48 protein-coding genes are annotated in these 57,671 nt (G+C 64.0%); 20 read left to right on the forward strand and 28 right to left on the reverse strand.

The genetic code is table 11. The features are described 5' to 3' along the window. The first annotated feature begins 120 nt into the window (after positions 1 to 120). From AC1DLO_RS12815 to AC1DLO_RS12855, 9 genes are all read left to right on the forward strand, one after another. Positions 121 to 612 (forward strand): hypothetical protein, encoded by a 492-nt coding sequence (locus tag AC1DLO_RS12815; RefSeq protein WP_184739137.1) that lies wholly within the window; start codon positions 121 to 123, stop codon positions 610 to 612. Between the two features lie 13 nt (positions 613 to 625). After that, positions 626 to 1,117 (forward strand): peptide-methionine (R)-S-oxide reductase MsrB, encoded by a 492-nt coding sequence (gene msrB / locus AC1DLO_RS12820; protein WP_260404916.1) that lies wholly within the window; start codon positions 626 to 628, stop codon positions 1,115 to 1,117. Between the two features lie 188 nt (positions 1,118 to 1,305). After that, positions 1,306 to 2,682 carry a DUF6421 family protein gene (locus AC1DLO_RS12825; protein WP_476890179.1) on the forward strand — a complete coding sequence of 459 codons (1,377 nt, stop codon included), beginning with the start codon at positions 1,306 to 1,308 and terminating at the stop codon, positions 2,680 to 2,682. Next, entirely contained in the window at positions 2,682 to 3,422 is a 741-nt protein-coding gene (locus tag AC1DLO_RS12830) for an SDR family NAD(P)-dependent oxidoreductase (RefSeq protein ID WP_476890180.1), read from the forward strand. The genes AC1DLO_RS12825 and AC1DLO_RS12830 overlap by 1 nt, the downstream gene beginning before the upstream one ends. Positions 3,423 to 3,431: 9 nt before the next feature. Beyond that, a complete protein-coding gene (locus tag AC1DLO_RS12835; RefSeq protein ID WP_476890181.1) occupies positions 3,432 to 4,544 on the forward strand; it encodes a threonine aldolase family protein in 1,113 nt (370 codons plus the stop codon). 61 nt (positions 4,545 to 4,605) lie between these two features. Next, positions 4,606 to 5,280 carry a DUF3000 domain-containing protein gene (locus AC1DLO_RS12840; RefSeq protein ID WP_476890182.1) on the forward strand — a complete coding sequence of 225 codons (675 nt, stop codon included), beginning with the start codon at positions 4,606 to 4,608 and terminating at the stop codon, positions 5,278 to 5,280. Positions 5,281 to 5,348: 68 nt separating this feature from the next. After that, positions 5,349 to 6,737: an HRDC domain-containing protein gene (locus AC1DLO_RS12845; RefSeq protein ID WP_476890183.1), complete on the forward strand. Its 1,389-nt coding sequence runs from the start codon at positions 5,349 to 5,351 to the stop codon at positions 6,735 to 6,737. A 314-nt stretch (positions 6,738 to 7,051) separates the two neighbouring features. Next, positions 7,052 to 8,326, forward strand: coding sequence for a thiolase family protein (locus tag AC1DLO_RS12850; RefSeq protein WP_476890184.1), 1,275 nt, complete (start codon positions 7,052 to 7,054; stop codon positions 8,324 to 8,326). Beyond that, positions 8,323 to 10,473 (forward strand): 3-hydroxyacyl-CoA dehydrogenase NAD-binding domain-containing protein, encoded by a 2,151-nt coding sequence (locus tag AC1DLO_RS12855; RefSeq protein WP_476890185.1) that lies wholly within the window; start codon positions 8,323 to 8,325, stop codon positions 10,471 to 10,473. Before AC1DLO_RS12850 ends, AC1DLO_RS12855 begins: the two co-directional genes overlap by 4 nt. A 27-nt stretch (positions 10,474 to 10,500) precedes the next feature. On the opposite strand, the gene AC1DLO_RS12860 is transcribed toward AC1DLO_RS12855, so the two are convergent. From AC1DLO_RS12860 to AC1DLO_RS12900, 9 genes are all read right to left on the reverse strand, one after another. Then, positions 10,501 to 11,586 (reverse strand): nucleoside hydrolase, encoded by a 1,086-nt coding sequence (locus tag AC1DLO_RS12860; protein ID WP_476890186.1) that lies wholly within the window; start codon positions 11,584 to 11,586, stop codon positions 10,501 to 10,503. A gap of 10 nt (positions 11,587 to 11,596) precedes the next feature. Then, entirely contained in the window at positions 11,597 to 12,574 is a 978-nt protein-coding gene (locus AC1DLO_RS12865) for an aldo/keto reductase (RefSeq protein WP_476890187.1), read from the reverse strand. A gap of 38 nt (positions 12,575 to 12,612) precedes the next feature. Beyond that, complete coding sequence (locus AC1DLO_RS12870; protein ID WP_184739120.1) at positions 12,613 to 12,828, reverse strand: helix-hairpin-helix domain-containing protein; 216 nt, start codon at positions 12,826 to 12,828, stop codon at positions 12,613 to 12,615. A 30-nt stretch (positions 12,829 to 12,858) separates the two neighbouring features. Next, the gene (locus AC1DLO_RS12875) at positions 12,859 to 13,419 is read right to left on the reverse strand and encodes a hypothetical protein (RefSeq protein WP_476890188.1); all 561 of its coding nucleotides are present in this window, start codon (positions 13,417 to 13,419) and stop codon (positions 12,859 to 12,861) included. Next, on the reverse strand, positions 13,416 to 13,991 hold the full coding sequence (locus AC1DLO_RS12880) for a DUF402 domain-containing protein (protein ID WP_476890189.1): 576 nt from the start codon (positions 13,989 to 13,991) through the stop codon (positions 13,416 to 13,418). Before AC1DLO_RS12880 ends, AC1DLO_RS12875 begins: the two co-directional genes overlap by 4 nt. Beyond that, positions 13,988 to 15,961, reverse strand: a complete 1,974-nt coding sequence (gene dxs, locus AC1DLO_RS12885; protein WP_476890190.1) for a 1-deoxy-D-xylulose-5-phosphate synthase — start codon at positions 15,959 to 15,961, stop codon at positions 13,988 to 13,990. Before dxs ends, AC1DLO_RS12880 begins: the two co-directional genes overlap by 4 nt. A gap of 152 nt (positions 15,962 to 16,113) precedes the next feature. Continuing rightward, a complete protein-coding gene (locus AC1DLO_RS12890) occupies positions 16,114 to 18,945 on the reverse strand; it encodes an aconitate hydratase (protein ID WP_184739113.1) in 2,832 nt (943 codons plus the stop codon). Positions 18,946 to 19,088: 143 nt separating this feature from the next. Next, on the reverse strand, positions 19,089 to 20,486 hold the full coding sequence (locus AC1DLO_RS12895) for a class I SAM-dependent RNA methyltransferase (RefSeq protein ID WP_476890191.1): 1,398 nt from the start codon (positions 20,484 to 20,486) through the stop codon (positions 19,089 to 19,091). Continuing rightward, positions 20,486 to 22,459, reverse strand: coding sequence for an APC family permease (locus AC1DLO_RS12900; RefSeq protein ID WP_184739109.1), 1,974 nt, complete (start codon positions 22,457 to 22,459; stop codon positions 20,486 to 20,488). Before AC1DLO_RS12900 ends, AC1DLO_RS12895 begins: the two co-directional genes overlap by 1 nt. A gap of 110 nt (positions 22,460 to 22,569) precedes the next feature. Between AC1DLO_RS12900 and AC1DLO_RS12905 the strand changes: the two genes are divergently transcribed. Further along, on the forward strand, positions 22,570 to 23,244 hold the full coding sequence (locus AC1DLO_RS12905) for a potassium channel family protein (protein ID WP_184739106.1): 675 nt from the start codon (positions 22,570 to 22,572) through the stop codon (positions 23,242 to 23,244). Continuing rightward, positions 23,241 to 23,972, forward strand: a complete 732-nt coding sequence (locus AC1DLO_RS12910; protein ID WP_476890192.1) for a potassium channel family protein — start codon at positions 23,241 to 23,243, stop codon at positions 23,970 to 23,972. Before AC1DLO_RS12905 ends, AC1DLO_RS12910 begins: the two co-directional genes overlap by 4 nt. Here the strand turns inward: AC1DLO_RS12910 and AC1DLO_RS12915 are convergent. The 4 genes from AC1DLO_RS12915 to dut form a co-directional block, all read right to left on the reverse strand. Then, complete coding sequence (locus AC1DLO_RS12915; protein ID WP_476890193.1) at positions 23,942 to 24,733, reverse strand: DUF3159 domain-containing protein; 792 nt, start codon at positions 24,731 to 24,733, stop codon at positions 23,942 to 23,944. The genes AC1DLO_RS12910 and AC1DLO_RS12915 overlap by 31 nt on opposite strands. Continuing rightward, the gene (locus AC1DLO_RS12920; RefSeq protein WP_476890194.1) at positions 24,730 to 25,083 is read right to left on the reverse strand and encodes a single stranded DNA-binding domain-containing protein; all 354 of its coding nucleotides are present in this window, start codon (positions 25,081 to 25,083) and stop codon (positions 24,730 to 24,732) included. The genes AC1DLO_RS12915 and AC1DLO_RS12920 overlap by 4 nt, the downstream gene beginning before the upstream one ends. Continuing rightward, positions 25,076 to 25,825 carry a DUF3710 domain-containing protein gene (locus AC1DLO_RS12925; protein ID WP_476914491.1) on the reverse strand — a complete coding sequence of 250 codons (750 nt, stop codon included), beginning with the start codon at positions 25,823 to 25,825 and terminating at the stop codon, positions 25,076 to 25,078. Before AC1DLO_RS12925 ends, AC1DLO_RS12920 begins: the two co-directional genes overlap by 8 nt. 110 nt (positions 25,826 to 25,935) lie before the next feature. After that, on the reverse strand, positions 25,936 to 26,448 hold the full coding sequence (gene dut / locus AC1DLO_RS12930) for a dUTP diphosphatase (RefSeq protein ID WP_476890196.1): 513 nt from the start codon (positions 26,446 to 26,448) through the stop codon (positions 25,936 to 25,938). Positions 26,449 to 26,546: 98 nt separating this feature from the next. Here dut and AC1DLO_RS12935 point away from each other — a divergent pair, with 98 nt between their 5' ends. Then, positions 26,547 to 27,032 (forward strand): DUF3093 domain-containing protein, encoded by a 486-nt coding sequence (locus tag AC1DLO_RS12935; RefSeq protein ID WP_476890197.1) that lies wholly within the window; start codon positions 26,547 to 26,549, stop codon positions 27,030 to 27,032. Between the two features lie 18 nt (positions 27,033 to 27,050). Here AC1DLO_RS12935 and AC1DLO_RS12940 read toward each other — a convergent pair whose 3' ends face one another. Further along, a complete protein-coding gene (locus AC1DLO_RS12940; RefSeq protein ID WP_268022785.1) occupies positions 27,051 to 27,347 on the reverse strand; it encodes a DUF4193 domain-containing protein in 297 nt (98 codons plus the stop codon). Positions 27,348 to 27,631: 284 nt separating this feature from the next. Here AC1DLO_RS12940 and sepH point away from each other — a divergent pair, with 284 nt between their 5' ends. Next, a complete protein-coding gene (gene sepH / locus AC1DLO_RS12945; RefSeq protein WP_476890198.1) occupies positions 27,632 to 29,059 on the forward strand; it encodes a septation protein SepH in 1,428 nt (475 codons plus the stop codon). Positions 29,060 to 29,206: 147 nt separating this feature from the next. Here the strand turns inward: sepH and AC1DLO_RS12950 are convergent, their stop codons facing one another. From AC1DLO_RS12950 to AC1DLO_RS12960, 3 genes are read right to left on the reverse strand one after another with little or no spacing between them, the layout of a single operon-like run. Beyond that, positions 29,207 to 30,436 carry an alkaline phosphatase family protein gene (locus AC1DLO_RS12950; RefSeq protein ID WP_476890199.1) on the reverse strand — a complete coding sequence of 410 codons (1,230 nt, stop codon included), beginning with the start codon at positions 30,434 to 30,436 and terminating at the stop codon, positions 29,207 to 29,209. Continuing rightward, positions 30,436 to 31,164 (reverse strand): DUF5998 family protein, encoded by a 729-nt coding sequence (locus tag AC1DLO_RS12955; RefSeq protein ID WP_476890200.1) that lies wholly within the window; start codon positions 31,162 to 31,164, stop codon positions 30,436 to 30,438. The genes AC1DLO_RS12950 and AC1DLO_RS12955 overlap by 1 nt, the downstream gene beginning before the upstream one ends. Positions 31,165 to 31,219: 55 nt before the next feature. Continuing rightward, a complete protein-coding gene (locus AC1DLO_RS12960; RefSeq protein WP_476890201.1) occupies positions 31,220 to 33,913 on the reverse strand; it encodes a bifunctional acetate--CoA ligase family protein/GNAT family N-acetyltransferase in 2,694 nt (897 codons plus the stop codon). Positions 33,914 to 33,967: 54 nt separating this feature from the next. Between AC1DLO_RS12960 and AC1DLO_RS12965 the strand changes: the two genes are divergently transcribed. Then, the gene (locus AC1DLO_RS12965; protein ID WP_476890202.1) at positions 33,968 to 36,517 is read left to right on the forward strand and encodes a DNA gyrase/topoisomerase IV subunit A; all 2,550 of its coding nucleotides are present in this window, start codon (positions 33,968 to 33,970) and stop codon (positions 36,515 to 36,517) included. 16 nt (positions 36,518 to 36,533) lie between these two features. On the opposite strand, the gene AC1DLO_RS12970 is transcribed toward AC1DLO_RS12965, so the two are convergent. Further along, positions 36,534 to 36,914, reverse strand: a complete 381-nt coding sequence (locus AC1DLO_RS12970) for a VOC family protein (RefSeq protein ID WP_437773244.1) — start codon at positions 36,912 to 36,914, stop codon at positions 36,534 to 36,536. Positions 36,915 to 37,040: 126 nt separating this feature from the next. Between AC1DLO_RS12970 and AC1DLO_RS12975 the strand changes: the two genes are divergently transcribed. Together AC1DLO_RS12975 and AC1DLO_RS12980 are read left to right on the forward strand one after the other, a co-directional pair. After that, complete coding sequence (locus AC1DLO_RS12975) at positions 37,041 to 37,559, forward strand: DinB family protein (RefSeq protein ID WP_476890203.1); 519 nt, start codon at positions 37,041 to 37,043, stop codon at positions 37,557 to 37,559. 8 nt (positions 37,560 to 37,567) lie between these two features. Next, positions 37,568 to 38,650, forward strand: coding sequence for an NAD(P)H-dependent flavin oxidoreductase (locus AC1DLO_RS12980; RefSeq protein ID WP_476890204.1), 1,083 nt, complete (start codon positions 37,568 to 37,570; stop codon positions 38,648 to 38,650). Here the strand turns inward: AC1DLO_RS12980 and cydD are convergent. From cydD to AC1DLO_RS12995, 3 genes are read right to left on the reverse strand one after another with little or no spacing between them, the layout of a single operon-like run. Next, positions 38,647 to 42,108 (reverse strand): thiol reductant ABC exporter subunit CydD, encoded by a 3,462-nt coding sequence (gene cydD, locus AC1DLO_RS12985; protein WP_476890205.1) that lies wholly within the window; start codon positions 42,106 to 42,108, stop codon positions 38,647 to 38,649. The two genes, AC1DLO_RS12980 and cydD, sit on opposite strands and share 4 nt — an antisense overlap. Before the next feature lie 3 nt (positions 42,109 to 42,111). Next, positions 42,112 to 43,206, reverse strand: coding sequence for a cytochrome d ubiquinol oxidase subunit II (gene cydB / locus AC1DLO_RS12990; protein ID WP_476890206.1), 1,095 nt, complete (start codon positions 43,204 to 43,206; stop codon positions 42,112 to 42,114). 20 nt (positions 43,207 to 43,226) lie between these two features. Then, on the reverse strand, positions 43,227 to 44,840 hold the full coding sequence (locus AC1DLO_RS12995) for a cytochrome ubiquinol oxidase subunit I (RefSeq protein WP_476890207.1): 1,614 nt from the start codon (positions 44,838 to 44,840) through the stop codon (positions 43,227 to 43,229). Between the two features lie 281 nt (positions 44,841 to 45,121). Between AC1DLO_RS12995 and AC1DLO_RS13000 the strand changes: the two genes are divergently transcribed. Continuing rightward, positions 45,122 to 45,508: a BlaI/MecI/CopY family transcriptional regulator gene (locus AC1DLO_RS13000; RefSeq protein ID WP_395801992.1), complete on the forward strand. Its 387-nt coding sequence runs from the start codon at positions 45,122 to 45,124 to the stop codon at positions 45,506 to 45,508. A 6-nt stretch (positions 45,509 to 45,514) separates the two neighbouring features. Then, the gene (locus AC1DLO_RS13005) at positions 45,515 to 46,507 is read left to right on the forward strand and encodes a M56 family metallopeptidase (RefSeq protein WP_476890208.1); all 993 of its coding nucleotides are present in this window, start codon (positions 45,515 to 45,517) and stop codon (positions 46,505 to 46,507) included. Between the two features lie 24 nt (positions 46,508 to 46,531). On the opposite strand, the gene AC1DLO_RS13010 is transcribed toward AC1DLO_RS13005, so the two are convergent. Then, the gene (locus AC1DLO_RS13010) at positions 46,532 to 48,640 is read right to left on the reverse strand and encodes a DNA gyrase/topoisomerase IV subunit B (protein WP_476890209.1); all 2,109 of its coding nucleotides are present in this window, start codon (positions 48,638 to 48,640) and stop codon (positions 46,532 to 46,534) included. Between the two features lie 222 nt (positions 48,641 to 48,862). On the opposite strand from AC1DLO_RS13010, the gene AC1DLO_RS13015 reads away from it, so the two are divergent. Beyond that, positions 48,863 to 49,084, forward strand: a complete 222-nt coding sequence (locus AC1DLO_RS13015) for a DUF7455 domain-containing protein (RefSeq protein WP_059389114.1) — start codon at positions 48,863 to 48,865, stop codon at positions 49,082 to 49,084. A 140-nt stretch (positions 49,085 to 49,224) separates the two neighbouring features. On the opposite strand, the gene AC1DLO_RS13020 is transcribed toward AC1DLO_RS13015, so the two are convergent. Both AC1DLO_RS13020 and AC1DLO_RS13025 read right to left on the reverse strand, forming a co-directional pair. Then, positions 49,225 to 49,875, reverse strand: coding sequence for an FMN-binding negative transcriptional regulator (locus tag AC1DLO_RS13020; protein ID WP_476890210.1), 651 nt, complete (start codon positions 49,873 to 49,875; stop codon positions 49,225 to 49,227). A 53-nt stretch (positions 49,876 to 49,928) separates the two neighbouring features. Then, complete coding sequence (locus AC1DLO_RS13025) at positions 49,929 to 50,870, reverse strand: DMT family transporter (RefSeq protein ID WP_476890211.1); 942 nt, start codon at positions 50,868 to 50,870, stop codon at positions 49,929 to 49,931. Here AC1DLO_RS13025 and AC1DLO_RS13030 point away from each other — a divergent pair. Beyond that, entirely contained in the window at positions 50,869 to 52,281 is a 1,413-nt protein-coding gene (locus AC1DLO_RS13030; RefSeq protein ID WP_476890212.1) for an aminotransferase-like domain-containing protein, read from the forward strand. The two genes, AC1DLO_RS13025 and AC1DLO_RS13030, sit on opposite strands and share 2 nt — an antisense overlap. Positions 52,282 to 52,376: 95 nt before the next feature. Here the strand turns inward: AC1DLO_RS13030 and AC1DLO_RS13035 are convergent, their stop codons facing one another. From AC1DLO_RS13035 to AC1DLO_RS13050, 4 genes are all read right to left on the reverse strand, one after another. Next, positions 52,377 to 53,675 carry an RNA polymerase sigma factor gene (locus AC1DLO_RS13035; protein WP_184739065.1) on the reverse strand — a complete coding sequence of 433 codons (1,299 nt, stop codon included), beginning with the start codon at positions 53,673 to 53,675 and terminating at the stop codon, positions 52,377 to 52,379. A 292-nt stretch (positions 53,676 to 53,967) separates the two neighbouring features. Then, positions 53,968 to 55,248: a DUF4192 domain-containing protein gene (locus tag AC1DLO_RS13040; RefSeq protein ID WP_476890213.1), complete on the reverse strand. Its 1,281-nt coding sequence runs from the start codon at positions 55,246 to 55,248 to the stop codon at positions 53,968 to 53,970. An 80-nt stretch (positions 55,249 to 55,328) separates the two neighbouring features. Beyond that, a complete protein-coding gene (locus tag AC1DLO_RS13045) occupies positions 55,329 to 56,687 on the reverse strand; it encodes an MFS transporter (RefSeq protein ID WP_476890214.1) in 1,359 nt (452 codons plus the stop codon). A gap of 35 nt (positions 56,688 to 56,722) precedes the next feature. After that, on the reverse strand, positions 56,723 to 57,661 hold the full coding sequence (locus AC1DLO_RS13050) for a proteasome assembly chaperone family protein (RefSeq protein ID WP_184739058.1): 939 nt from the start codon (positions 57,659 to 57,661) through the stop codon (positions 56,723 to 56,725). Positions 57,662 to 57,671: the final 10 nt, after the last annotated feature.

Genomic DNA, 57,671 nt, shown 5'->3' on the forward strand with positions numbered 1-57,671 from the left:
TTGAACAGCCGTTCTGTCTGTGTGCTGTCGAGGAGGCACAACCACGGCAGCTCCACAGCCGGGACAGAATTGCCGGGCCAAACCATGCCACCCGGAGCGGCTCAGGTCTACGCTGTAGCCATGAGTGATCCAATCGTCATCCTTACCGAAGAGCCTCTCGGCCCGGACGACCGCGTCAATATTGCCAAACTGCTCGACGGCGGGGACTCGCCCCTGGTGGTGCTGGTGCCGGCGAACACCGAACGGCACTTGCTGGTCGACTTCCTCGAAAACCTTTCGATGCTTGAAGTGGCCAAGGCCTTCCGGGACCTCGTCGCAGAGGCACCTGATCCCCAATCGGAGCGGGCGCAGGCCACGGAAGCCTTGTCGGCCTCCCTCGCTACCTTGGAGGGTCTAGGTGGCGGGGTCACAGGTGAAATCGTGGACGGCGGTGCAGTTGCCGGCTTGGTATCCAAGGTCAAGGCCCTTAACGCCGCACAGGCAGTGGTGGTCACCCGCCCGCACGCTATTGCCGATACCTTCCATACAGATTGGGCGAACAAGGCCCAGGACCAGTTGGGACTACCCGTGCTGCATCTATACGCGGGCTCGGGATTTATCGGCGACTCGTGAGCGTTGAGAGAGCATGAGTACTGCAGATAACAGGAAGTACTTCCAAGCCGCGGATCCCTTGGCCGGGGTACCCCTCCAAGAAGTCCCCAAGGACGGGCAATGCGTGGAGAAGACGGACGCTGAGTGGCGCGAAGAACTTACCCCGGAAGAGTTCAGGGTTCTTCGCGAGGCCGGGACGGAACGCCCCTATACGGGTGAATATTGGGACACACATACTGCCGGCGTCTACCAGTGCCGTGCCTGCGGCGCGGAGCTTTTTACCAGCAATGAGAAATTCGATTCGCATTGCGGTTGGCCCTCTTTCTGGGCACCTCTCGCAGAGGGCACCGTCAGGTACATCCATGACCGCACCTTGGGCATGGATCGCGTAGAAGTCCGCTGCGCTAATTGCGATTCTCACTTGGGCCATGTTTTCGAGGGCGAGGGCTATGGTACGCCGACGGACCAGCGGTACTGCATTAATTCCGTTTCGCTCAAGCTCGTCGAGTCCCCGGCCGGGCAGTAATTCCAATCGGCAACCCCAAGTAGCCGGCGGTCCCCGCGGCCAGCCCTCCCCGGGCTGGACCTTGCGGGGGCTGCCGGAAGCACTTGAACAAGAGTTTCTTATGCTCAAGCCACTTTTGAATTAGCGACTCTGGCCGCTTGCTACGCTCACCTCAGAACAACGATTCTTGAGGAAAGGCACCGTCAACGATGACCACCACCGTTACCACCACTCGTCCGCGCATCACCTCGGACAACCGGGACTGGATCTCCCTGAAGGCCGCAGCCACTGCCCTCCAGGCGTTCCAGGGCCAAGATGGTTCCATCCAGGATGCCCTCCACCACGAGGCCGCCCGGGCATACACAGCCACCATCATGGAGGCCATCAAGAGCCTGGCTCCCGCCTTCCCGCACGACGCTGCCTATCTCGAACTCCTCGTCACGGATTTCGGCCGTTGGGCCGACGCCGGGTTCGGAGTCCCGGACTTCCTCGACTCGCTGCTGGCCTTCCAGCCTCAGGAACACCGCGAAGACGGGCTCCAGCACCTCGTGGTGTTCCCCATGTACACCCAGAACGGCAGCACCAGCCGTCTTGTGGAAGCCGTCCTGATCGAGGTGATCTGGCCCGAGTTCATCGGCGCATTGGAGGCCGGCGACTACTCAAACAAGCTGTTCGTGCCCATCCGTTTCCTGGATTTCACCCCGGGCTACGACACCAATTCGGCCGTTCTCTTTCCCGAGACCGTCGCAGTTCGCCAGACGCCTGCCTTCACGTGGGGTGCCATCTTTGCCGACCGCGAGGCCGCACGCTTCCGCCGTGTCCTCAAGGCAGCCGCGACAACAACATCCCTGCAGCTGCCCGCAGATGCCGCCGAGCTCTTGGATGACCAGGAGCTCACGCAGAGGACCTTCGTCATGTGGGACCTGATCCATGACCGCACCCACATGCGCGGGGACCTCCCCTTCGACCCCTTCATGATCAAGCAGCGCATGCCGTTCTTCCTCTATTCGCTCGAAGAACTCCGCTGCGACCTGACGGCCTTCCGTGAATCCGTCCGGATCGAGAAGGATGAGGAAGCCTCGCCCGACGCCCGACGCCACGCCAAGCTCGTCCAGTACGCCGTCATCTTCGACCGTATTTTCCGCTTCGCCATCACGGGCAACCGGGTCCGCAACTACGACGGACTGGGCGGCCAGCTCCTCTTCGCCTGGATGCACCAGCACCACGTCCTGCACTGGACCGACAGCAAGCTCAGCATCGACTGGGACGAAGCCGCCGCCGTCGTCGTCGAGCTCGGCGCGCAGATCGAGGAACTGTACTGGCGCTCCATCGACCGCCCCAAGGCCGCCCACTGGCTCGCTGCATATAAGCTCATTTCCAGTACGGTCACTCCGCACCCGGCCTCGGTCTGGGCGAAGGGCCCAGAGGCACTGCCACTCGACGGGCCGCCCCGCGGCCTTACCGACCAGGTCCTCGACGATGAATTCCCCCTGTCCATGTTCTACGAAGCACTGGAGAAGAAAATGCGTCCCATCATCGAGTCAACCACGGGCATCACCGGCACTACCGGACTGACCGCAGCCTGATGGCCGGCGATCCGTTGACCGTCGTCGTCACAGGCGGCAGCAACTCCTCGGGCATCGCCGTCGCCAGCGCTTTCGCGGCTGCCGGGCATCAGGTATTTACCGTCGGTTCGGACGACGCCCGTATCAAGGCTGCGGCGGCCGAAGCGGGCGATCGCGTTGTCCCTCTCGTCTGCGATCTTTCAAAACTGGCGTCGGTGCGCGAGCTCGCCTCGAAAATCCGCGGAAGCGCAGAACGGATCGACGGCGTCATCCACCTCGTGGGCGGATGGCGCGGTGCCAAGGGAATCGAAGACCAGCCCGACGAGGACTGGGACGCTCTTGAACAAAGCGCCATCACCACGCTGAGGAACGTTTCGCGGGTCTTCTACAAGGATCTTGAGGCCTCCCCTAGGGGACGCTTCGCCATGGTGAGTTCGACGGCGGTCGCCGCGCCCACTGCGGGAGCCGCCACCTACGCGGCGGCCAAGGCTGCCGCGGAGACCTGGACCCTGGCCGTGGCCGACGGGTTCCGTCGCGATCAAGCAGGCAACTCAGGCAACACGGACGAACCCACGGAACAGCACAGCGCCGCCGTCGTCTTTGTGGTCAAGTCACTCCTGGACGCGGCGATGCGGAGGGAACATCCCGAGCGGAAATTCCCCGGATACACGGACGTCGAGGATCTGGCGGCGGCCGCCGTCGAGCTCTTCGACAAGCCGGCAGCGGAACTGAACGGACAGCGCCTCCTCCTGGCCAAATAGACTGAAAGCGTGAATGAACAAGTGACGAGCATTACAAAAGAATTCCCGGCCGGCCTGGACACCGAAGCCGCAGGACGCCTCCATGATCCCTCGGTCCGCGGATTCGCTTCGGACAACTACTCCGGAGTCCACCCTGAAATCCTTGCGGCCCTCGCAGCAGCGAATGGCGGCCATCAGGTCTCCTACGGTGAGGACCAGTACACGGAGCGGCTCCAGGAAGTCATGGAGCAGCACTTCGGCGCCGGCATCGAGTGTTTCCCGGTCTTCAATGGCACTGGGGCCAATGTGTTGTCGCTGCAGTCACTGCTGCCGCGCTGGGGTGCCGTCATCTGCGCCTCGACTGCCCACATCAACATGGACGAAAACGGCGCACCGGAGCGGATCGGCGGCATCAAGCTCCTCCAGGTCCCTACTCCGGATGGCAAGCTGACTCCCGAGCTGATCGACCGTGAGGCTTGGGGCTGGGGCGACGAGCACCGTGCGCAGCCGCTGGCCGTATCCATCACGCAGACTACGGAGCTCGGCACGTGCTACACGCCGGAAGAAATCCGGGCGATCGCCGACCACATCCATGCCAAGGGCATGAAACTGCACATGGACGGCGCCCGGCTCTCCAATGCTGCTGCCCACCTTGGCGTGCCCTTGCGGATGTTCACCCGCGACGCCGGTGTAGACATTTTGTCCTTCGGCGGCACTAAGAACGGGCTGCTGTTCGGCGAGGTAGTGGTGGCGCTAAACCCGGAGGCCGCACATGGGCTGAAGTTCCTCCGCAAGATGAACATGCAGCTGGCCTCCAAGATGCGCTTCATTTCGGCCCAGTTCATCGCGCTCCTGGAGTCCGGGCTGTGGCTTCGCTCGGCAGCACACGCCAACGCCATGGCCGCGCGGCTGCGTGCCGCGGTGGATTCCATCGACGGTGTGGAACCCACGCAGGCCACCGAGTCCAACGGGGTCTTCGCGGTGCTGCCGGCCGGCGTCGCCGACCGCCTTCGCTCGTCTTTCAAGTTCTATGACTGGAACGAAGCGAACCGCGAAGTGCGCTGGATGTGTTCTTTCGACACCACGGAAGAGGACATAGATTCCTTCGTTGCCGCAATCAAGCGTGAGCTGGCCTCGGCATAGGCCGCTGGACGGGGCGGCGTGGCTTCAAGCTTTCGCCGCCTCGGACACATAATCTGCGAAGGTGAACGCACTCGCACAGGTTCCCGCGGATTTCTTGCATGCGTTGGGAACGCTACGAAAAGCACAGTGCCGGAGTGAGCTGCGGCTCGCGGAGATTCCGGCGCCCTCCCGCTTGGCCCCCTATGCCGTGGCCTTGGGGGCGGAGGTTTTCAGCCGCTCGACGCGTCCTGGCCGAACTCCTGTCCATGGCCCGGCGGCCATCGCATTTACCAAAGAAAACACCCCCGGCGCCTCCGGTTCCGCCGGTACGGCGGATGACGAAGACGATGAACTCGCGACAGGCAGGTTCATCCTCCTCCATGATCCGGACGGCTCGGCGGTGTGGGACGGGGAATTCCGGATCGTCACCTACATCAGGGCCCAGCTGGAAGCCGACATGGGCAACGACGCTATGCTCGGTTCCGTGGCCTGGACCTGGCTCGTGGATGCTCTCGAAAGCCATTCCGCCCAGTACCGGGCGGCGGGGGGAACGGCCACACGCATCCTGTCCGAGAGCTTCGGCACCTTGGCCGAAAGGCCGGAGACCATCGACATCGAACTCCGCGCCTCGTGGACACCAGCGTCTTCCGATGCCCAGGCGCACTTGGAGGCGTGGTGCGACATGGTCTGCACGTTCGCAGGCCTCCCTCCCCTGCCTCCCGGCGTCACGCCGCTGCCACATCGGCGGCTCACATGAAAGAGCTGGAAGCTCGCTGGAATCCCGGCCGGACCGGCCCCGAACAGAGTCGGTAAACTGAAGGCACCATGACCCCTGAAAATCTGGAACCCACCACAGCCGGCGCTCCGGCTGCTGATCCCACCCCACACATCACGGTAGACGGCTTTGAGGGCCGGATACCCGAAATCATCGACCTGGATGCACCACGCGAGGGCGTACCCCTTGTCATCGACACCATGTCCGGCCTGGAGCGGTGCGCCGCCGCCATCGCCGCAGGAACCGGCCCCGCGGGGGTCGACGCAGAGCGCGCCTCCGGGTTCCGCTACGGACAACGCGCTTTCCTGGTACAGATCCGGCGTGACGGCGCAGGTACCTGGCTGATCGACCCCGAGCCCTTCGACGACCTGAAGATCGTCAACGAAGCGCTGAGCGGCGTCGAGTGGATCCTGCATGCCGCGACGCAGGATCTTCCGTGCCTGGCCGAACTAGGCATGTGGCCGGACAAGCTCTTCGACACCGAGCTCGCCGCACGGCTTGCAGGGCTGCCCCGGGTCGGCCTCGCAGCCGTCATCGAGCAACTCCTGGGCTTTGGCCTCGCTAAAGAACACTCAGCGGCCGACTGGTCCACCCGCCCCCTTCCCGAACCGTGGCTGCGGTACGCGGCCCTCGACGTCGAGGTCCTCGCCGAGCTACGCGAAGAACTCATCGAACTCCTGGAAGCGGATGGGAAGCTCGAATTTGCCGAGCAGGAATTCGCCGGCATCCTCGCGGCCGGGCTCCCGGCCCCCCGGGTCGATCCGTGGCGCAAGACCTCCGGCCTGCACCAGATCCGTGATCGCCGCCAATTGGCAGCCGTACGCGAGCTGTGGCACGAACGGGACCAGTTGGCACGCAAGCGTGACGTTGCTCCGAGCCGCCTGATTCCCGATTCAGCCTTGGTCGCCGCGGCAAAGGCCATGCCCACCACCGTTCCGCAGCTCCTGGCCACCAAGGGCTTCCACGGTCGGGCCGCACAGCGGGAAGCACCGCGCTGGCTGCGCTGCATCGCCGCTGTAAAGAACACCGAGGACCTTCCTCCGCTGCATCTTCCAACCAATGCTCCCCCGCCACCGCGCGTCTGGACGGACCGGGATCCCGAGGCCGCAGCGCGCCTGGGCACTGCCCGTCCACGGCTCCAGGTGGCGGCCGACGAGCTCAAACTTCCCGTGGAGAACCTGCTCACGCCGGATTACATGCGGCGCGTGCTGTGGCGGCCGCCGTCGGTCATCACGGTCGAGTCCGTGTCGGAAGAGCTGCGCGCCCTCGGCGCCCGGGAATGGCAAATCGCCATCACGGCGCCGATCCTCACCGAGGCGTCACTGAATCCACAGCCGCTGCCGCCGAAGGAACCCAAAGAGCCTCGGAACCCCGCTCCGAAATCCCACGACGAAAGCCAAGGCAACAACCGGGACGAGAAGGACAGTGCACGTTCCTGATCAATTGGCCCGCAGAGAGCGCGGACGGCCTGCCGCCGGACCGAATGGTCCAGAGGCAGGCCTTTGCCGTCCCCCTGTGACGCGCGCTCACATATCGGACCCTCCGGCATGACGCCCGCTCACATATGGGCTTTTTCCAGGTGCACTCCGCGATAGATGTGAGCGAGGATCCCGCAGGAAGGCGATATATGTGAGTGAGCGTCCGAAATGGATCGCCTTGCGCGCTAAGTTACCCACGAGTAACATAGCTGTGAATGACACCGGCTTCCCCTATGAGGACTGTCCGGGATCCATGTCTCAACGAGGAGCCACACATGAGCCATACCGGGAACAGCGCCAAGCCGCGGGCAGTCCGCGACGTCGTCTTCGTGGACGGTGTCCGGACGCCCTTCGGGAAAGCGGGCGAAAAGGGCATCTATGCAGGCACCCGCGCCGACGACCTCGTGGTCAAGTGCATTCGCGAACTGATGCGCCGCAATCCGGCTCTCCCCGCCGAGCGGGTTGACGAAGTCGCCATCGCCGCCACCACTCAGACCGGCGACCAGGGCTTGACCATCGGCCGCACCGCCGCCCTCCTGGCCGGCCTCCCCCGCAGCGTGCCCGGCTTTGCGATCGACCGCATGTGTGCCGGCGCAATGACTGCGGTCACGACGACGGCGAGCGGCATCGGTTTCGGCGCGTACGACGTCGTGATTGCCGGCGGCGTAGAGCACATGGGCAATCACCCCATGGGGTCCGGTGCGGATCCGAACCCACGGTTCATGTCCGAGCGGATCGTGGATCCAGCCGCGCTGAATATGGGAAACACGGCCGAGAACCTCCACGATCGCTTCCCGGCGATCACCAAAGAGCGCACGGACACTTATGCGGCGGCTTCGCAGGCAAAACTTGCGGCGGCCTACGATAAGGACCAGATCCAGCCGGACCTGGTCCCTGTCGCCACGATGAAGCCAGAACAAGGCTGGACAGTCAACACTGCCGACGAGCCGCCACGCCCCGGGACCACCGTGGATGACCTCGCAGAGCTTCGCACGCCTTTCCGGGCCCACGGCCGCGTCACCGCAGGCAATGCCGCCGGTTTGAACGACGGGGCGACGGCGGCGCTCCTTGCCTCCGCCGAGGCTGCCGAAGAACTAGGTCTTTCCGTGAAGATGCGTTTGGTCTCCTATGCCTTCGCCGGCGTCGAACCCGAAGTCATGGGTATCGGGCCGGTTCCGGCCACCGAGAAGGCCCTCAAGAACGCCGGACTCGGCATCGAGGACATCGGCCTGTTCGAGATCAACGAAGCCTTCGCTGTGCAGGTCTTGACCTTCCTGGACTACTTCGGGATCGCCGACGACGATCCGCGCGTCAACCGCTACGGCGGGGCGATCGCCGTCGGGCATCCCCTTGCATCCTCCGGCGTGCGGCTCATGAACCAGTTGGCGCGCCAGTTCGAAGAAGACCCGTCAGTCCGCTTTGGGCTCACCACGATGTGCATCGGCTTGGGCATGGGCGCCACGGTGATCTGGGAGAACCCGCACCACGTTAACTACAACAGCGCAACAGAAACCTCCGCCAACACAGCTACCGAGGGAGCCGCAGCATGAGCGCCGCCGAATTCCAGAAACTGGCCGGACTTTTCCCGGACGAGACAGTGACCCACTCCTACGTCCAAGACATCGAACTCCCCGGCAACGCCGGAACGTTCGCCCTGATCACCCTGGACAACGGGCTTGACCATACCAAGCCCACCACCCTTGGACCCAATACCCTCGTGGAGCTCGGCACGGTGCTTGAAGGCCTCAAGGAGCGCGCCATGCGCGGCGAGATCGTCGGCGTCGGCGTCACGGGCAAGCCATACTTCCTCGTGGCGGGAGCGGATCTTTCCGCGGTCAAACGGCTTGAAGAGCGGGATCACGGCCAGTGGATGGCCCAGCTGGGCCATGACGTTTACGCGACGCTCGCGGATCTGGGAGTCCCCAGCTTTGCCTTCATCAATGGCCTCGCCCTCGGTGGTGGTCTCGAAATCGCCCTCCAGTCCACTTATCGCACGGTCTCCACCGGCGCGGGCGCCCTCGGGTTGCCTGAAGCGTTCATCGGACTTGTCCCGGGATGGGGCGGCGTCTACATCCTTCCCCGCCTCATCGGCCCGGAAAACGCCGTCAAGGTCATGATCGAGAACCCGCTGAGCAACAACCGCACGCTCACCGGCCCACAGGCCTTCCAGCTCGGCATTGCCGACGCGATCTTCGAACCAGCAGATTTCGTGGAGCAGTCCATTGCTTGGGCCGCGAAAGTGATTGCCGGCGAGACGATCCCGGAGCGGAGCAACTCCGTGGATCTGGCGGATCCTGCCGTTGCCGAACGCTGGACGGGCGCCGTGGCAGCAGGCCGCGCGTTCGTGGAAGCCAAGACGTCGAACGCTTCACCGGCTCCGGCCAAGGTGCTGGATATCCTTGAGGCCAACCGCACCATGAGCAAAGTCGAATCCGCGGCCCTGGAATGCGACACGCTCGCAGACTTGATGCAGACGGAAGAGTTCCGCTCCACCGTCTACGCCTTCCTGGACCTCGTACAGAAACGGTCGAAACGGCCCGCAGGTGCGCCGGACCGCAAGCTCGCACGTCCGGTGACGAAGATCGGCGTCGTGGGTGCCGGCCTGATGGCGAGCCAGCTCGCCTTGCTCTTCGCACGCCAGCTCAAGGTGCCTGTTGTCTTGACGGACATCGACCAGGAGCGCGTGGACAAGGGAGTTGCCTACGTCCATGCGGAAGTGGACAAGCTGCTTGGCAAGAAACGGATCAGCTCCGACGCCGCCAACCGGACCAAGGCCCTCGTCAGCGGTTCCGTCTCCAAGGAGGCATTCGCCGACGCCGATTTCGTCATTGAAGCAGTCTTCGAGGAACTCAACGTCAAGAAGCAGGTGTTCGCCGAGGTGGAGGCCATCGTCTCCCCCGAGTGCATCCTCGCGACCAACACGTCCTCGCTGTCCGTGACCGCGATGGCCGAAGATCTGCAATACCCGGAGCGTCTGGTCGGTTTCCACTTCTTCAACCCGGTTGCGGTCATGCCGCTCCTGGAAATCGTGCGTGCCCCGAAGACCGACGACGCCGTGCTGGCCACCGCGTTCGAGCTCGCCAAGGGCTTGAAGAAGACAGCCGTGCTGGTCAAGGACGCAGCCGCTTTCGTCGTCAACCGGATCTTGCTGCGGCTCATGGGCGAAGTCATTGCCGCGTTCGACGAAGGGACACCGGCGGAAGTCGCCGACTCGGCGCTGCGCCCGATGGGCCTGCCAATGAGTCCGTTCACCCTCAGCGCAATGGTGGGCCTTCCAGTGGCCCAGCACGTCCAGGAATCGCTACATGCGGCCTTCGGCGAGCGTTTTGCGGTGTCCCAGAACCTGCAGAAGCTGATTGACAACGGTGTGAAGTCGCTCTGGGCACCTGGTCCTGATGGAACGCCTGTCATCCCGGCAGAGACGCTGGCACTCATGTCCTTCGGCACCACACCGTCAACGGCCGAGGAAGTGCTGCGCCGAACCCAGGACGCCCTCGCCGAGGAAATCGGGCTCATGCTGGCTGAAGGGGTAGTGGCCGGGCCGGAAGACATCGACCTCTGCGTGATCCTCGGTGCCGGCTGGCCGATGTTCATGGGCGGGATCACACCGTATCTGGACCGGGTGGGCGCTTCCGAGCGTGTCAACGGCAAACGCTTCCTGGCACCCGGAATCGCTTCGAAGCCGGCCGCGGGCTAGCTTTCCGGCTGGCCTGCCCGGGGCGATTCACCGTCTCCGGCCGTCCTGGTTTCCCAGCCGACGGGCGAGGCCGCCCAATGAGCGCACCAGTTCGTTGAACGCTTCCTCGGGGTGGTTCTCCGAGACGATGCGCGCGTTGGGCGGCTCGCCCCAGAGTCCGCGAAAATCCGCCACAGTGGTTCCGATAAGCCTAGGAGCTGTTGTCTCCACGTGCACTGTTGCGCTGCGGGTCCGGTATCTGGCGGTCCCGGCGGCGACGGACGCTGCGAAGTAATCGTGGATGTGCGCCACGTAGCCCTGGTCGTAGCGGCGGTGGAACTCGAAGTAGAAGCGCAGCATATCGCTGAGGTGCCTCACGAGCACATTTGAGGCGGTGCTGCGCCGCCCTTCTGACTGATCTGGCATGACAAGTTCCGGCTCGGCGCAGCCGGCCTCAGCGGCCAAGGCGGCCACGTGTTCGGGCTTGAGCTCGATCCGTTCCGTGGTCTCCAGGGCGCACACCACCGGCAGCCGTTCCTCAGGAAGGCCAGAGAAGGCCGCGAACACTTCGGTCGCCGCGTGCGGATCAACGTGCGTGTTCCACTCCGCGGTGGGAGTCGTATTTCCTTGGTAGTAGTAGCTGCCGCCCATGATCACGACGCCGCGCAGCAGCTCCGGCAGGCGCGGTTCAGCCCGCAGGGCGAGGGCGAAGTTAGTGAGCGGCGCTGTCAGCAGGGCGGTCAGCTCCCCCGGCCGTGACCGGGCTGCTTCCACCCAGAGTTCGACGGCGTCGACGTCATACACCTTTCCGTGCGGTTCCAGCAGCTCGGCGTAGCCGATGCCCTGGGGACCGTGCGTTTCCGGCGTCGTGACCAGCGGGATCCGCAGCGGCGCCCGTGCACCGATGGCAACGGGCACGTCGGGGCGGCCACACAGCTCGAGCAGGGACAGGTTGTTGCGTGCCACCTGCTCGGCGGCAACGTTGCCCGGAGTGCTGCTCACGGCCACGAGCTCCACTTGCGGCTGGCTGCATAGATAGGCCAAGGCGAGGGCGTCGTCGATTCCCGTGTCGCAGTCCACCAGCAAGCTCACCGACTCGCGGTGCCCGGCAGTCGGCGTCGGATCCTCGCTCACGGAACGATCCTCAGAAAAGGGCAACCTTGGGCGAACGCGGGAAGATCTCATCCAACTCGGCGCGCTCTTCCGCCGTGGGCACCCAGCGCACCGCTTGCGCGTTTTCGGTGATTTGCCCGGGGCGGGTAGCTCCAGCAATGACGCTGCTCACGGCAGGCTGGGCGGCCAGCCAGGAGAACGCCAGCTGCACTTCACTCAAGTCCCGTTCCTTGGCGAATTGGCTGAACCGGCCCAACTGGACCCAATCGGCGTCGTTGACCATATTGGTCCGCGTATGGCTCAGGCGTGAACCCTCCGGTGCGCTTCCTGGCGCATATTTGCCCGTGAGGAGACCATTGGCCAGAGGGAAATACGGCAGGACACCGAGCCCGAAGGCCTGGGCGGCCGGCAGCACTTCGAGTTCCGCGCGGCGGTCCAGCAGGTTGTAGTGGTTTTGCGTCGAAATGAACCGGGCGCCGCCCTGCATCCGGGCGACGTATTCGGCCTCGGCGATTTGCCAGCCAGCACGGTTGGAGTGGCCGATGTACCGGACTTTACCTGCCGTCACGAGGTCATCGAGGGCCGCGAGGGTCTCGTCCACTGGGGTGAGCGGATCCGGAGTGTGGTACTGGTAGAGGTCAATCCAGTCGGTGCCAAGGCGGCGCAGCGACGCTTCTGCGGCCTGGATAATGTAGCGGCGTGATCCCCGGGCTCCGAAGTCGTTGCCGTTCACGCCGTGCATGTCGAGACCGAATTTGGTGGCCACGATGGCGTCGTCCCGGCGACCCTTCAGCGCGACACCCAGCATGGTTTCGCTGAGGCCGGGCTCCCGGCCGTAGACGTCGGCGACGTCGAAAAGGGTCACCCCGGCATCCAGTGCGGCATGCACCACCGCGTTGGTGCCCTCCTGCGATTCCGTGGCCGTATTGGCCCGGCCAAGATTGTTGCACCCCAAACCGACTACTGAGACGGTCAATCCGGAATGTCCAAGACGGCGGTATTCAGTCATGGTTTCACCCTACAACGCCGCGGTGGCCAATCAGCCGCTCAGGATCCGAAGGCTATCCCTGCCTCTTCCATCGCTTCGTGTAACTGCGCCATGACCTTGGGACCCATGCCATGCAGGGCCGCTACCCGCCGCTCGCCGAACTCGGCGAGCTGTTCCAAGGTTTCCAGTCCTTCATGGGCGAGTGCCCTGCGTGCCGGAGCAGACAAGCCCTTCGGCAGCGGAGTGTGTCCGGGCCAGTTGCTCTTGGGCGCCATGATTGTCCCTTCGAAGCGGTGACGTAGTCCTTAGAGAGTAAAGCCCGCGCCGGTTTTCGGCGAGTGTTTCACTTTGAAGGCGGCAGGTTCGGCATGGGGGGCCGCCGCGATGCTCAGCTTGGTGAAGTCCAGGTCTTCTCCGCGGATGCACACCTTGATGGCGTTAACGGCCTTGTTGACATCCGGGCACAGGCAGTAAATGTTGAGCTTCGCGTCGCCGATTTCGGAACGCTCCACTGTCCCGAGGCCGCGCCAGGCCAGTTCGCTGGTCAGGGCAGCCTTGGCCTTTCGTTCAAGGTAGCGGTCGCGCTCGGTACCATCCTTCGTTTTCAGCGCGATTTGGGCGACCACCCAGAACTGCTCGGCCTCCGGGATTTCGGCGTAACCGTCCTCTTCGCATTGCGCTGCAAAAGCAGCCATGAGTCCTTCGACGGCAGCCTCTTCCTCAACGTCGGTTTCGTCAGTGCTGCTCTGGTGTCCTACGACTCCGTGGTTGATGACGAACTGCTTGAATTCGTCGTCATACCAGGCCTCCCGGAAATGCAGGACAGCTTCGTCGTCGCGCTTGTAGGTGCGGATGATGCCGCTCATGCCCGTCCTTTTCTGAACCATTCGGCACACGTACTGCTGGGTCCCGTGCCGTCGAAGGGTGCCTGTTTGGTGAATACTGCCTGATAAAGCGCGCCGCATTCTTGCCGCATGGATTCGACCACATCGTCGGGGTAGGCCATGGTGACGCGGTGCTCGTCGAATTCGTCCTCGTCGTCGATAAACACGTCCCTGTGCACGGAACGGATGACGTCGAGATCCATGTCAATCATGTGGAATTCGGCTACCCCGGGCTTGATGGGCTTCCACTCGTGGGCCACGGCCAGATCCACGTAGATCCGGAAATCCCCGGGGTAGGTGTCGTCGTAGAACGTGGCCACGTACTCCCCTGAACGCGGCACCAAGAGTACTGCGTCCGAGGCCGTGTAGAAGGCGGCTCCCGGTCGGGAACAGAATTCACCCCGCCCTTGGAAAATCCACCAGCCATGGATGTCCTCGCCGAGATAACGTCCCGGCACAACCCAGTGGGCTGTGCCGTCCCATTTCCGGTTCCGGGCAACCACCAGATCTCCCGGCTGGAGAGCGCCGGGCCGCCGCGATGCGTCCCCGCTCACAGCTTGGGGAGGCTGCCTGTGGTGGGGTGTTCGTGTCCCGGCAGGGGACGCGCGAAAGGCACCTTTGTCCCCAGAACCTGCGCGACGACGTCGTGCGTTATCTGTTGGGCAGTAAGGCCCACCCGTTCAAGCACTTGGCTCCTGGTTCCGTGGTCGAGGAATTCGACCGGAAGTCCCACCTCGTTGAGCGCCGTGTCCACGCCGGCTGCCCGCATCTCCTGGCGGATACGGGATCCGACGCCGCCGGCACGAACGCCGTCTTCGATGCAGACCACCAATCGGTGCCGGGCGGCGAGGGCAATGATGGACTTGCGTACCGGCAGGACCCAGCGCGGATCGACCACTGTGGAACTGATGCCTTGGGAACCGAGCCGGGACGCGACGTCAAGGGCGAGCTCGGACATGGCGCCGACGCTGACAATCAGGACGTCGTTCTCTGTGGAGCCTTCGGGCCGGCGAACCAGCACATCGACGCCGTCGGAAAGCCGTTCGATCGCTTCGATCTCGCTTCCAACGCTGCCCTTCGAGAAGCGCACCACGCTGGGAGCGTCAGCAATCGCGACGGCCTCGCGGAGCTCTTCGCGCAGGCGGCTGGCATCGCGCGGAGCCGCGAGATGGAGCCCCGGAACGATCTGGACCATCGCCATGTCCCACATGCCGTGGTGGCTGGCGCCATCCGGGCCGGTCACGCCGGCGCGGTCCAGGACAACCGTGACTCCAGCCTTGTGGAGGGCCACGTCCATGAGGAGCTGATCGAAAGCGCGGTTGAGGAACGTAGCGTAGACGGCTACTACCGGGTGCAGTCCGCCGAAGGCCATGCCGGCCGCGGAGGTGAGGGCATGTTGTTCGGCGATGCCCACGTCGATCACCCTTTCCGGGTGCCTTTCCGCGAACTTGTGCAGTCCGACCGGAATCAGCATGGCCCCGGTGATGCCCACGATGTCCTTGCGTTCGTCGGCGATATCCGCGATTTCCTCGGCGAATATGGACGTCCAGGAGCGGGCTCCACCGGCCTGGGTTGGTTCGCCGGTCTCGGGATCGATGATTCCGACGGCGTGGAACTGGTCTGCCTCGTTGGCGAGGGCAGGCGCGTAACCGTGTCCCTTTTCCGTCATGGCATGGACGATCACGGGGCCGCCGTAGTTGCGGGCCGTGGTGAGCGCGTGTTCGAGGGCGCGCATGTTGTGGCCGTCGACAGGGCCGATGTACTTCATGCCGAGGTCTTCAAACATGCCTTGCGGAGCCCACCAGTCCTTGATGCCCTTCTTCATGGCATGCAGGCTCTTGTAGGTGAACTGGCCGATGGGACCGCCGTTTTGCAGCTTCTTCTTCCACCAATCCAGCACAACCTCGTAGGTGGGGGCAGCGCGGAACGAGTCGATTGTGGGGCGCAGTGAAGCGAGATAGTCTGCCAGGCCGCCGACCGTGGGGGCGTAGGAACGGCCGTTGTCGTTGACGACGATCACCACGCGACGGCGCTTGTCCGCGGCAATGTTGTTGATCGCTTCCCAAGCCATTCCGCCCGTCAGGGCGCCGTCACCGACGACGGCGACGACGCAGCGATCGCCTTCTCCGGTCAATTGCCGGGCGCGGGAGATACCGTCGGCCCAGGACAGGGAGGATGATGCGTGGGAGCTCTCGACGATGTCGTGTTCGGATTCGCCACGATCAGGGTACCCGGACATGCCGCCTTGCTGCCGGAGGGTGCTGAAGTCCTGCCGTCCCGTCAGCAATTTGTGGACGTAGGACTGGTGACCGGTGTCAAAGACGATGCTGTCTCGCGGCGAATCGAAGACCTTGTGGATGGCCATGGTGAGTTCCACCACGCCAAGGTTCGGTCCGAGGTGTCCACCCGTTTGAGCGACGTTGGTGATGAGGAAAGTCCTGATCTCGCCGGCAAGCTGCTCCAGCTGCTGGCTGGTGAGCTTGCTCAGGTCCTGCGGGTTCCGGATTGTCTCCAAAAGTCCCAACGGCCCCTCCTTAGGGTGATTGACGTGCTATATAACTCTAACGCCTTGGCCGCCGCGTAGCCGCCGGAAAGGCGACAGCCCCGGTTGGTCAACGACCATCCGGGGCTGTAGCTGTTGCCTATTGGCTCAGGCGCAGTCTGCGCAAATTGCCGCTAGTGTGCGGAGATTTGGCGCAGGACGTACTGCAGGATTCCACCGTTGCGGTAGTAGTCCGCTTCGCCCGGGGTGTCGATGCGCAGCACGGCATCGAAGGACTTGGAGCTGCCGTCCTCGGCCGTTGCAGTGACCTTGAGCGTCCGCGGCGTGGTGCCGTTGTTCAGCTCGATGACGCCCTCGACGGAGAACGTTTCCGTACCGACCAGGCCCAGGGACGCGGCGGACTCGCCGGCCGGGTACTGCAGCGGGAGGACGCCCATGCCGATGAGGTTGGAGCGGTGGATACGCTCGTAGCTTTCGGCGATGACAGCCTTCACACCCAGCAGCGCGGTGCCCTTGGCAGCCCAGTCACGGGATGAGCCGGAGCCGTACTCCTTGCCAGCCAGGACCACCAGCGGAGTGCCCGCGGCCTGGTAGTTCTGGGCGGCGTCGTAGACGTAGGCCTGCGGGCCGTCCGCCTGTGTGAAGTCGCGGGTGAAGCCACCCTCGACGCCCGCACCGTCGTTGAAGTCAGCGAGCAGCTGGTTCTTGATGCGGATGTTCGCGAAGGTTCCGCGGATCATGACTTCGTGGTTGCCACGGCGTGAACCGTAGGAGTTGAAGTCCTTGCGCTCCACACCGTTGGCCAGAAGGTACTGGCCAGCCGGGGTGTCCGACTTGAACGAACCGGCCGGGGAGATGTGGTCGGTGGTGACGGAGTCGCCGAGCTTCAGAAGGACCCGGGCGCCGGTGATGTCCGTTACCGGATCCGGCTGTGCCTTCATACCCTCGAAATACGGGGGCTTCCGAACGTAAGTCGACTTGGCGTCCCAGGCGAAGGTGTCGCCTGCCGGGGTGTCGAGTGCCTTCCAACGGTCGTCGCCGTCGAAGACGCCCTCGTAGCCGCGGGCGAACATTTCCTTGTCGATCGAGGAATCGATGACCTTCTGGACCTCGACGGGGTTCGGCCAGATGTCCTTCAAGAAGACATCGTTGCCGTCTTGGTCCTGGCCCAGGGCGTCCGCCTCGAAGTCGAAGTCCATGGTTCCGGCCAGGGCGTAGGCGATGACCAACGGCGGCGAGGCCAGGTAGTTCATCTTGACGTCCGGGTTGATGCGGCCTTCGAAGTTGCGGTTGCCGGAGAGGACAGCGGTGACGGAAAGGTCGTTGGCTTGGATGGCCTCGGAGATTTCGGCGTCGAGCGGTCCGGAGTTGCCGATGCAAGTAGCGCAGCCGTAGCCGACAATGTAGAAGCCGAGCTTCTCCAGGTAGGGGGTCAGGCCGGACTTCTCGTAGTAGTCGGTGACAACCTTGGAGCCGGGGGCGACCGACGTCTTGACCCAGGGCTTGGAGGTGAGGCCCTTGTCCACGGCGTTGCGGGCGAGCAAGGCGGCGGCCAGCATGACGGAGGGGTTGGACGTGTTGGTGCAAGACGTGATCGAAGCGATCGAAACGGCTCCGTGGTCCAGTTCGAATTCGCGACCGTCCGCCGTCACGACGCCCACCTTGTTCGACGGGCGGCCATTCGACTTGGGACCGTGAGCGTGCGGTGCTACATCGGCCAAGTGGGTCGCGGTAGCGGTAAACGACGGCGAGTCCGAGGCCGGGAAGCTCTCGTCAATGGCTTCGTCCAGGCTTCCGTCGGCCAGGTCTTCCTTGACGTAGTTACGCAGGTCCTCGCGGAATTGTGCCTTCGACTCCGTGAGGATGATGCGGTCCTGGGGACGCTTCGGGCCGGAGATGGAGGGAACAACCGTGGACAGGTCCAGCTCAAGGTACTCGGAGAACTTGATCTCGTGGGACGGATCGTGCCAGAGGCCCTGTTCTTTCGCGTAGGCCTCAACCAAGGCGACGTTCTGCTCGGAGCGGCCAGTGAGGCGCAGGTAGTCGAGCGTGACGTCGTCGATCGGGAACATGGCTGCCGTGGAGCCGAACTCCGGGCTCATGTTACCGATGGTTGCGCGGTTGGCCAGCGGCACCGCCGCAACGCCTTCGCCGTAGAACTCCACGAACTTGCCGACAACACCGTGTTTGCGCAGCTGCTCGGTGATGGTCAAGACGACGTCGGTGGCCGTGGCGCCCGCCGGAATGGAGCCGGTGAGCTTGAAGCCGACAACACGCGGGATCAGCATGGAGACGGGCTGGCCGAGCATCGCAGCCTCGGCTTCGATGCCGCCAACGCCCCAGCCCAGCACGCCCAGGCCGTTGACCATGGTGGTGTGGGAGTCGGTACCGACGCAGGTGTCGGGGTAGGCGCGGAGAACGCCCTCAACTTCGCGGGTCATAACGGTACGCGCCAGGTATTCGATGTTGACCTGGTGGACGATGCCGGTTCCCGGGGGAACAACCTTGAAGTCGTCAAAAGCGGTCTGGCCCCAGCGCAGGAACTGGTAACGCTCGCCGTTGCGCTGGTATTCGATCTCCATATTGCGCTCGAGGGCGCCGGAATTGCCGAAGGCGTCGATCTGCACGGAATGGTCGATGACCATTTCGGCCGGAGCCAGCGGGTTGACGCGCTTGGGGTCGCCGCCGAGATCCTTGACGGCTTCACGCATGGTGGCCAAGTCGACGACACAAGGAACACCGGTGAAGTCCTGCATGATGACTCGAGCCGGGGTGAACTGGATCTCGGTGTCTGGCTGGGCATTCGGGTCCCAACCGGCCAAGGCGCGGACGTGGTCGGCCGTGATATTGGCGCCATCTTCCGTCCGCAGGAGATTTTCAAGCAATACCTTAAGGCTGAACGGAAGGCTGTCTGCGCCCTCAACGGAGTTCAACCGGAAAATTTCATAATCGGTGCCGGCTACATTCAGTACGCCTTTGGAACCGAAGCTGTCCACAGTGCTCATGGCAGGACTCCTCTCGCAACAGCTTTCATCTTTGTCGCGCGGTTGACCGCTAGCTAGTTAGGCAAGCCTAATCTGAGCATCATGCCGTCGGTCGGTGGAGAAGTGAAGCGCGACGTCGAACTTCTCCACCATCGTAGTGGCGGCTACGCCGCGGGCACCAGCAACGCGACGGTCTCCAGATGGTGAGTGTGTGGATAGAGATCAAAGGCACGGAGTGAATCAAGCCGCCAGCCGCCATTCCGGAAGTACCCGAGATCACGCGCGAAAGAGGCTGGATCACACGACACATAGGCGATGGCCCGCGGTCCGGACTCGATGAGCTGGCTGACTACGGCTTTGCCCGCACCGACGCGCGGCGGGTCGATCACCAACGAATCGAAGCTGCGGGACCGTTGCCGCAGGACGCGTTCCACCTTGCCCTGGACGATCTCCACATGGGGCTCTCCATGCAGGTTCTTGCGGGCGTCCCGGCTGGTTCCGGGCGATCCTTCAACGGATAGCACCGAACCAGTGATCCCCACCGCGTCCGCCAGGGGCGCCGTAAACAACCCGGCTCCTGCGTAAAGATCGGCCACGGCTGATCCGGGAAGGAGGTAGCCACCATCGTGCAAGAATCCCGTCACCGCCCCCACCAAGGTGTCCGGAGCGTCTTTGTGGATCTGCCAGAAGCCCTCTCCCGTGACCCGGTATTCATGGCCGGCAGCGGATTCCTGGACCCAGGTCCTGCCGCGCAACTGCAGCACTTCGCCGCGGGCCGGGTCGAAGCTGGCTACGGAAACTTCGTGTGGGAGCTGGCCCAGGATGCGGTTGAGTCGGCGCGCGTCGGTACCTTCTTCCGGGGCGAGAAGGACCAGGGGACGTGAACCGTTAGCTGGTGCCGCAATTTCCACCCTTGAAATGCCGTGTAAGTCGAGCTCCCACAGCCGCAAGTCATTAATGCCCGGAAGTGCGAGCGGCATCTCGTGAACCGGAATGACTACGTCGGAGCGGTGGGCGTGCATCCCCAGGCGGCCGCCCGGGGTGACGGCAAAGCTGGCGCGCGTTCGCCAGCCGAGGCCTGAATCGACGTCGGGGCCTGCACCGCCGTTGGAAGCTGGATCATGACCGGAGACGGGCTCCACATCGATATTCAGTTCGACGCCGGCGAGCCGCTTCAGTTGCTCGGCGAGGACCTCGGACTTCAGCCGGCGCTGCCGTTCGAGTGTCACGTGCCCGAGTTCGGCACCTCCCACGGGCGGACCGCCCTTGCGCCAGGCGGCAAGGGAATCGGCGAGTGCCCAGAAATGGCGTGTCCGGTCGTCTGATGCTTCCAGGACGTCGACGACGTCGGCACGCCAGAATCGGGAAGACTCGCCCGAGTCGGTGAGCCGGATCCGGACCTTCTCCCCCGGGATGCCGTGCCGGACAAAGATGACCCGGCCCTCGTGCCGGGCGACAAAATGGCCTCCGTGGGCGATGGGGCCGACGTCCACCACCAGCTCCTTGGCAGCTCCGTCCTGGGCCGTGGGCTTGCTGGAATCGGTGTAGCTGGGGTGGGTCATTAGGTATCCTGCAGTGCCTTTGCTTCTTCGGAGGATTTCAGTTGCCAAGGAACGCTTGCCACCATCACCCCGGGTTCAAAGTGAAGCCGGGCCTTGATGCGCAGTGCGGTCTGATTGTGGACAAGCTGTTCCCACCACTTGCCGACGACGTACTCCGGGATGTACACGACGATCAGGTCGCGTGGGGAATCCCGGCGCATGTTCTTGACGTAGTCCAAGATGGGCGTGACGGTCTCCCGGTATGGACTCGCCAATACGGTCAACGGGATAGGGATGTCCAACTTGTCCCAGGCTTCCACAGTGTGGGCGGTTTCCTCGTGGTCGATGTCCACAATAATGGCGTCCAGCCTGGACGGCCGCGATGCCCGCGCGTAGGCGAGTGCGCGCAGCACCGGTTTGCGGACGTGGGACACCAGCAGCACGGCGTGAACCCTCGTGGGCAACGCACGCGGAGACGAGTCCTCGTCAACGGCCAGTTCCTTGGCCACGTTGTCGTAGTGGGCCCGGATGCTCCACATGATGAGGAACAGCACGAACATGGCCAGGAGGGCGATCCAGGCACCTTGTTCGAACTTGGTGATGAGAACGATGGTCAGCACCAAGGCCGTCATGCAGAAGCCGAGCATGTTGATGGTGCGGGACTTCAGCATTCTCCGACGGACAGCTTTGTCCCGGGCAAGCTTGAGTTCCCTACCCCAGTGCCGCACCATCCCCAGCTGGCTCATCGTGAAGGAAATAAAGACACCCACGATGTAGAGCTGGATCAGCTTGGTGACGTCGGCGTTGAAGGAAATGATCAGGACGAGGGCACCTGCCGCAAGCGCAAGAACCCCGTTGCTGAAGGCCAATCGGTCTCCGCGCGTGCGCAGCTGACGGGGAAGGTATCCATCCTGGGCGAGGATGGAACCCAGAACCGGGAATCCGTTGAAGGCTGTGTTGGAGGCGAAGACGAGGATCACGCCCGTGGCTGCGACGACAATATAGAACGGGATGGACCCTGGCCCGAAAATGGTCTGTGCAATCTGGCTAATGGCCGGGTTCTGGATGTAGTCGTCCGGCAGCGGCTTGCCATCGAGGAGGAATTCCTTGGCCGGGTCCAGCACGATGTGGACCTTGGTGGCGTTGGCGAGGTAGATGATGCCCGCGAGCATGGCCGAAGCGATGACCCCCAACATGAGGAGGGTCGTGGCGGCGTTCTTGCTCTTGGGCTTCTTGAAGTTCGGCACACCGTTGCTGATGGCCTCCACACCGGTCAGGGCGGCCGCGCCCGAGGAGAAGGCCCGAAGGAGCAGGAACGCTCCTGCCAGACCGACTAGCCCCTGGTCGAATCCCTCTTGCGGGACGATCGAGAAAGCGGCCGACGGCGCTTCGCCCAGTTGGCCCGTGACCGCCTGGAAGATGCCCACAGCCGTCATTCCCAGAATGGAGAACATGAAGATGTACGTGGGAACCGCAAAGACACTCCCGGCTTCTTTGATGCCGCGAAGGTTCACCAGGGCCAAGATGACGACGCCGACTGTGGCGATGACTGCCTGCTGCCCGTGCAATGAGGGGATCGCCGTGGTCAGGTACGCCGCTGCAGAGGACATCGACACGGCGACTGTGAGGACGTAGTCCACCAACAAAGCGGCCGCGACGGTCAGGCCGGCGAACTTCCCCAGGTTGACGTTGGCGATTTCGTAGTCGCCGCCCCCGGAAGGATAGGCGTGGACGTTTTGCCGATACGAGGCAACCACCGTGAGAAGCACCACCATGACGGCGAGGCCGACCAGCGGTGAAATGGCCACGGCACTCACACCGGCGAGGGCCAGTGTCAGCAGGATTTCGTCAGGGGCGTACGCCACTGAGGACAGGGCGTCCGAAGCGAAAATCGGCAGCGCGATGCGCTTGGGAAGCAGGGTGTGGGCCAAACGGTCGTTCCGGAAAGGGCGCCCCACCAACACCCGCTTCGCGGCGTTGAGAATTGTCAGCACTCCGCAAAGCTACTCTGAATCGAACGCGATGTCATGACGGCGGACTGGCTTCCGCGACTTACCCCGGTAGAGTCTTACCGAGCGGCAGGCATAAGAGTGAAGGAGAGACCGTGGCTCACTTTGTGATCATGGGTTGCGGACGAGTAGGCGCAACGTTGGCGCACACCTTGGAAGACGCCGGCCATTCAGTGGCAATCATCGACCAGGACGACCGCGCTTTCCGTCGCCTGCGCAGCGGATTCACTGGCCGGAAAGTCACCGGCGTCGGCTTTGATCGGGACACGCTGAAGCAGGCCGGTTGCGAAGAAGCGTATGCTTTCGCCGCTGTCTCCAGTGGTGACAATTCCAACATCCTGGCCACCCGGGTGGCCCGTGAGACTTTCCATGTTTCGCATGTTGTTGCCCGTATCTACGATCCCGGCCGCGCCGAAATCTACCAGCGCCTGGGCATTCCCACGGTAGCCGCCGTGCGCTGGAGCGCGGACCAGGTCCTGCGCCGCATCCTGCCCGAGCAGCACCTTGCGGGCGATTACCGCGAGCCTTCCGGCCGATTGGTCTTGTCTGAAGTTGACCTGAACGAAGGCTGGATCGGGCACCCGCTGACTGCCATCGAAGCAGCTTCCGGGATCCGCATCGCTTTCCTCACACGTTTCGGCGAGGGCGTCCTGCCCCAGGCCGGAACGGCGTACCAGGAAGGTGACACTGTGCATGCCATGTTGAATCTGGACCGCAGCGCCGAGGTGGCACGCGTCCTCGCCAGCGCACCCGCCAAGGAGTCTGAGTGAAAGTCGTTATTGTCGGCGCGGGCAGCGTCGGTTCGTCGATCGCGCGGGAATTGCTCGCCCACAACCACGAGATCATGCTGATCGACCTCAAACCGGAGGTCATCGGGCGCAGCGGCCTCCGTGGTGCCCGATGGCTGGTGGGCGATGCTTGCGAATTGAGCACGCTCCAGGAAGCGAAACTGGAAGGGGCCGACGTCGTCGTGTCCGCGACCGGTGACGACAAGGTGAACCTAGTGGTGTCCTTGCTGGCCAAGACCGAGTTCGGGGTGGGCCGGACGGTGGGCCGCGTGAACAACCCCAAGAACGACTGGATGTTCAACGACTCCTGGGGAGTCGACGTCGCCGTCAACACCCCGCAGCTCATGACGGCGCTCGTGGAAGAAGCCGTGGAAATCGGTGACCTCGTCCGCCTGCTGACCTTGCAGACGGGAGTGTCCTCGCTCGTGGAGTTCACCGTCCCCCACGACTCGCACATTATCGGCAGCACTGTGGGCGGCATCGAATGGCCGGAAGACGCCACCCTGGTGGCGATCCTCCGCGACCACGCGCCCATCACGCCCAGCCGTGATGACGTGATCGACGGCGGCGACGAGCTGTTTTTCGTCACGACCATTGCGGCCGAAGACGGGCTCAGGGCATTGTTGTCCCCGTCCGCAGCGGACCACGGGTCAGTTGAGATCGAGGAAGAATTTTCGGATCAGTCCGACGACGACGGCTTCGACGGCTGAGGATCCTTGGCCGGCTTCTGGCCTGGCGCCGGCCGGGTCAGGAGCCAAGCGATCCAAAGACCAAGGATGTACAGCGGAGCACCCATGATCAGCCTCATGGTAGCGAGAGCGGCCAGGCCGGCCTCGCCCATGAAGTACAAGGGAACCTGGACCACAAGCCGTAGTGCCAGGACAGCGATGACCACCCATGTGCCTATGGTGTATGCCCGCAAGCGCTCCGGGTTCTTCCGCCAATCGAAGCCTTCGTTGCGTACAAAGCCGAAGAGCAGGCCGGCAATGGGCCATTTGAGCACAATGGACAGCACCATTCCCACGATGTAGGCAATGTTTGTGTAGAAGCCCAGGACGTAGAAGTCCTCGGCTTTGCCCGTGGTGTTGGCGAGCCAAGCGGAAATTGCGACGCCTGCGATCCCTGCAAGGGCCTGGGTCAACGGACGTCGCTGGACAAGCCGGACCACGGTAAAGACAGCGGCCGACGCGAGGGATGCAATCAGGGACGCCGGAAGGTCGCGGGTGACCATGAAGGCGATCAGGAACACGAGGCCCGGCACGATGCTCTCGGCTATCCCTTGGACACCCCCGGCCGATTTGAGGATATCCACGTGGCCGTGGCTGTTGCGTTGGAGTCCGGCCTTTTCTGCGTAGCCCGCCGCGATGTCCGCGATACTTGGTCCCTGCGTCTCCTGACTCGATCCTTCTGCCGGGCCGAGTTTTTCCTGCGCTGGCTTATCGTGGGGACCGGGTCCGTTGGCGACGGTCATTGCTGCTCCTGCCGGGAGAGGATTTCATAGCGCGGATTAAACATGGTGGGCATTCCGTCCCGCAGAGTGACCATTCCTTCGAGGCGAAGGACAGTCCCGGGTTCGATCCCGGGCACCTTGCGGCGCCCGAGCCAGATGACGCGCAAGCGGGCCAATGGACCGGTTTCTCCCCTGTGCGCGATCCGGTCAACGACTATTGCCGAGAAATGCGCTTGCTCGTTGGCGGGTTGGTAGGTCACCGACTCGATGAAACCCGTGCAGTTGACTCTGCCACGCACAGGGAGATCCGTGAGGGACAGGGGTGCCGGGCTGCCAGTGGCTGCAGCGGCGCGAGCCGCCTTGTCAGCCAATCTGGGTGATCTCCGGGCCGCGTTCAGGCCGCTGAAGCTCCGGCGCTTCCTGCGGAGCGCCATGGTGTCCCGAGGCTGCGGCGTCCTTGGGCAATCTCAACTGGAGCAGTTCACGGGGTGGCATCGGGTTGTCTCCGCGAATGACTACGACCTTGCGGAAGAGATTCTCCAAGCCTTCGGCAGCGTCCCTGTCCAGGGCCGCCTGACCACCGATGACACCGCGGAGGAACCAACGAGGTCCATCCACGCCCATGAACCTGGCCGCTCGGAAACCGCGTCCGCCGTCGGCAGATTCGGTAGGAAGCTTTGCGACGAGTTCCGTCCCGAAGGTGCCGGCGATCTCCTCGACTTCGCCTCCTTGGCTGGACACGGACTGGCCGATCTGTTCGCGGATTTCGTCCCACAGTCCTTCGGAACGGGGAGCGGCGAACGCTTGGAGCTGAAGGCTCGAGCCATCCAAGTCCATGGTGACGGCCACTACCCGCTGGGTCGCCTCTTCCACCTCGAGGCGCAATTGAAGGCCCTCGGAAGGCTCGATAAGCAACGCGCCAAGGTCCACGTAGCCCTCTTGGCTCTCAATTTCGCTGGCATCGAATGGCCCCTTGGACAGACGGAAGTCGCCCTTCKCGGTTCCACTGGCTACCGTGCCGGCATCCCCCCGCGACGTCGCGGCATTGGCCTGCTCGGTATCCTTGTCTTCCGGCTGCTCAGCCTTGGACTTCTTTCCGCGCCCAAAAAGCATCGGGTTGTCTCCTTAGTAGTGGTCTATCCCCAGTAAACCGCAGACTGCCCGTCAACTCGCGGGCAGCATGGCAATCAGCTCCGTGTGGCGTCGATTGTCGAGGGTTGTTGCTAGCTCACGGCCGGCGCGAAGCCTCCGGTGGATCCAAAGCCGCCGGTGCCGCGCGCTGTGTCGGACAACTCGTCCACCGTCACGAACTGCGCATACTCGACGCGCTGGATCACCATTTGAGCAATTCTATCGCCGCGCTTGAGTTCGATTGCCTGGTTTTGGTCCGTATTCAAAAGCGTCACGGAAATTTCACCTCGGTAGCCGGCATCGACCGTGCCCGGAGCGTTGACTACGGTGAGCCCGTGCTTGGTGGCCAGCCCCGACCGCGGGTGAATGAGTGCGACAAAGCCGTTTGGCAGCGCGATTGAGACCCCTGTGGGAACGAGCTTCCGCTCCCCCGGGGCGAGAGACACGTCCGCGCGGGCGCGCAAGTCGGCACCGGCGTCACCAGGGTGGGCGTACGACGGTGCTTCCAGGCCGTCGTCGAGCATTTTCAGCTGGATCTGAAGGGTCGGCGCGCCATATTCGGCGGAAGTGTCTGCTGGGTTGGCTACTGCTGTCTCATGGCTCACAGTCAGATATTCTATCGTCCGCTGGATCCTGCCGCGGTTGCCGGTGCAGGGTCCAGGCGGGTTAATTACTCGGGTCGCTGTCCCGATAAGCTGGTTGCATGCCTGAATCGACTGCATCCGTGCCCACGCCGAACCACTCCACAAGTGGAACGGGCGTCCTGTTTGCGGAAAAGCTCTGGCCGTCCCCTTGGATTTGGATCGTCGTGGTCGGCTTGTCCGCCGCGGGCATCCTGATGTTTGCGCCGATCAGTATCACCGCGGGCATCATCGCCGCACTGGTTCTCTTCGGGATCATGACCACGATGCTGTTGTTGTCCACGCCGGCGATTGTGGTGGACCGAGATACCGTCCAGGTGGGTCGCGCCAGTATCCAGCGCGAATTTGTCGGCGCAGTCGCGGCGTTCCGCAAGGACGAAGCCACGGCAGAGCGCGGTACCCGACTTAATGGGCTCGCGTTCCTGTGCCTCCGTGGCTGGATCGACCCCGTGGTGCGTATTGAAATCACCGACCCTGCGGACCGTACGCCGTACTGGCTGACGTCCACCCGCCGCCCGGAAGAGCTGCTGGCTGCGCTTTCAAAGTAGGCCGTTCCGTTCCCCGGATCAGCTCTCGCATTCCTTGCAGTAAAGATGACCGTCTTTTTCCCGTGCAATCTGGGAGCGGTGCTTGACCAGGAAACAGTTGAAACAGGTAAATTCGTCTGCCTGCGGAGGTAGGACGCGGACCAGCAGCTCTTCGCCGGACAAGTCCGCCCCGGGGAGCTCGTAGGCGTCGGCCAGGTCAGTCTCGTCAATGTCAACCGCCGATGACTGCTTCTCGGTGCGATGCGACTTGAGTTCCTCGATCGAGTCCTCGGTGTCTTCTTCAGTCTTCCGAGGGGCATCGTAGTCCGTTGCCATGGTCCCTTCTTCGTTCTCCCTTGTGCTTCACGCAGGGCTCGCGCTCCTGTCAACCGGAACCTGCTCCGGTCTAAGGATGTAACGCAGCAGGCCCCGTTTTTGTGCCCGATATCGGGCAGATTGTCCTCCCAGCGGAACCAAATGTCCATAGCTCCACGGGGACCGTTCCGCGGGGAAAGTGCCGGAAATGGCGGAATATCGCGGCGCGCCCTTTGTCCTAGTAGGAAAAGGCCCCACCGGGTGGCAGAGTTTCGAATGTCAGATAGGCCATGGTGGAGGATTTTATGCGGGATCTACGGCTGGTTGGCGTCCACGACGACGGCGGACATCTCCTGTTGAGCGGTACCGGCGGCGAGATGTTCCAGCTTCCGATTGACGAGGCGTTGCGTGTTGCCGCGAGCCGGACACCTGCCCAGGTGGCCGCGCGTGCTTCGATCACGCCCGTCGCCATGTCCCCGCGTGACATTCAGTCGCGTATCCGTAGCGGTGCTACGGCCGCGGAAGTGGCAGAGCTGTCAGGATTGCCGCTCGCCAATGTGCAGCGCTATGAAGGCCCCGTGCTGGCCGAGCGGGAATACATCGCGCAGCAAGCCCGCAAAGTGGAAGTCGCTGCCCCGGCACCCGGCCACGATACTTACCGCGCAGCGTTCGGCGACGAACCTGCAAGCCTCGGCGAGATGGTCGCGCACCGGCTCACGGCCCACGGCATCGACTCCTCCGCGGTGGAGTGGGACTCTTGGCGCCGGAGCGATGGGGCTTGGACCGTCGTCGCGCGCTTTGAAACCAAGCCAGGCACCTTGGAGACCATTGGCGAAGAGCCGCCGGCGATGTGGACGTTCAATCCCGCCCGGAAATCGCTCCAGAACGCCAACCGCTGGGCCCAGCAGCTCAGCGAACTGGAACCGCTTGATGGCCCCGTACCGGCACGGCGTCTCGCCGCCGTTTCCGACCGGCCTTTTGATTTCGAGGCCGACGCGGGTGCCGCGGCCCGTGCCGCCGCCGCTGCGGCCACCAAGGAAGCCGATGGGCTCCTGGACATGCTGCGCTCACGACGCGGACAACGGCTTGGCCTCGACGAAGACAGCGACGACGCCTTGGCGCTCCTTCTGAGCAGCGGAGTTCCTGCTGCCCATCCCAGGCCCAGCGACGTCGAAGACGGGCTTTCGGACAAAGAATCAACGGACACAGACACGGACGAACCGGCAGAAGCCGATCCCGCCGCGACCCGTCGCGACGCACGTGCCTCCATGCTGTCGCGGCTGAGCCTGGCTCCGCAGCAAGACGACAATGAAGACGATTCCCTCCGGCTGCACGACGGGGTCAGTACGGACACACGGGAAATCACCGTGATTCCGAGCCCTATGCGCCCCGTGACCCTTCTGCGCGGCAGGACTGACAACGATGCGCAGGCCGCCCAAGAGGAGCCGCGATCCCAGGAAACGGCATCACCGCGGGCAGGCCTGGACGAATTGCTCGGCGGCGCTCCCCGGCGGGAACGCGAAGAGCCGAAGCCCACCCGCGCTGGGCTGAAGGATTCCTGGTACAAAGCCACACCTTCAACCCCGTCGGAGGGTGTGGCTTCGGAGTCCGACAACCCGCCCCACGGTGACGAATCTTCCGACGCGGCGCCTGCCGAGCGCCAGCCCTCACGGCCCAAGCGCTCCAGTATCCCCAGCTGGGATGAAATCGTCTTCGGTACGCGCGGAGACTAGCCGCCTAAGTTCGCGGGAGGCTTCAGTTCGCGCCGCGCCAAAGGCAAGCGCTGCCCTCGCCAGTGGGCACTTCTTCAATGCAACGGTCGTCGATGCGCTCAAGTGTGGGAATTGCCGCAGTCCATGGTTCCGGAAAAGAAGATGAGCTCAGCCACGGCGGCTTCTGGGGCCTCCGGCCTTGAAACATAGCAACGGAACCTCACGCTCCGCCTTGGTCAGCGAACCATGCTGCCCGACAACTTCCATGGCGGTAGGGCGAACCCGACGGACGTCATAAAGCGCCAGAGCATCCCGGGCGGCGATCATGATGTCTCCGATCCGAGGGGAAACCTCCGGACGCAACCCACCGAAGAGACCGGCCGCAACGGCTTGCTCCCGGGTGAAGGCCCAGATCCGATCACTGAAGCGGGCACGCCAAGCGTCCAGCAAGGCCTGGCGTTGCCGTTCTCCTGAATCGGGCTCAAGGTACAGGTGGACCATGCGGGGTTCGCCTGCTGTATGCCGGACACCGGCGATGAGGGCGGCATCGGCGGAGTAGTCGATGCGCTGTGACTCCGGAACGTCAAGCATTCCGTGGTCTCCGGTGAGCAGGATGGTGGTATCTGCCGGAAGGGTTGCGGAGAGCCTCTTGACGGTTGAATCTATTTCTTCAAGCTGGTGTTCCCAGCGATCGGACTGGCAGCCGTAGCGGTGGCCGGCCTTGTCCAACTCGTTGACGTAGAAGTACATGAGCGAACGGTTTCCTGCGACCATAGCCTCCCCCGCAGCTGCCGTTCGGGCATGCAGGGAGCTACCTCCCACGAAGCGGCTTCCGCGGAGCGCCGCCAGGGTCATCGGTGACGCACCGAACTGCGGCAAGCTCACTGTCACCACGTCAGCCTCAGCAGCCACGCGTTCGAAGATTGTCGGGAACGGTTGCCAGCGCAGGGGGTCGACACCGGCGTCCCAGTTGCCGAGCAGGTTGACCACCTTGTCCTGGGTGGGATCCAGGACGTCATAGCCCACCATGCCGTGTTCGCCGGGCGTACGGCCGGTGCCCAGACTTGCCAAGGAGGATGCCGTGGTGGAGGGGAAGGCTGAATCGAGCCAGACAGGAACGGCGCCCTGCCCCGAATTCGCAATAGATCTCAGGAACGGCGTATGCGCGGATTTCTGCTTGAGCAGATTGCGGCCCAGGCCATCGGCAAGCACCACGCAGACGCGTTGCGATGCGGGCAATTGCAGCTTGTTCTCAAAGCCGGGCAGGCCCATGCTCGCCGCGGCGCTGGTGAAGACCTCGGCAATCGACTTGCTGCCATACAACGGCGCTCCGGGAAGCTCGGGGACAGTGCTGGCAACGGGGGCGGTTTCCTGGGCGAGGTGTTCCGAGGTCACCATCAGCGCTGGTGTCCGCGGCTCAGCCGGTTTCCGAAGACGCCCGAGCGGAGTCGCGGTGCGGGGATGGAACCCGAATGTGCTGAAGGCCCGGGACCCCCCGTGTTCACCGCCCGCAACGCGCGGGCGAAGATCTTCGCGTCCTGCACGGCCCGGGGTCCGTCGGCCTCCGAGCTGATCCGAAGAACGATGTCCTCCTGGGAAATAGTGCCGGTATACCCATGATCGGCTTCGCATTGCGGGTCCCCGCAACTGGCAGGTCCCACATCCAGGCGTTGGCCACCAGACCAAGCAATCGAAAGGGTCAGCTCTCTGACGGGGTCGCTCGGAGTGTAGTTCTGCGGCTGCGCATACATGTAGCTGAGGACCACGGAGCGGATTTGCGCCACAGGCACGGATTCCGTGGAAATCTGTGCGACGATCTGTTCGCCGGCTTCATCAAGCTGCTGATCGTCAACGTGGGTGATCACCAGCATGTCCTCAGTGAGGACCAGGACCGTGATGTGTCGCCGGACCTCGGCACGGTCGAAATGCGTTTCCAAATGCACCAGGTGTGCAAGGCAGTCTCGCCCGTCCAAGGCGTCGGCCACAACATCGGCAACGAGGACCGGATAGAAGCCCGCCCGCTGAAGTGCCTGGTCCAGGCTCTGCCCCTGCGAGCTGTGGTTGTGTGCTGCGTGGTGCCCGGTGGTAGCCGGACCGGACGGAGGCGTCGGGGACTTCGAGCTCATTCCCCCATTTTCACAGATTGGCTGGGGACTTCATAACCACCGGGCCCCCACCCGGTCAGCTGAGCATCGCGCGGCGGGCGCTGTCCGTACGTTGTGCGGCGTTCCCGATCCATACCTCGGCGGCAAGGATCTTCGCGCCCCGCGCCCCGGCCAGGACAGGGTTGAATTCCACGAGGGCAATCTCGGGGTGCTCATCCTTGAGCCGGACCAGCCGTGCGCCGAGGTCTTCGAGGGCAGTCACGTCGACCGCCGGCAGTCCCTGGTAGCCGAAGAGTTTCAACGAAGCCCGGGGTGCCCGGATGAAGTCGTGGAGATCCGCGGCGGACAGAGGAGGAACCCGGTGCGCCCAATCATCCAGGAGGTTCACTGCGTCGCCCGCCAATCCGAAGGACACCACCGGCCCCAGAAGCGGATCTTCGATGGCCCGGAACGTGCAGGCCTGCCCCACGGAAACCATGGCCTGCACTTCTATGGCCGATGAACCGTAGGGCTCGAGGGCGCGACGCATCTGCGCGATGTTGCGCCGCAGCGAGTCCGCGTCCTCGATGTCCAGCCGCACACCTCCCAGGTCCAGGCGATGCCGGAGGGCAGGATCCGTGGTCTTGAGCACCACGGGCCAACCGAGCCGCTCGGCGGCGGCCACCGCTTCGTCGTCGCTCTCGAAGACGGCTGACGGCACCACCGGGATACCGTACCGGGAGAGCAATGCGGCACCTTCGGCGTCGTCCAGCCGGACGAGTTGCTCCCCCGGGACGGAAGACAGGAGCCGTTCGATGTGCTCCCGCGTTCCTTCCCGGTCGCAACCCGCCGGTTCCACGAACATGCCTTGGTCCCGGTCAAGCCACTTCGCGTAACGGACCACCGCCGCCAAGGCCGCCACTGCGCTACCGGGGCTCGAATAGCAAGGAACAGGGCGCCCCGTTTCTCCGCCGGGAGCCAGCAATCCATCCAGCTGCACAGAGCTGTCAAGAATTCCCGTGAAAGCCGCCACGACGGGCTTGCCCGCCTCCGCCGCGCATTCTCCGAGGACTCCCGCGATCGCGTCCATTGTGAGGCTGCGGGAGGGCACCATGGCTGCGACCACTGCGTGCACGGCGTCGTCGGCAAGATTCTGGCGGAGGCTGCGCCGCAGTCCCTCCAAAGCCACGGACATCCCCGCGTCCAGATCGACGTCGGTGACGATCCGATCGACGACGAGTCCTTGGGGGGCCGCGTTGTCCGCTACCACCTTCCCGAAGGCCGCGGAGTTGCTGTAGACGGCGAGCGCCGGGCCCTTGGGCAAGGGCTGGCAGGAGACGATCTGCGCCACGTCCATGAGCTGCTCGATGGTTTCGACGGCGATGACCCCCGCTTGGCGCATCATGGCGTCAAGGGCCGCCGCCGGCGCCAGCGTGGTCCTGACCACATGGCCCGGCGGAAGGCGCAGCCCCGTGACATCGGATTTTGCAACGATGACCGGCTTGCTGCGCGAGAGGCGGCGAGCCAGGCGGGAGAACTTACGTGGGTTGCCGATCGACTCCAAGTAGAGCCCGACCGCGACGGTATCCGGATCGTCTTCCCAGAACTGCATGACGTCGTTCCCGGAGACATCGGCACGGTTGCCGGCAGACAGGAACGAGGACAATCCCAGGCCCCGGCGGCTCGCGGCGGCGTAGACGGAAACACCGATGGCGGCAGATTGCGAAAACAGTCCCAGTCCCCCGCGCCGGGGCAGGCTCGGGGCCATGGACGCGTTGAGGGAGACGTCCGGATTCGTGTTCACGATCCCCAGCGATTCGGGGCCGATCACGCGCATCCCGTAGGACCTGGCCCGGCGCACCAGGTCCCTCTGCCTCTGTAGCCCCCGCTCGCCGTCGTCGGCGTATCCGGCGGTCGCAACCACCAGGCCTTTGACGCCGGCCGCACCGCACTCGTCCACGACTTTCGGTACTTCTTCGTACGGCACTGCGATGATGGCAATCTGCACAGGCCCGGGAACGTCGGCGATCCGGGCGAAGGACTTCATCCCGGCCACCTCGAATGCTTCGGGGTTGACCGCATAGACCGCACCGGTGAAGCCTCCTTCGAGGATGTGCTCCAGCAGTTGGTGCCCGACGGTCCCCCACCGGCGGCTGGCGCCGACCACCGCGATCGACGACGGCGCCAGCAAGTCCCGTACGCTGCGCGCCTCGGCGCGGTGTTCCCGCGATTCCATGACGGCCAGGGATTTTTCGGTCGGGTCGATGTTGAATTCAACGCTGACGACGCCGTCATCGAATTTGCGCGCGAGCTCATAACCAGCGTCGGCGAAGACCCGCAGCATTTTGCGGTTCTCGGGCAGGACCTCGGCGGTGAAGCGGCGGATGCCGTTTTCGCGGGCTGCGGCCGCCAAGTGCTCCAGCAGGATCGAACCGATGCCACGGCCTTGCTGGACGTCGGAAATATTGAAAGCAACTTCGGCCTCGGTGGGGTCATCAAGCCGGTCGTACCTGCCGACGCCCACGATTTCTCCGCCGATCGTTATGACGAACGCCACCCGGTCCTTGTGGTCCACTTCGGTGAAGCGGCGCAGTTCCTTGCTGGAGAGCCGCGATTTGAACGAGAAGAACCTCATGTAGATGGACGTCTCGGACTGCGCAGTGTGGAAAGCCTGGAGGGCATCCGCGTCCTCGGGTGAGATGGGTCTCAAATGCGCCGTTCCGCCGTCGCGAAGCACGACATCGGCCTCCCAATATTCCGGATATACGCCGGCGCCGGGCTGATCCACCATAGGCTTAGCCTAGCTAAGTCTTCCGCAGTACACGTTTAAGGATCCACCGACTCCATGGCACGCAGCCAAAGTCCCTCCCGCGCGAACGCAGCCACGGCTGCCGTCGACGGGGACTTCACCGAGAACATCATCGATATTGACGTCACTTCCGAGATGGAAGGCTCCTTCCTGGAGTACGCGTATTCGGTCATCTATTCCCGCGCGCTCCCCGATGCGCGCGATGGCCTCAAGCCCGTTCAGCGACGCATCCTGTACATGATGAGCGACATGGGCCTCCGCCCGGACCGCGGGCATGTCAAGAGTGCCCGAGTGGTGGGTGAAGTCATGGGGAAGCTGCACCCCCACGGCGATGCCGCCATCTATGACGCTATGGTGCGCATGGCCCAGGACTTCTCGCTGCGCTTGCCCCTCATTGACGGGCACGGCAACTTCGGTTCGCTCGACGACGGCCCTGCTGCACCGCGTTACACGGAAGCCCGGCTCGCGGCGGCTGCGATGACGATGACCGAGCACCTCGACGAAGACGTGGTGGATTTCGTCCCCAACTACGACAACCAGCTCACTCAGCCCGATGTCCTGCCCGCGGCTTTCCCCAACCTGCTGGTCAACGGCACCACGGGCATCGCCGTCGGCATGGCCACCAACATGGCCCCCCACAACCTCGTGGAAGTCATCGCGGCCGCCCGGCACCTCATCGCCCATCCGGACGCGACGCTGGAAGACATCATGCGTTTCGTGCCCGGCCCGGACTTGCCCACGGGCGGCCGGATCGTGGGCCTGGATGGAATCCGCGACGCCTACGCCACAGGACGGGGTTCGTTCAAGACCCGCGCCAAGGTGGAGATCGAGCAGCTGACCGCGCGTCGCACCGGATTGGTGGTGACCGAACTCCCGTACATGGTGGGCCCGGAGAAGGTCATCGAGAAGATCAAGGATGCCGTCAACGCCAAGAAGCTGACAGGCATCAGCGATGTCATGGACCTCACTGACCGCAAGCACGGGCTGCGGCTCGTGATTGAGGTCAAGAACGGCTTCAACCCCAACGCAGTGCTGCAGCAGCTCTACCGGTTCACGCCAATGGAAGACTCCTTCGGCATCAACAACGTGACCCTGGTGGATGGACAGCCGCAGACCTTGGGCTTGCTCCAGCTGCTCCAGGTCTACGTTGGCCACCGTCTGTCGGTGGTGCGCCGCCGCACTGCCTTCCGCCTGGGCAAGAAGAAGGACCGCCTCCACTTGGTGGAGGGCCTCCTGATCGCGATCGTGGACATCGACGAGGTCATCCAGATCATCCGCTCCTCGGACGAGGCATCAGCCGCGCGCGAACGGCTCATGTCGATCTATGATCTGTCCGAGATCCAGGCCAACTACATCCTGGAACTTCGTCTGCGCCAACTGACCAAGTACTCGCGCATCGAACTCGAAAAAGAGCAGGAAGAGCTGCGCCGGGAGATCGCCGAGCTTGAGGCGATCCTGGCGTCCGACGTGCTGCTGCGCGAGTTGGTATCCGGGGAATTGGCCGAGGTGTCCGAGAAGTACGGCACCCCGCGCCGCACTGTTCTCCTCGAGTCCGAGGCGGTCTCCCCGACCGTCGCGGCGGCCCTCGGAGCCGCAGTCCCGGCTGGCAAGGGGAAGGCCGCCGCACTGCCGCTCGAAATCCCCGACGATCCTTGCTGGGCACTCCTGAGCACCTCTGGGCAGATCGCGCGGACGTCCAACCAAGAGCCACTGGCCGAGTCCGGCCCCCGGAGCAAGCATGATGTCTACCGCTCGGTGGTCAAGACAACGGCGCGCGGCGAAATCGGCGCGGTCACCTCGCAGGGCCGGATGCTCCGGGTACAGGTCATGGACATGCCGGCGCTGCCTCCGGTGTCCGGCCTGCCCAATCTTGCCGGCGGCGTGGCGGCAAAGGACTTTGTCACCCTGCTCAAGGGCGAATCCTTGGTGGCCTTCGTGCCGTTGGATGCCGTGTTGGCCATCGGAACGGTCCAGGGCGTGGTCAAGCGCGTCCAGCCGGACTACCCGCTGAACCGCGAGGACTGGGAAATCATTGCGCTCAAGGACAAGGACACTGTGGTGGGCGTGGAGCCTGCACAGAACGACGACGTCGAACTCGTCTTCGTGACCCGGCTTGCGCAGCTTTTGCGGTTCAGTGCTTCTGCCGTCCGGCCCCAGGGGCGCACCGCCGGCGGCATGGCGGGTATCAAGCTCGCAGATGGCGACGACGTCATCCACTTCGGCACGGTACGCGCCGACGACCGCGCCGCCGTCGTCGTGACTATCGCTGGCAGCAATGGCGCGTTGCCGGGGACTGCTCCGGGCACGGCCAAAATCACCCCGTTCGAGGAGTATCCGGCCAAGGGCCGGGCCACGGGAGGCGTCCGGGCCCACCGTTTCCTCAAGGGTGAGGACACGCTGCTGCTCGGGTGGGTAGGCCACGGCCCCGCGAAGGCGGCGTCCAGCGCCGGCGTCGCCCGTGCGCTCCCACAAGAGCACGGCCGCCGCGACGGCTCCGGTGTTCCCCTCTCCCAGGCCGTGGATGCCATTGGCGCAACCATGGCGTGGGAAGAAGGAAGCAGGCCGGATACCGCCGTTGAAGGCTAAGCCCCGAAGGCTGTGACTACATCGTGGCGATGCTGAGGATGTTTCCTTCCGAATCGAGGAACCAGGCTCCCCTTTCGCCGTCCGGGAGGGTGGCAACGCCATTCTCGGTTTTCAGGCCCGGGAAGTCGTAATCTTCGAAAACGACCCCGCGTGCCCTGAGATCGGCCATGTCCTGGTCCAAGTCGGTGCTCTGGAATCCCAACTGGGTGTTCTTGGCGGTCCCGGCGTTGGGGGTCTCGTAGAGCAGGAAGGCAGTGCCGTTGGCGCACTTGTACATCAGGTTGTCTGTGGCCTCCGGGTTGTCCGGCTCGAGGCCGAGCTTGTCGCGGTAGAAGTCGCGGGCGCGGGCGATATCGCTGGCAGGGAGCACGCCGGCGACGTTTAGATCCTTAAGCATGGCTATTTCACTTTCCAGGCTTCCCCAGTTCATAACCTTACTCCTGATAGGCCACTTGGGGGTGTGGACCCGCACCCCCATTCCGTGGTGCGGCCGGATCACGAACGTGGGCCCTAGACTACTGCCATGCCGATCATTCCCGATGACAAGGACTGGACCTGGGTCCTGTCCACGCCTTGCCCCGAATGTGGTTTCGACGCCGCGACCGTGACCCCGTCCACGGTGCCGGGAACAGTCCTGAACATGCTGCCGCGCTGGCGCGCGGTGCTTCGCCGCGAACACGCCGCGGTCCGCCCGGACGACCACACGTGGTCGCCCTTGGAGTATGCCTGCCATGTAAGGGATGTCTTCAGTCTCTTCGATCAGCGCCTGAACCTGATGCTGCGTGAAGACGACGCCCGCTTCGCCAATTGGGACCAGGACAAGGCCGCCATTGACGGGGACTACGCCAACGCGGATCCCGCTGAGGTGTCTGCACAACTGGCTGCCGAGGGCCAACAAATCGCGAATTCCTTCGCCTCAGTCCGAGAAGATGAATGGCCGCGCACCGGTGTCCGCAGCAATGGCTCCACCTTCACCGTGCTGACGTTTGCCCAGTACTTCCTGCACGACGTGGTCCATCACCTTCACGACGTCGACGGCTAGGCGCTGCGATGTCGTGGAAAGACACACGGGCCACCCGCCTCTTCAATATTGGACTGCCCATCGTCCTCGGACCATTCGGCGGCTTGTCGTCCGTGGAGCTGTCAAGCACCGTCAGCGAGGCGGGCGGACTGGGTTCATACGGACTCTACGGCTACGATCCGGAGCGGATCGCCGCCACAGCCCGCGAACTCAGGAATGCCAGCGGGAAACCGTTCGCGCTGAATCTCTGGCTTCCCATCGAGGGAGAAGAGCGGCCGTCTCCGGATGCCGAGCAGTTCGCAGCCTACGTGGACGTCCTCAGGCCCTATTTCGAGCTGGTGGGCGTGGAACCACCCTCGCAACCTGATACTTATCTGCCTGATCTGGACAATCAGATCCAGGCGGCCATCGATGCCCGGCCAGCCGTGCTGAGTTTCGTGTTCGGCGTTCCGTCCGAGTCGGTTATCGAGGAGGCCCACCGGAACGGCATTGTGGTGGCAGGTACGGCGACCACCGTGGACGAAGCCGTCGCCCTCCACGCCGGCGGAGTGGATGCCATCGTTGCCACGGGAATGGAGGCAGGTGGCCACCGTGTTTCGTTCCTGCGCGCTCCGGAGGACTCGCTCGTCGGGACCATGGCCCTCGTGCCGCAAGTGGTGGATGCCGTCTCGGTTCCCGTCATCGCCGCAGGCGGTATCGCTGACGGCCGCGGGGTCGCTGCCGCCTTGGCGCTTGGCGCGGACGCGGTACAGATCGGTTCAGCCTTCCTCGCCACCCGCCAGTCTGCCATCAGTCCCGCCCACTTGGCTGCGATGCACGGACCCGACGCCGCCCACACCGTCCTGACACGTGCCCTCAGCGGTCGCCTGGCGCGAGGCATCCCCAACCGGATCATCGCGGAACTCGCCGACCCTGCCGCCCACGCCCCGTTCCCCATCCAGAACTGGCTCACCGGCAAGTTCCGGCCAGTTGCGGCGGCACAGGGAATCCCCGGGCTGATGTCGCTGTGGGCCGGCCAATCGACTCCACTCATCCGCGAGGACGACGCCCTGATGCTCATGGACAAGATCGTCGACTCGGTGGACGCCATCATCGGGCGGCTCCGCGGCTAGCTTCCGTGCACTAGCGCCGGGAGGTCCGACGGCGAGCCAAGCTTGGGGGTGCCAAGGTCCAGTCGGGAGTCTCCCTCGCCGATATCCGCCGGGTTGTGGGTCACTAGGACCACAGTGACGTCTCGCAGCCCGCCGCGGAGTTCGGCCATCATCAGGCGGGCGGCTTCGGCGTCGAGATGGGCCGTCGGCTCATCGAGGAGGAGAACTGTTGCTCCGGTCAGAAGCGTACGGGCCATGGCGAGCCGCTGGCGTTCGCCGCCGCTCAGGAACGAACCCGAGGGGCCAATGCGGCTATCCAGGCCCGCGGGAAGTCCGGCTACCAGTCCGGAGAGCCCGACGGCGCCCAAAGCCTGATGCATGTCCGCTTCGGAAGGCTTGTGGCTGGCCGGGCGGGCGAGCAGCAGGTTGCCGCGGATGGTGGAGTCGAAGAGGTGGGCCTCCTGCGGGCACCATGCGGCACTTCCGGTGACGTAGGCTGCGCCGGACGATGCCGGCAAGAAGCCGAGCAGTACCGAGAGCAACGTCGATTTACCGGAACCGGACGGACCCGTGACGGAGAGCCAGTGCCCGGGGGCGGCCTCGCCGCTCAACCCGCTGAATACGGGGGCACCGCCGGGCCATGACGCTTCGAGCCCGTCCAACAACAACCCAGGAGAACCGTCGGCACGCTCCGGTAGTGCCAGCACGCCGCCGTCGGACGCTGCTGACGCGTCAACAGCTCCCGATGGGGCGATCCGCCGCAATACTGCGGCCAGGGCGGGCGCCTGCCGCACGGCAGACACTACCGCCCCGTACGGTTCCGCGAGCGCCAACTGCATGAGCACGACGACGGCAAGCACAGCAGGCGCAACAGTTCCGGACTGCACCGTGTTTCCGGCTTGCACTGACGGTGCGGCCAGAATGCCCACCCCCAGCGCACCCACGGTGCAGGCGAGTACGACCAATCCTTGGCCTATGCCGTCAGCCCACGCGGACCGCTGTGCGGCCGCCGTGGCTGCGTTGTCCCTCCGGGTCAAGGACGAGAGAACCGTACTGGCGACGCCGTTGGCGCTGAGCTCGGCACGGGCGTCGAGGGCAGCGGCAACGTCGCGCAACACCAGTGAGCGCAGTTGATGCTCAGCGCGCGCAGCATTGCGGTCTGCCAACAGGGCAAGCAGAGGGGCCAGTACAACCCCAACCATGGCGGCCACGACGACGGCCGGCACGGCAGCGGGCACCAGCAATGCCGAGGCAACCACCGCCGACACCGCGACGGCAAGGGCCGAGAGGGGCGGCAGCACGACGCGCGGCAGCAAATCCCGCAGAGTGTCGACGTCGTCGACCACCGCCCCGAGCACATTGCCGCCTTGCAGGAGCCGGCGGAGGGACAGCGCCCGCGCGCTGAGGGCCGCCCACAGCGCACCTCGGAGCCTTGTCATGGCGGCGAAGACGGCGTCGTGGACGAGAAGCCGCTCAGCGTAACGAAGCACGGCCCTGCCTATGCCGAAGAACCGCACACCCACGATCGCTCCGAGCAAGTACAGAATGGGCGGCTGCTCGCTGGCCCGGATGATGAGCCAGCCCGACAGCCCGGACAGGGCCACGGCGAACAGGGCCGCGAGCGCGGCAACCAGTACGGCGCCGGCGAACTTATGGCGGACGGGCGCAAGGATGTTGGCCAGGGCCTTGAGGGTGGAGATGGCCACGGGGGGTTCAAATCCCCCGGCCGGGCTGCTCCGGAGGTGACTGTCCTGCTGGATCGCCGTTGTGCTGGCGGCTGCCGCGGACTCCGGATTGGCCGGACCGGTTTGCTGCTCCGCCGTCCCGCCGTCGACCTTCACCACATGATCCGCAAGGTTCCGGGTGGCGGCGTCGTGGGCAACGAGGATGACAGTCGCGGACCCTCGCAGGCCCTCGATTGCGGCACGGATGGCGTCGGCGGAGGCGGCGTCAAGATGGGCGGTCGGTTCGTCGAACAGGAGGACGGTAGCTCCTGCTTTGAGGCGTGCCAGGCCGCGGGCCACGGCAACCCGCCGCAGTTCGCCGGGGCTAAGCTCGGCGGGATGTTTGGGTGCGAGGTGTTCCGCGGCAGCCTGCTCCAGGCACGCCATTGCGGTCGCGTTGTCCGCGTCCGGCCATGATTCGGAATCGGTTCCCCGCAAGTCTTGGTTGCCGCCGCCCAGGTAAAGGACAATCTCGTCAAGCACCGTATCGGCGACCATGACGGGATGCTGCGGCACCCAGGCCACCGAGCCGGCGCCCAGTCCTGTGACGGAACCTTCAAGGGTTGCCAGCGGACCGTCGCCGATCGTCCCGGCGAGGACGCCCAGAATGGTGCTCTTGCCCGAACCGCTGCGGCCGTCAAGGGCGGTGATCCGGCCGGCCGGAGCCTTGAAGTCGATGGGCCCGACGGCGGCTGCTGCCCTTCCCGCATAAGTCACCGTGAGTCCGGTGACCACGACGTCGGCAGGCGGCTTGTTCGTGGCGGGCGCGCCGACGTCGTACGCGTCGGCGCGGGAATCACGAGTCAGCGGACGGCCCGCGGGCGAGTCCAACACGGCGTTGGCCGCGGCCAGCGCTTCGCGGCCGTCGTCGCTGGCATGGTGGGCCGTGCCCAGCTCACGCAGGGGAAGGTAGCAATCGGGGGCGAGGATCAGGGCCAGCAGGCCTGCCTCCAGGGCCATGTCACCCGCCACCAGTCGTACGCCGATGAAGACGGCCACCACGGCCACCGAGATGGTAGCTATGAGCTCCAAGGCGAGGGCGGACAGGAAGGCCGTCCGCAGGGTTCCCATGGTGCGCGAACGGTATTCCTCGGAGAGGTCTTCGAGGGCTGCCCTTTGTTCGCCCGCGCGGCCCAGTCCGACCAGCACGGGAAGTCCCTTGGCCAGCTCCAGGATGTGCCCCGAGAGCCTCCTGAGAGTGGATTGTGCTTCGCGGACCCTGTCCTCGGTGTGACGGCCGATCAGCACCATGAAAAGCGGTACGAGGGGCAGCGTCAAAACTACAACCAGGGCACTGACCCAGTCCGCGAAAAGGATCCGGGCGCCCAGTAGCAAAGGTATTGCGGCGCAATTGACCAAGGCGGGCAGGAACTGGGTGTAGTAGTTGTCGAGCGCATCAAGTCCGCGCGTCGCGAGCACGGCCAGCCCGCCGTCGTTCACTTCGCCGACTCGTCCAGCGGCCCCTGGACCGAGGGCGCGGCCCAGGAGCCTGGACCTCAGCTCTTCCTTGACCCCGAGGGCCGCCCGGCGCGCCGCGACTCCCTGGCCCCAGACCGTCAGCGAGCGCAGCACCGCGCCGATGGCACCCCAGAGGAGTCCTTCCCGCCACCCGATTCCGCCGGCGGCGAGTCCGGACAGCATCCCCGCGACGGCCTGTGCGATCAGGACCAGGGAAAAGGCCTTGAGCGAAGACAACAAACCAAGGACGTACAGGGCCGATCGGGTGGCAGGTCCGGCAGGCAGCTGGGGCTTCATCCCTTACTCGCTGGCGTTGCGGCGTGAGTGTTTCCCAACCGGACCCGGCGCCGCGTGACCGACGAGCACCTTGGCGGCGATGGCCGGCAGGAATCCGTGTGCGGCCGGAATGTGTGCCGCGCTCACGCGCCGGCGGAACACCCAGTAGGTCCAGGCCTGGTAGGCGATGACGAGGGGCAGGCCGACTGCCGCAACGATGCTCATCAATCCCAGGGTGTAGGCGGAGGAGGAGGCGTTGGAAATGGTGAGGTTGAAGGCCGGATCCAAGGTGGAAGGAATGACCACGGGGAAGGCCGCTCCGAAGATGGAGGCTGTGGCGCACACCAGGAACGCACCCAGGGCTCCGAAGGCCTTTCCCTCGGCTCCGTTGCGGGCAAGGACCCAGGCAGCTGCAGCAGCCAGGACTCCCAGGATCACGAGTATCCACGTCCACTGCTTGCCGCTGAGCAGCTGCACGGCCACCATCCATCCCAGCAGCGGCAGCAATGCGACTGGCGCGAGCCGCACAAACCAGCCGCGCGCGCGGTGGCGGACCTCGCCGTCGGTCTTCAACGCCAGGAACGCCAAGGCGTGCACCAAGGCGAACGCGACGACGGCGAGGCCGCCCAGGACCGCGTATCCGCTGAACCAAGCAAAAGGTCCACCCTGCCGGTCGCCGTTGGAGTTGAGCGGAAGCCCTGTGGTGGTCAGCGCCAGGGCCGCGCCGATGCCAAACGCGGCCGTGAAGGAGCCCACGGCAATGGCCCAGTCCCAGATGGTCCGCCATCGCGCAGTGTCCACCTTGCCTCGGTACTCAAAAGCCACAGCCCGGAAGATCAAAGCCACCAGAACAAGCAGCAGCGGCAAATAGAGGGCAGAGAACAGCGAGGCGTACCAGAGCGGGAAGGCCGCGAAGGTGGCACCGGCCGCGGTCAGCAGCCACACTTCGTTTCCGTCCCATACCGGGCCGATCGTATTCAGCAGCACCCGGCGGTCGGTGTTGTTCCGGGCGAAGAGCTTCATGAGCATTCCGACGCCGAGGTCGAAGCCCTCCAGGAAGAGGTAGCCGGTCCACAACACGGCAATGGCTATGAACCAGACTGTTGGCAACAGTTCCATTCGAAAGATCCCTCTGCTTCCTAGTAGGCGAATGCCAGGACGTCGTCGGTGTCGCCGGGCTGGCCCGGGGCGCCCGGGGTCCCGCCGTCGTCGTCCTTCTTTTCCTTCTCCCCGCCGTGGCGGGCTTCAGCGAGCTCTGGCATCGCGGAGGCCACGCCACCGCGGGCATATTTGACCAGCAGCCTGACCTCCACGACCAGCAGCACCGCATAGATCGAGGCCAACACCACCAGTGAGGTGATGAGTTCGGAGGCGGACACGCCCGGTGAGACGGCTGCAGCCGTGAACATGAACACTTGGTCGATGCCGCTGGCATCCGGATTGGGCGCGACGACGAACGGCTGCCGGCCCATTTCCGTGAAGATCCAACCCGCGGCGTTAGCGCCAAAGGGAGCAAGGATGCCGAAGACTGCCAGGCGCATGATCCATCGGGATTGCGGCACCACACCCCTGCGTGTCACCCACAAGGCGAGCAGCGCGGCAAAGGCTGCGATCCCACCGAAGCCAATCATCATGCGGAAGCCCCAATAGGTCACTTCCATAACCGGCACATACTGGATTTCCTGCCCTGCGCGATCGCCGTACAAGGGATCGTTGGGCAAGTGCGTGCCGTACTTTGCTTTGTACTCGTCCAGGAGGCTGTTGACGCCCTTCACTTCAGTGCTGAAGTCACCCTTGGCCAGGAAGGAGAGAATGCCGGGGACCTCGATCACGGCCACAATGTCGTTGCAGTTCTTGGAGCCGACGTTGCCGACACTCAGCACGGAGAATCCGGTGCCGTCGTGGCATGCCGCCTCTGCCGCGGCCATCTTCATGGGCTGCTGTTCGAACATCAGTTTGCCCTGCAGATCGCCGGTGAAGGCTGTCCCGGCGAAGGAGATCATGGCAACGACAGCGCCGATCCGCAAGGAATTGATCCACACCTTGTAGTCAGCTTTGTCCCGTCCGGGAATATTGGCTTCGCCGGGAATCGCGCGGCCGTCCGCATCGACGGTGTCGATGCCGTCATGGCGGCGGCGCCAGAGGTGGTACCAGGCGATGCCCAGGAGGAACGCGCCTGCGACGCCCAGTGCGCCGAAGAGCGTGTGCGGCACGGCCACCAACGCCGTGTTGTTGGTGAAGACCGCCCAGGCGTCGGTCATGACGGGACGTCCGTTGACCATCTCCACTCCGACCGGGTGCTGCATCCAGGAATTGGCCACGATGATGAAGTATGCAGAGAAGAGCGAGCCGATCACAGCGATCCAAAGGCACGCGAGGTGGACACTGCGCTTGAGCTGCTTCCAACCGAAGATCCACAGCCCCAGGAAGGTCGATTCCACGAAGAACGCCAGAAGCGCTTCCAAGGCCAGGGGCGCGCCGAAGATGTCTCCGACGAAGCGGCTGTACTCACTCCATGCCATGCCGAACTGGAATTCCTGCACGATGCCCGTGGCGACGCCCATGATGAAGTTGATGAGGAAGAGCTTGCCCCAGAACTTGGTCATCCGCAGGTATTCAACCTTGCCGGTGCGGTACCAAAGGGTCTGGATGACGGCCACAACGAGCCCCAGCCCGATGGTCAGGGGCACCATCATGAAGTGGTAGACCGTGGTGATTCCAAATTGCCAGCGTGCGATTTCCAAGGCGTCCATGGCTGTCCTTTTTATCCGGCATTGTCCCGACGCCCGCTTGCGGCGTCCATTTTCTACGTTGCGTAGAAACTAATTCTTCTACATAGTGTAGAACAAACCTCTGCGATGTGGTCACCACTCTTCCAGCGGCGTCACAGTGCCGCAAGGACACGCCGCGCCGCATGTTCTACCTCACGTAGAATCGCGGCTCAAAACGCGGTAGATTGATGGTGGAATGTTGGATCATCGCACTCCCCTCGAGCCATATCGCGGAGGGAATTGCGGAAAGTAGGGATGTATTGATGGCAAGTCTTGGCGAACTGGAACGGGCGGTCATGGATCTGCTCTGGGCAGGCCAGGAGGCTGCGACAGCCAACAAACTCCGCGATCTGCTGGCGCAGGATTCTGCCGCTGCGGATGGCATTGCAGGGCACCAAGGCAAGGACCTCGCCGTCACCACGGTGCTGACAGTCTTGTCCCGCCTTGAGAAGAAAGGCCTCGTGGAGCGCGAACGGGGTACCCGTCCGCACCGCTACCAGGCCGTGTCGAGCCGCGCCGACCACACGGCAGACCTCATGCATGAGGCACTGGGTTCGGCCCCGGACCGCGAAGCAGTCCTGGCCCGGTTCATTGGTTCCGTGAGCGAAAGTGAAGCTGCCACGCTACGCAAACTGCTCGGCAAAAACTAACCACCCATGTTCTGGACCTCATATTTTCTGGCGGTCCTTGCTTTGGTGCTGGCATGGCCAGTTCCCGTCCTCTTGTCGCGCGCTGAATGGCCGGCGCGTGCGCCCTTCATGGCCATGGTCCTCTGGCAAGCCATCGCGCTTGCGGGTGGCCTCTCCATGATCGGAGCCATGCTCGTTTACGGACTAGAACCCATCGGCGACAACCTCATTGCGGGGCTGCGTTCGCTAACCGGCATGGTGCTTCACAACGAGCCCACTACGGCGCTGGGCTTCTGGCATTTGTTCGCGTTGTCCGCGGCGGCGCTGCTGAGCGCGCATCTCGTGTTCACCCTGCTGCTCACCTACGTCAAAATCGAACGGCAACGGCGGCGCCACCGCGAACTCCTCGCACTTCTGGCCTCACCCTCCGACGACGGTCCGGGCACCGTGGTCATCAACCATGACTCCCCCGTTGCCTACTGCCTGCCCGGCGGAGCACGGTCCGTGACCGTATTGTCCGATGGCCTGATGGCCGCGCTGGAACCTGCCGAGCTCCGTGCCGTCCTCATCCACGAAAATGCCCATCTCTCGCAACGCCACGACCTTCTCTTGTGGGCCTTCGCTGCGTGGCGCCAGGCACTGCCCTGGTTCCCCACCACGCGCCTCGCCCAGGTTGCGGTCAATTCCTTGATCGAGATGCTCGCCGATGACGTGGCGCTCCGCACCGAGAGCAAGGGAACGCTCATCAAGGCGATCGCCATTGTGGCCAGCGGTTCCGTCCGTCCCATGGAGCGGGTCTCCCTGCCCGGAACAAGCGCAGGAGACTCTTCCTCTGATGACGGCACGTTGAGCGGAACCGGCGGCGCCGATTCACCGCGCACGACGGCGTCGCGCGTCAGCCGGCTACTCTCACCCAAGCCTCCGCTTCCGGCAGGGCTGCGCGCCCTGGTCCTTGCGGCCTCGGCCATGTTGCTCGCCGTGCCCACCGGCCTGCTGATAGTGCCGGGCCTGTTGGGCTGAAGTGGCTTGCTGGGCTAGGCCGAATCAAGCGTCGATGCGCTCCCGATCCAGGTCTGCGGCGCCCGCAATGATGAAGTCCTTGCGCGGGGCAACATCGGAACCCATCAGCAGGTCAAAGGTGTCCTCCGCCATCTTGGCGTTCTCGATCCCCACCTTGCGGAGGGTTCGGTGGCGCGGATCCATGGTGGTCTCGGCAAGCTGCTCGGCGTCCATTTCACCCAGGCCCTTATAGCGCTGGATCGGCTCCTTGTAACGCTTGCCTTCCTTGGCGAGCCTGGCTAGCAGGACGTGCAGTTCGGCCTCCGAATAGGTGTAGATCATCTCGTTGGCCTTTTGGCCGGCGTTGATGACTTCAACCCGGTGCAACGGCGGTACTGCGGCAAACACCCGGCCTTCATCGATCATCGGGCGCATGTACCGGAAGAACAAGGTGAGCAGGAGCGTACGGATGTGCGCGCCGTCGACGTCTGCATCGGTCATCAGAATCACTTTGCCGTACCGCGCGGCGTCGATGTCGAAGCTCCGGCCCGATCCCGCACCCACTACTTGGATGAGGGCGGCGCACTCTGCGTTGGAGAGCATGTCCCCCACCGAAGCCTTCTGCACGTTCAGGATCTTGCCTCGGATCGGCAACAGCGCCTGGAAGTCCGAGGACCGTGCAAGTTTGGCGGTGCCAAGGGCGGAGTCACCTTCCACGATGAAGAGCTCCGAGCGTCCGACGTCGTCCGTGCGGCAATCTGCCAGCTTGGTGGGCATCGACGACGTTTCCAGGGCATTCTTCCGGCGCTGCGTTTCCTTGTGGACGCGGGCCGAGATGCGGGACTTCATCTCGCTGACGATCTTCTCGAGGAGCAGGGCGGACTGGGCTTTGTCGTTGCGGTTCGCCGAGTTCAGGCGCGCAGTGATCTCTTCCTCGACCACCTTGGCGACGATCGCCCTGACGGCCGACGTGCCCAGGATTTCCTTGGTCTGGCCCTCGAATTGCGGCTCTGCCAAGCGGACCGTCAGCACTGCCGTGAGGCCGGCCAGGACGTCGTCCTTCTCGATCTTGTCGTTGCCCGCTTTGAGCTTGCGCGCGTTCGTTTCGACGGCCTTGCGGAAGGTCTTCAGGAGTGCCTGTTCGAAGCCTGCCTGGTGCGTGCCGCCCTTGGGCGTTGCGATGATGTTGACGAAGCTCCGCATGGTGGTTTCGTAACCGATCCCCCAGCGCAGCGCGATGTCCACTTCACAGTCGCGTTCCACTTCGGCGATCTTGCTGTGCCCGTTTTCGTCAAGGACCGGAACGGTTTCCTTGAACTTGCCCGCACCATGGAGCCGCCAAATATCAGTGACGCCCGAATCCGCGGCGAGGAAGTCGACGAATTCGGAAATGCCGCCGTCGTGATGGAAGATCTCTTGGTGCGGCCCGTTTTCGCCGGGGGTGCCAGGAAGCCGGCGCTCGTCGCGCACGGTGAGCTTGAGGCCCGGAACAAGGAAAGACGTTTGGCGGGCGCGCGCCGCAAGATCCTCGTAGGCGAACTTCGCGTCCGGGGTGAAGATCTGCCGGTCTGCCCAGTAGCGGATGCGGGTGCCGGTGACGCCCCGCTTGGCCTTGCCCACGACGTCGAGCACCGAGTTCTCGACGAACGGTTCGAAGACCGAGGTCGGGCTGGGCTTCGAGCCAATGTCTTTGAATCGTCCGGGCTCGCCCCGGCGGAACGACATCTGATACGTCTTGCCGCCGCGGTCCACCTGCACGTCAAGACGGGCGGAGAGCGCGTTCACCACGGACGCGCCAACGCCGTGCAGGCCGCCGGAAGCCGTGTAGGAGCCGCCACCGAACTTTCCACCGGCGTGCAGTTTGGTGAAGACGACCTCGACGCCGGTCAGCCCGGTCTTGGGTTCCAAGTCCACAGGGATGCCGCGGCCGTCGTCGTGGATTTCCACCGAATTGTCCGCGTGCAGGATGATCTGGATATCGTGCCCGAAGCCCGCCAGCGCTTCGTCCACCGAGTTGTCGATGATCTCCCACAGGCAGTGCATGAGGCCGCGTGAGTCGGTGGAGCCGATGTACATACCCGGACGTTTGCGGACCGCCTCCAGGCCTTCCAAAACTGAAAGGTGCCGGGCGTTGTATTCAGAACTCGGTGCCACGGGCGGGGCGCTCCTTCGGGGGTATTACAGAGGCGAAAAACACTCCTCCTAGGCTAGCCGCCTCGGAGCCAGGACGAGAGCTGCCACTCCCAATCGTGCCGGACGCCACTTCCCCGTGTTACGCACATGTGATACGCGGACAGCGAACGTGACCCATCCTTGCCATGGTTTTGATTCGAAAGCTGGTTATATGGATACACAGAACTACTAAGGAGGCCGAACATGACAACAGCAGTTGCAGACCGCACACTCAATGCACTCGACCGGTGCGACCGTTGCGGGGCCCAGGCATATGTCCGCGTTGTACTCGAGTCCTCCGGCGGTGAGCTGCTTTTCTGCGGCCACCACGCACGTGCAGTAGAGGCCACGCTGCGGCCGATGACCTCGGACTGGCATGACGAGACGGCGCGCCTTCAGGAGAAGGAACCCGTCCTCGCCGATTAGCCATCAATGGCTGGCTCCAGCGGCCGCCTCGGCTGACAAAATTTCACAGAGACAGCGGCCCCCTCCAGATGGAGGGGGCCGCTGCGTTAACGGAGGGCGGCCCATGGAAGGGCGCCTCCCAACCGAGAAACTGATGCGTCCTATGCGAGGCCGGTGTCCCGCTGCGGTTTTTCCAGCCTGGCTCGCGCTACGTCGGCGGCGCTCTCTTCCTGTCCGCGAGCCTCAAGCCCTGCTATCACACCGTCAATGTCCGTGTCAGGACGGTTTTGGCTGAGTTTGGCTTTCGCTTCGATCCTCGTGATCAACAATTCGACGCCAACAATGGCTCGCAACTGACCGGCGACATACTTCTCCGGCGCATCTTCAACGGACCACGGTCGCTCAAACGGTGCTTCGTTGAGCTTGGTCAGCCGCCGCACTTGGTGGCCAAGCCAGGCCACATCGTCATGGACGGCAAGCGTTCCGTAGACGTGGGCAGTGGAGTAGTTCCACGTGGGAACAACGCGTCCGTGTTCGGCTTTCGAGGCATACCAGGAAGGCGAGACGTAGGCGTCTGCACCCTGGATGATGACAAGTGATTCTCCGATCGTCGACTCGGACCATTGCGTGTTGGTTCGGGCGACGTGTCCTTGCAGCGCGCCGTGTTCACCGACCGAAGGATCGTAGACGAAGGGCACGAAACTGGCGAGCAGGCCCTGCGACGTCATGGTGACCAGGTTCGCTGCACCCGGCCGCGTCAAGAGGTCACGGATTGCGTCCGGACCGGCCGCGAAATGCGCTGGGATGTACATGGGTTCATTCCTCCTATTTTTTGGAAAGGCGGTCTTCTTGGGGCTGTTCGTCCTCAGAGATTCTGTTTCGCCGGTGGCGGGTTGAGCCGGACCCGGACGGCGATCCCAGCGCAGACAATGACGGCCAGGCCTCCGATGATCGTGGTCCAGCTCAAAGCTTCGCCGAGCAGCAGCCCTGCCCAGCAAATGCTCAGCACAGGCTGGATGAGCTGAATCTGGCTAACCTTGGCCATGGGTCCAATGGCGAGGCCTCGGTACCAGGCGAAGAATCCAAAGAACATGCTGACGATTCCGAGGTATGCAAAGGCGGCCCACTCGACCGGCGAGGCCGACGGTGGGTGCTGAGCCCTGGAGAGCGCAGCCAGGCCGGCCATCAACGGCAATGCCAAGACGAGCGCCCAAGATACGGTCTGCCATGCACCGAGTTCACGTGCGAGCAGACCGCCTTCCGCGTATCCGATAGCCGCAGCAATGACAGCGCCGAGGAGCAGCAGATCCGCCCAGTTCAGCTGCCCGAGCCCGCCTGACTGTGCGAAAGCGAAAGCAATCGCCGCAATGGCCCCCACGGCTGTCACCAACCAGAAGGCGATCGGTGGATGCTCGCGTCCGCGGAGCACTGCAGCGGTTGCGGTGGCTGCGGGCAACAGGGCGATGACGACGGCACCGTGGCTGGCGGGCACCGTCGTGAGTGCGAACGAGGTGAGCAACGGGAAGCCGACAACAATCCCGGCGGCGACCACCGCGAGCCGCGCCCATTGCTTGCCTTGAGGAAGGCGCTGCCGGGTGAGCGCGAGGGCACACGCCGCGAGTACGGACGCGACGACCGCGCGGCCCGACCCGATAAGCAAGGGCGACAATCCACCGACCGCCACTCGGGTGAAGGGAACAGTGAACGAGAACGCCGCTACTCCCACAAGGCCCCACCAAAGGCCCGTCGTCGAACTGGACGGTATCACTGGGCGAATAAGCGTAGTAGCGCTACTATTGGCTTTCATGAACAACGATAGCAGTTCCCGGATTGCGACGCGACTGCGGGAATGGATCGCCAGGGCCGCGCCGGGATCCCGCTTGCCGTCCACACGATCACTGGTCGCCGAGTACCAGGCCAGCCCCGTGACAGTGCAGAAGGCGCTGCAGACCCTCACCGCGCAGGGCTTGATCGAGAGCCGGCCCGGGGTCGGGACCTTCGTGCGGGCCGTCCGGACTGCGCGGCCGTCGGATTACGGTTGGCAGACTGCAGCACTGGGTGCACCGCAGGCGCCTCCCCGCTCGGCGTCCACCACCATGCGCAACACCTCGAACGACATCATTGCTTTCCACTCCGGCTACCCGGACCGGGAACTCCTGCCGGAGCGCCTTGTGCGTGCCGCACTCGCCCGGGCCGCCCGGGGAGACGCGGCCTTGTCTCGACCACCCGCGGCAGGGCTTCCCGAGTTGCAGTCCTGGTTCGCGCACGAACTCGGCTCCGCGACCCCGGCAGGGCTCACCCCGCCCACACCGAGCGACGTCATCGTGCTCCCAGGAAGCCAAGGGGGCCTCAGCTCCATCTTCACTGCGTTGGTCGGCCACGGGCAGCCTCTGCTCATGGAATCTCCGAGCTACTGGGGAGCCATCCTGGCAGCGACGCAGGCTGGAGTCCGCATTGTCCCGGTGCCCAGCGGGCCCGATGGGCCTGACCCGGAAGAATTGGCGAGGGCTTTTGAGGAGACTGGCGCACGCCTGTTCTACGCGCAACCGAACTATGCGAATCCCACTGGGGCGCAATGGCCCGCCCGACGGGGCGAACAGGTCCTGGACGTCGTCCGCGAGCACGGTGCGTTCCTGGTTGAGGACGATTGGGCGCACGATTTCGGCATCACCTCGACTCCCGTGCCCATCGCAGCACGTGATGACTCCGGCCATGTCGTCTATCTTCGTTCACTGACGAAAAGCGTCTCCCCTGCCGTCCGCGTCGCTGCAGTCATCGCACGTGGCCCGGCGCGCGAACGCATTCTTGCGGACCGTGCAGCCGAGTCGATGTATGTCAGCGGCTTGCTCCAGGCTGCGGCACTCGATGTCGTCACACAGCCGGCGTGGCAGACGCACCTGCGCAGCCTTCGCCATCAGCTTCAATCCCGCCGCGACCTTCTGGTGACGAGCCTGCACGAACACGCCCCCCGGGCTCACATCACCCAGATCCCCAAGGGAGGGCTGAACCTCTGGGCACGCTTGCCCGACGGGACCGACCTCGAAAAGCTGACTCTCGACTGCGAGAGTGCCGGGGTGATGATCGCCGTCGGTAACGAGTGGTTCCCTGCCGAACCGGCCGGCCCGTTCATCCGACTCAACTTCGCTGGTCCCAACCCCTCCGCCTTCCCGGAAGGTGCAAGGATCCTCGGCCGAGCACTCGAACGCAACAGGCTCTAGGGAAAATGCGCTAGGGAAAGGAAATGGACCCCCGGAAGATCCGAGGGCCCATTTCTGTGAAAGCTTGCGCCGCTGAGGGCAAGGCGTCCGTTGCTTTAGTCGAGGTAGTCGCGTAGGACCTGCGACCGGGAGGGGTGGCGCAACTTGGACATCGTCTTGGATTCGATCTGACGGATGCGTTCGCGGGTAACTCCATAGACCTTGCCGATTTCGTCTAAAGTCTTCGGCTGGCCGTCGGTGAGGCCGAAGCGCATGGCTACGACGCCTGCTTCACGCTCGGACAGGGTATCGAGTACCGAATGCAACTGCTCCTGGAGGAGAGTGAAGCTCACGGCATCCGCCGGTACAACGGCTTCGGAGTCCTCGATCAGGTCGCCGAACTCGGAGTCCCCATCCTCGCCAAGCGGGGTGTGCAGCGAGATGGGCTCGCGGCCGTACTTCTGGACTTCAACGACCTTCTCGGGCGTCATGTCCAGTTCGAGGGCCAATTCCTCAGGCGTAGGTTCGCGTCCGAGGTCCTGCAGCATTTGGCGCTGGACCCGTGCCAGCTTGTTGATGACTTCCACCATGTGCACCGGGATGCGGATGGTGCGGGCTTGGTCTGCCATGGCGCGGGTGATGGCCTGGCGGATCCACCAAGTGGCGTAGGTGGAGAACTTGAAGCCCTTGGTGTAGTCGAACTTCTCTACCGCACGGATCAGGCCCAGGTTTCCTTCCTGGATGAGGTCCAGGAACAGCATGCCGCGGCCTGTGTAGCGTTTCGCCAGGGAAACCACAAGGCGCAGGTTGGCTTCGAGGAGGTGGTTCTTGGCCCGCTTGCCATCATGGATGATGAACTCGAGCTCACGCTTGAGCTTCGGATCCATGGAACCATCATCGGCGTTGATTTTTTCCTCGGCGAAGAGGCCGGCTTCAATGCGGAGCGCAAGGTCGACTTCCTGCTCCGCGTTCAGGAGGGCCACCTTACCGATCTGCTTCAGGTAGTCCTTGACGGGGTCGGCGGTTGCGCCGGCGGACATGACCTGCTGGACAGGAGCGTCGTCGTCATCGGCATCCGAGTACACAAAACCGGAACCTGTCGCGGCAGGCTTCTTGCCCTCTTCGCCTTCTTCGACTTCCTCGGTGAGCTCTGCTTCATCGGGAACGACGGCGTCAAAGTCCTCGGCTTCTTCTTCGGAGTCCTCGTCGGCACCGGCGGACTTGTTGGCGGCTTCGGCAGCGGCCTTGGCGCCGGGCTTGGGCCCGCGCTTCTTGGGTGCCGGCTTCTCTGCACCTGCAGTTGAAGCATTGGCAGCACGCGTTGCCGCACGCTTCGCAACTGTAGCCGCCTTCTTTTCTTCGGCGGACAGTTCGGCCTGGGCGGCGGGTTCCTTCTCGGCGGAAGACGGGGTCACAGAAAACCTTTCTAGCGGCGGTCTGTGGAATCACCATGGGGGCAACACCACTATGACCCTGTCAAGTCCGCTGTAACATCAAGTGCCATCGCCGACCGCAGAGTCTTTAGGTAAAACTCCCGACGACGCCTAAATGTTCCCTAAATTCAGGGACATTCCGGGCACTTGAAACACGGACCCAACCGGGTCTCGGCAACCATTGTCTCACGGTTTTGGATTCCGGGGCGTCTATATCGGCTACCTTGTGGACAATTACGCTTCGCTGGATTTCCCACAGTGACGCGGTTTCGTGTCACGCCGCGGTGCCTCCGAACCTCCGCCATGCGGACGTATGGCTTTTCGCCCAACCGCACACGGTGCCGCGCCGCACCACCTCGGCAAGCAGCTCCGCAAGTCGATAGCCCTGTTGTTCAGCGTCCGCTTGTGAAAAGAGCTCGTCCGCGAACGAACCGCTCCCCTGGCACCATTGAATCCACCCCCGGATCGTGAGCGCAGCAGCCCGTCCCTCGCCGCCCCCACGCCGCGAGAGCATCGCCAGAACCCTGTCCAAGGTGGCCAGTCGGTCCCAGTCGGGGTTATCCGGGTAGAGCCCTAGCAACACGTCCCCGTACCGCAAGGCGTTGTTATCCGCCGCCGCCGTCCGCGGAGCCTCTCCGCCGGATGCCCGCTGACTTTGCCCTGCTGGTGACGATCTCTGCGCCGTCGGCTTCCCTTTTGCTGGAGACAAACACCGAAGCCCCGGCGGAATGAACAAGGCGGCTTCCGAATCGCCCTCGGGAGAAAAGAAGCGGAAGGCCTCCGCGCCGCCGCGGGCGACTCCTTTCCCGGCAGCCGCAAGGACCACCACGGCGTCACGCCACGCCGGAACCCGCAGGCTCGCCCGGAGGAACACTTCGGCCTCGGGGTCGAATTCTTCCGGAAGGCCGGAATCGAGGACCCCCATCCACACATCCAGCATTTCTTCGAATGTCCTCTTGCCACGCCACCGCCGAAGCATTTCCTCAAGGGTGGAGTCTTCAGCACGCAAGAACTCCGGATCACTAGCCGGTTCGTCAGCCTGCCCCAGCAACCGGGGTGACTCCCTGACACGGCTCCCCCTGAAAACCATTTCGGCGTTGAGCCTGCTGTCGAGGATCTCGTCCACGGGACGCCCGGGGATCGGGCAGCACTCCACATCGGTACAGAACGCGCTGCGCCAGTAGCCAGAACCAATGAACCAGGCATCCCGGAGCGCCAGGCCACCGCGGGCGAAGACCAGCTCCAGGGACTCCAGCAGGGGCAGGTTGCCCTGCACAACGCCGCCGTTTTCCCAGCCATCATCGCTGAAAATTGCCAGGAGCACTCCGTCCGCGTCATGGTCTGCTTCCAAATACTCACCGATCCTCCGCGAGTACAGAGCAAGCACCTTCTCGGATCTCTCAGGCGGAAGGTCCACGCGCAGGGTGGCGCCGAGCGTCTGGCCACGCAAGGTAATGGCCACGAGACTCTCCTTGGGCCAGTGTCCCAGGGCATGGGGAATGAAGCCCAGAATGTCCTCGGGCCGGGAGATGGTTACACGGTTGTCTGCTGTCATGAATCCAGCATTGGCGGCAAGACACGGTGACGGCAGGCCTCAATTGCCCTATGTGGACAAGGTTGCAATGACGAATCAGGCTACCGCGCGGAGCTTCGCTGCTTTGCGAGCCGTGCGCGTCGCAATTCGACGCGGCGCCGGCGCTGATTTGCAAGCGACACGAGGAGTGGCGGAACGTGCACGCCCTGGGCCGCCATCTGGCGGCGCACCTTGCGGCGGGTCATGACGATCAAGACGGTGCCCACAAGGAGGAACAGGAACTGCACGCTTAAAGCGATACGGAAGGACGCGAGGCCGTACAGCTCGCCTCCCGAGAAACCGCTCGTGTGAAGAATGTCGAGGACCAGACCCACGAAATAGATCGTCAGGAGCGCCGCAACGAATCCGCCCACATTGACGATGCCCGTGGCAGTTCCGATCCTGTGGGAAGGGTTGAATGTCCGGGCAAAATCAAAGCCGATCATCGACCCGGGGCCACCGATGGCCAGGGCGACCACCAACAAGGCAAGCAACCACAAGGGCGCCCTGCCCGGCAATAGCAGAACCGCAGCCCAGGCAAGTGCGGTGGCCGCAGTAATCAGGAGAACCATGGCCGAGCGACGCATGGGGTGCCTCGCGACGAACGTTCCGAACAGGGGCCCCACGAGAATGCTGGTGACCACAAAGAGCCCCATCAGGGCGGACACGGTGGCCGCGTCCAGGCCCTGCGCCGACACCAAGAATGGGTAGCCCCAGGACATGGCGAAGACGTTACCGCTGAACTGGACGGTGAAGTGGCACCAGAGCCCCAATCGCGTCCCGGGCTGCCGCCACGCGCGAGCGAGGGTCACACCCGTGGCGCGCAGCCCTTGACCGCTCTCCCGGGGTGGGTGACCCGGCGGAACGTCCCTGAGCAGCGCCAGGACGAGGACAACGGCGAGCGCGGAGAGGGAACTCAGAGCCAGAAAGGCTGTGTTCCAACCCGCGGAATGAAGGACCAACGCGAACGGCACCACACTGATGAGCTGGCCGAGCTGGCCCGACATTCCCGTCAGCTGGGTGACAAGGGGAACCCGGGCCGGCGCGAACCAGATCGGCACGAGGCGGATCACGGAGACGAAGGTCATGGCATCACCGGCTCCGACGAGCACCCGGCCGAGCACGCCGCCCGGAATGGTTTCGGCATAAGCCAGTTGGAGTTGGCCGAGTCCCATGAGCACGGCACCGCTGGCAATCATGGCGCGGGAGCCGAAGCGGTCAACAAGCAGCCCCACTGGTATCTGGAGGCCGGCATAGACGAGCAATTGCAGCACGGTGAAGAAGGAAATAGCGGCCGCGCTGGCATGGAATCGCTCAGTCGCTTCAAGTCCGGAGACACCGAAAGATGTGCGTTGGGCCACTGCCACCAGATAGGCGAGCACCCCGATCGTCCATATGAGCCAGGCGCGGGGTGCGTTCACCCTTCCATTATGCCCGGGGCCTCATTAAAGCTGCTTTATGGGCGCGCATCTTTACGTGCGAGGTACGCCTCAACTGCCGCGCCCAAGTCCTCGGCGTTGGGCAGTTCGTCGTTCTCGTCAGCTAGCAAGGATCGCCGGACCGTCCCCTCGGCTTTGTCGTCATAGCGGGATTCCAGTTTTGACACCACCTGCTGGACGTCCTCGGATGCCTCCACCTGCTCGGCGATCTGCCGGCCCACTTCCCTGCCGGCCTCGCGGAGGCGGTCAGTGGGCAGCATCAGGGAGGTCGCCGCGCCCAGGTATTCAAGCCCCGCGACAGCTGCCGGCGGATACTCCGCGTCGGCGAGATAGTGCGGAACGTGTATCACGTAGCCGGCCACCTTACGCCCGGCTTCGCTCAGCCGCAGTTCAAGAACATGGCCAATAGCCGAAGGAACGTCGACAGTGGGCTTCCACGTTGAGATCCCTTCGATGAGTTCCGGGCGGTTACCGTGCACCGTGACACCCACCGGCCTGGTGTGCGGAACCGGCATGGGGATCGAATGGATCCAGGTAACCAGGTTGACGTCGAGTTTTTCCACGATCCCGACGACGGCGCGCGAGAACCGTTCCCACTGGAGGTCGGGTTCGAAACCGGCAAGCAGCAAGAACGGCTCGCCCAGCCCGTCCTTCAGCCTGTAAAGGGCCAACTGAGGGGCTTTGTAGTCCTCCAGATGGTCCTCGACGAAACTGATGTGCGGACGGCGCGTGCGGTAGTCAATGAGCTGGTCGGCATCGAAGACGGCCACGGTTTCGACTTCGAGTGTGTCCAGCAGCTCCCGGTTGATCTGATGGACCACGTTGCCCGCATCGGCAAATCCCGTAAAGCCCATCAGCATGTTGAGCCCCCTGATCTCCGGGCTGTGGAAGAGCTCGATGTTGCTCGCGTAGAGCGACTCAGGGTCAAGGAGTGAGCCGGATATCCGTTCAAACACGGCGTGTTCC

It is taken from the genome of Arthrobacter sp. 01T419, assembly GCF_056398865.1.

Excerpts from the sequence above, each read along its gene's own strand:
- AC1DLO_RS13030 (WP_476890212.1), top strand. The coding sequence starts at position 50,869 with ATGAACAACGATAGCAGTTCCCGGATTGCGACGCGACTGCGGGAATGG.
- cydD (WP_476890205.1), bottom strand. The coding sequence starts at position 42,108 with ATGAAGCCCCAGCTGCCTGCCGGACCTGCCACCCGATCGGCCCTGTAC.
- AC1DLO_RS12960 (WP_476890201.1), bottom strand. The coding sequence starts at position 33,913 with ATGGTGGATCAGCCCGGCGCCGGCGTATATCCGGAATATTGGGAGGCC.
- AC1DLO_RS12855 (WP_476890185.1), top strand. The coding sequence starts at position 8,323 with ATGAGCGCCGCCGAATTCCAGAAACTGGCCGGACTTTTCCCGGACGAG.
- AC1DLO_RS12845 (WP_476890183.1), top strand. The coding sequence starts at position 5,349 with ATGACCCCTGAAAATCTGGAACCCACCACAGCCGGCGCTCCGGCTGCT.
- AC1DLO_RS12815 (WP_184739137.1), top strand. The coding sequence starts at position 121 with ATGAGTGATCCAATCGTCATCCTTACCGAAGAGCCTCTCGGCCCGGAC.
- AC1DLO_RS12870 (WP_184739120.1), bottom strand. The coding sequence starts at position 12,828 with ATGGCGCCCAAGAGCAACTGGCCCGGACACACTCCGCTGCCGAAGGGC.
- msrB (WP_260404916.1), top strand. The coding sequence starts at position 626 with ATGAGTACTGCAGATAACAGGAAGTACTTCCAAGCCGCGGATCCCTTG.
- cydB (WP_476890206.1), bottom strand. The coding sequence starts at position 43,206 with ATGGAACTGTTGCCAACAGTCTGGTTCATAGCCATTGCCGTGTTGTGG.
- AC1DLO_RS12980 (WP_476890204.1), top strand. The coding sequence starts at position 37,568 with ATGTCGTGGAAAGACACACGGGCCACCCGCCTCTTCAATATTGGACTG.
- AC1DLO_RS12865 (WP_476890187.1), bottom strand. The coding sequence starts at position 12,574 with ATGACTGAATACCGCCGTCTTGGACATTCCGGATTGACCGTCTCAGTA.
- sepH (WP_476890198.1), top strand. The coding sequence starts at position 27,632 with ATGCGGGATCTACGGCTGGTTGGCGTCCACGACGACGGCGGACATCTC.
- AC1DLO_RS12970 (WP_437773244.1), bottom strand. The coding sequence starts at position 36,914 with ATGCTTAAGGATCTAAACGTCGCCGGCGTGCTCCCTGCCAGCGATATC.
- AC1DLO_RS12950 (WP_476890199.1), bottom strand. The coding sequence starts at position 30,436 with ATGGTGACCTCGGAACACCTCGCCCAGGAAACCGCCCCCGTTGCCAGC.
- AC1DLO_RS12995 (WP_476890207.1), bottom strand. The coding sequence starts at position 44,840 with ATGGACGCCTTGGAAATCGCACGCTGGCAATTTGGAATCACCACGGTC.
- AC1DLO_RS12975 (WP_476890203.1), top strand. The coding sequence starts at position 37,041 with ATGCCGATCATTCCCGATGACAAGGACTGGACCTGGGTCCTGTCCACG.
- AC1DLO_RS12850 (WP_476890184.1), top strand. The coding sequence starts at position 7,052 with ATGAGCCATACCGGGAACAGCGCCAAGCCGCGGGCAGTCCGCGACGTC.
- AC1DLO_RS12955 (WP_476890200.1), bottom strand. The coding sequence starts at position 31,164 with ATGAGCTCGAAGTCCCCGACGCCTCCGTCCGGTCCGGCTACCACCGGG.
- AC1DLO_RS13005 (WP_476890208.1), top strand. The coding sequence starts at position 45,515 with ATGTTCTGGACCTCATATTTTCTGGCGGTCCTTGCTTTGGTGCTGGCA.
- AC1DLO_RS13040 (WP_476890213.1), bottom strand. The coding sequence starts at position 55,248 with ATGACAGCAGACAACCGTGTAACCATCTCCCGGCCCGAGGACATTCTG.
- AC1DLO_RS12825 (WP_476890179.1), top strand. The coding sequence starts at position 1,306 with ATGACCACCACCGTTACCACCACTCGTCCGCGCATCACCTCGGACAAC.
- AC1DLO_RS13025 (WP_476890211.1), bottom strand. The coding sequence starts at position 50,870 with ATGAAAGCCAATAGTAGCGCTACTACGCTTATTCGCCCAGTGATACCG.
- AC1DLO_RS12895 (WP_476890191.1), bottom strand. The coding sequence starts at position 20,486 with ATGACCCACCCCAGCTACACCGATTCCAGCAAGCCCACGGCCCAGGAC.
- AC1DLO_RS12875 (WP_476890188.1), bottom strand. The coding sequence starts at position 13,419 with ATGAGCGGCATCATCCGCACCTACAAGCGCGACGACGAAGCTGTCCTG.
- AC1DLO_RS12965 (WP_476890202.1), top strand. The coding sequence starts at position 33,968 with ATGGCACGCAGCCAAAGTCCCTCCCGCGCGAACGCAGCCACGGCTGCC.
- AC1DLO_RS12940 (WP_268022785.1), bottom strand. The coding sequence starts at position 27,347 with ATGGCAACGGACTACGATGCCCCTCGGAAGACTGAAGAAGACACCGAG.
- AC1DLO_RS13000 (WP_395801992.1), top strand. The coding sequence starts at position 45,122 with ATGGCAAGTCTTGGCGAACTGGAACGGGCGGTCATGGATCTGCTCTGG.
- AC1DLO_RS12830 (WP_476890180.1), top strand. The coding sequence starts at position 2,682 with ATGGCCGGCGATCCGTTGACCGTCGTCGTCACAGGCGGCAGCAACTCC.
- AC1DLO_RS12915 (WP_476890193.1), bottom strand. The coding sequence starts at position 24,733 with ATGACCGTCGCCAACGGACCCGGTCCCCACGATAAGCCAGCGCAGGAA.
- AC1DLO_RS13020 (WP_476890210.1), bottom strand. The coding sequence starts at position 49,875 with ATGTACATCCCAGCGCATTTCGCGGCCGGTCCGGACGCAATCCGTGAC.
- AC1DLO_RS13015 (WP_059389114.1), top strand. The coding sequence starts at position 48,863 with ATGACAACAGCAGTTGCAGACCGCACACTCAATGCACTCGACCGGTGC.
- AC1DLO_RS12890 (WP_184739113.1), bottom strand. The coding sequence starts at position 18,945 with ATGAGCACTGTGGACAGCTTCGGTTCCAAAGGCGTACTGAATGTAGCC.
- AC1DLO_RS12935 (WP_476890197.1), top strand. The coding sequence starts at position 26,547 with ATGCCTGAATCGACTGCATCCGTGCCCACGCCGAACCACTCCACAAGT.